Source organism: Thiohalocapsa sp. (assembly GCF_022340605.1).
GTDB lineage: Bacteria > Pseudomonadota > Gammaproteobacteria > Chromatiales > Chromatiaceae > Thiohalocapsa.
The window spans coordinates 1-57671 of sequence record NZ_JAJDNQ010000009.1 but is presented as its reverse complement, the minus strand read 5'-3'; the positions used below and the strand labels follow the sequence as shown (position 1 = coordinate 57671).

Here is a 57671-nt window from a genome sequence, read left to right as displayed (position 1 = left end):
GCTGGCCGCGACCGGGCAGGGTCACGTCGACGCGCTCGCCGACGAGCCGCGCATTCAACGCCGCCTGCTCCAGCGCCGTCTTGCGCGCGTCAATGGCCTCCTGCAACGCAGCCTTGGCGCGGTTGATGGCCTGACCGGCCGCGGGTCGCTCCTCTTTCGGCAGCGCCCCCAGGGCCTTGAGCTGGGCGGTGAGCTGACCGCTCTTGCCGAGGTAATCCACGCGCACCCGGTCCAGTGCCGCGAGGTCGTCAGCGGCGGCTATTGCCGCCATGGCAGCTCGATGCAGTGCATCGAGGTCGGGTGCGTTGCCGTCGCTCATGGTGGTGTCGAATAGGGCTCAGGCTGAAGGTCGGGCCGACGCAAAAGGCCCAACGCGGTGGACAAGGAGGCGCAGCAGCAGGCGGCGGGGCGCATGGCTCGCGAAGCCGGGCGCGGCGGACTTCGGCGTTGGCTTTGGGCCTCGCAGGCTCGGCACAACGGCTCACGACATGGTCCGGCCACCGGCACCGACTTCGCCCTCACGGGCGACACACGTTGCTCCCGGAAGTGCCGGGCGGATATACCGATGAGCTGGCGTGCGCCGCGGGCCGGCGCGGGCGGAGGCCCGCGGCCGGCAGCGGCTGGTAGCAGCGGTCAGTCAGCGGCTGCCGGTCAGGCCAGTGCGGCCTTGGCCTGCTCGGCGATGGCGGCGAAGGCGGCGTCGTCGTGATAGGCGATCTCGGCGAGCACCTTGCGGTCCATGTCGATGCCGGCCTTGTTCAGGCCGTCCATCAAGCGGCTGTAGGACAGACCGTTCATGCGCGCGGCGGCGTTGATGCGCTGGATCCACAGCGCCCGGAACTGCCGCTTGCGCTGGCGCCGGTCACGATAGGCGTACTGGCCGGCCTTGATGACCGCCTGCTTGGCGACGCGGAAGACCTTGCTGCGGGCACCGTAGTAGCCCTTGGCCTCCTGCAGCACCTTCTTGTGACGGGCGTGGGCGGTAACGCCGCGTTTGACTCGTGGCATGGGAAGGGACTCCGGCTAGCAGTATGGGATCATGCGACGCGCGGCACGCACGTCGGCCTTGTGGAGCATGTGGGCGGCGCGCAGATGGCGCTTCCGCTTGGTGCTCTTCTTGGTGAGGATGTGCCGCCGATGCGAGGCAATGCGCTTGAAGGCGCCGGAGGCGGTGCGGGCGAAGCGCTTGGCCGCGCCGCGGTTGGTCTTGATCTTGGGCATTTGCTTGGTCTCCGTGTTCGGACCCGCCGGGTGTGACCATTGGCGGGTCGTCGTTGGTTACGGCGAACCGGAAGCCCTTACCCGGTCGCCGCTGGTTGTGGTGCCGCGTTGCCTGCGGACTTTGTGGGCGATCGCAGCGAGTGCCGCGCCGCCATGCGGAAACGGCCGCCGGTTCGGCGGCCCCCGCTCGTGCTGCGCTGACGCCGCTTCGGAACGAGTCAGAAACAACTGAAATGCCGCGGATGCAGACTGGCCCAGCATCGTGGGTCGGGTTAGCGATAGCGTGACCCGACAATCAACGGCTTACTGGCGCCCCGCGTCGGGTTACGCTGCGCTAACCCGACCTACACCGAATACGTTCACAGTCGTTCCGCTGGTCCACCCCGCGAACGTTCACCTTGTTCTTGGTGCCGTCACCGGAGCAGTCCAAACGCTGGCCCAAACTCTGGTCTGGCGCTACTTCTTGCGTGGACTCAGGACCATGACCATCTGCCGCCCCTCCATCTGCGGCTGCTGCTCAACGGTGCTGATCTCGGCGAGATCGCTCTCCACGCGCCGCAGCAGTTCCAGACCCAGCTCGCGGTGGGCGTGCTCGCGGCCACGGAACCGCATGGTGACCTTGGCCTTGTCGCCCTCGTTGAGGAAGCGCGTGAGGTTGCGCAGCTTGACCTGATAATCGCCGATGTCGGTGCCCGGCCGGAACTTGACCTCCTTGACCTGTACCTGCTTCTGCTTCTTGCGCGCCTCGGATTTCTTTTTCTTCTGGTCGAACAGGAAGCGACCGAAATCCATGAGTCGGCAGACCGGCGGCTCGGCAGTCGGCACGATCTCCACCAAGTCAAGCCCTTCCGCCTCGGCCCGCTCTCTTGCAGCGCGCAGGTCGACGACGCCGATTTGGTCTCCATCCGCGCCGATCAGCCGGACCTCCGGGGCCGTGATCTCTTCGTTGACGCGGTTACGTTTTGGTGCAGCGATAGCTAGGCTCCTCCTTCCGGAACAAGGTCTCGGCACGCATCCGGCGCGGCGCAGGCGGCTGCCGAACGCGGGTTACAAATAGCTGCGACATAGTCTGGCAGACCGCCACCGGGTTGCACGACCACCAGATTGGGCACCCGCAGGCGCCCGGCAATGGTCGCGGTGAGCGCGCCAACGGCCGCGTCACGAGAAGCGGCAGCCCCACCGCGGCCCCTCCGGCGCATGGCCGTCAGGAGCATGTCTCGTCAGGCACGGCTCGCAACCGCAGCGTCCAGCGTCTCGATGAAGGCATCGATGGACATGGCGCCGTGATCCTGTCCCGTACGGTCGCGGACGGCCACCTGCCCCTGCTCCACCTCGCGGTCGCCTACCACCAGCAGGTAGGGTACCCGTTGCAGCGTGTGGGCGCGGATTTTATAGCCGATCTTCTCGTTCCTCAAGTCGAGCTCCACGCGGAATCCCTTGTCGCGCAGCACCTTAGTGACCTCGCGCACGGTGTCCGCCTGGCGGTCGGTGATATTCATGACCACCGCCTGAACCGGCGCGAGCCAAACCGGCATAACCCCGGCATAGTGCTCGATGAGAATGCCGATGAAGCGCTCCATCGATCCCAGGATGGCGCGGTGGATCATCACCGGCACCTGGCGGCTGTTGTCCTCGGCAATGTAGTGGGCGTCGAGCCGGCCCGGCATCGAGAAGTCCACCTGGATGGTGCCGCACTGCCAGGCGCGGCCGATGCTGTCGTGCAGCGTGAACTCGATCTTCGGCCCGTAGAAGGCGCCCTCCCCGGGCTTCACCTTGAATTCCAGCCCCTTGTCGCGCAGTGACTGCTCCAGCGCCGCCTCGCCCTTGTCCCAGAGCGCGTCGCTGCCGACGCGCTTGTCGGGCCGCAGCGACAGTGCCAGCTCGATGCTGTCGAAGCCAAAGTCCCGGTAGGTCTCGAACACCATGTCGATGAGCGTCGAGACCTCCGCCTGGAGCTGCTCCTCGGTGCAGAACACGTGCGCGTCGTCCTGGGTGAAGCGGCGCGCGCGCATCAGGCCGTGCAGCGTCCCGGATGGCTCGTTGCGGTGCACGACGCCAAACTCCGCGATGCGCAGCGGCAGGTCGTGGTGACTCTTCAGCCCCTGGTTGAAGAGCTGGATGTGCCCCGGACAGTTCATCGGCTTGATGGCGAAGTCGTGGTCGTCCAGGTGGGTCGTGAACATGTCGTCCGCGAACTTCTCCCAGTGCCCGGAGCGCTCCCACAGCGAGCGGTCCAGCACCTGCGGCGTTTCCACCTCCTGGTAGCCGTACTCCTCCAGCTTCTCGCGCATGTAGCGCTCGACTTCCCGATAAATGACCCGGCCCTTGTGGTGCCAGAAGGCCATGCCCGGGGCCTCTTCCTGGAAGTGGAACAGGTCGAGCTGCTTGCCGAGCTTGCGGTGGTCGCGCTTCTCGGCCTCCTCGAGGCGGTGGAGATAGGCCTTGAGCTCCTTCTTGTCGCGCCAGGCGGTGCCATAGATGCGCTGGAGCATCTCGTTGTTGGAGTCGCCGCGCCAGTAGGCGCCGGCCAGCTTCATGAGCTTGAAGCCCTGGCCCAGCTTGCCGGTGCTGGGCAGGTGCGGGCCTCGGCAGACGTCGAACCACTCGCCCTGGCGATAGACCGAGACCTCCTCGCCCACGGGGATGATGTCTTCGATTATCTGGACCTTGTAGGTCTCGCCCAACTCGTCGAAGACGCGCTTGGCCTCCTCGCGGTCCCAGATCTCGCGCTGGATCGGCAGGTCGCGCTTCACGATTTCGTGCATGCGCTGCTCGATGGCCGTGAGGTCCTCCGGCGTGAAGGGCTCGTCGCGGGCGAAGTCGTAGTAGAAGCCGTTCTCGATGGCAGGGCCGATGGTCACCTGGGTGCCGGGATAGAGCTCCTGCACCGCCTGGGCCATGACGTGCGCGGCGTCGTGGCGCAGCAATTCCAGCGCGTCCTCGTCACGGGACGTGACGATGGCAACCTGCGCGTCGCTCTCCACCAGATGGGATGCGTCCACCAGACGGCCGTTCACGCGCCCGGCGAGGGTCGCCTTGGCGAGCCCGGTGCCGATGCTCGCGGCGATGTCCTGCACCGTGACCGGTGCATCGAAGCTGCGGATGGAGCCGTCGGGGAGGGTGATCTGCGGCATGGCTGCTGCCTCAACTGCTTCAGTGGCGATCGATACGAGGGATCGCGTGATTCAAGTTCGTCGTCACGACATCGTTCTTACGACATCTCGGGCCGCCGCTGCGGACGACAAGCTCGATGCCCTGGCCGGACCTGAAAAACAAAAGCCGCCAAGCCCCTGGAGGCTGGCGGCCCGCGTGTTGGTAGGCGCGAGTGGACTCGAACCACCGACCCCCACCATGTCAAGGTGGTGCTCTAACCAACTGAGCTACGCGCCTGTAAGCCGTGCATTATAGACAGGGCCGGCTTCCGCCTGCAACGGTCAGTGTGCATTTTTCTGCGCACCCCACCCCGGCTCCCACCCCTACCCCCGTGCAGCCGCACGGATGCAAGGCCCCGAGCGACGTAGTAGGCTTTTGTCCAAACAACGCCTTGCGGAGGTGTACGCCATGTCCAGCAGCGCCATCGCCCGGCCGCCCGACGGCGACGGCCCCGTCAGCCCGACGGAGCAGGCGGAACCCGTGTCCGCCGACGGCCGCTACGTCTCCGAGCACACCTATTGGCGGGAGTACTACTTCGAGTCCGACATCCACTACGAATGGAACAATCACGGCGCGCCGACGCCGAGGCGGAGGCCCGCGCCGCCGCCGAGCGCCGTGCCCGCGAGGCCGAAGCCGCCCTGGCCCGGCTCAGGACCCGGCTTGGCGATCGAGAAGGCGACTGAGACCCATCTATGACCTTACTCCGACAAGAGCACCTCATTCAGAGCATCGAAGACGCACTGCAATACATCAGCTACTACCACCCGCCGGACTATATTCACGCGCTGTCCAGGGCCTACGAGGCCGAGGAATCGCCCGCCGCCAAGGACGCCATGGCGCAGATCCTGGTGAACTCGCGCATGTGCGCCGAGGGCCACCGGCCCATCTGCCAGGACACCGGCATGGTCGTCGCCTACCTGAAGGTGGGTATGGACTTGCGCTGGGACGCCGACATGGGCCTGCAACAGATGGTCGATGCGGGCGTGCGCCGTGCCTACACCCACGAGCACAACGTACTGCGGGCATCGATGGTGTCGCCCCCCATCGGCGCACGGAAGAACACCGGCGACAACACGCCAGCCATGTTGCACGTGGAGCTGGTGCCGGGGGACAAGCTCGAGGTGCGCATCGCCGCCAAGGGCGGCGGCTCCGAGAACAAGGCCCGCTTCGCCGTGCTGAATCCGAGCGACAGCCTGGTGGACTGGGTGCTGAAAACGGTGCCCTCTCTGGGCGCCGGTTGGTGCCCGCCCGGCATGCTCGGCATCGGCATCGGCGGCTCCGCCGAGAAGGCGATGCTGCTGGCCAAGGAGGCACTGCTGGAGGACATCGACATCCACGAGCTGAAGGCGCGTGGACCGGCTGACGCCGTCGAAGCACTGCGATTGGAGCTGTTCGAGAAGGTCAATGCGCTCGGCATCGGCGCCCAGGGCCTGGGTGGCCTGACCACGGTGCTGGACGTGAAGGTCAAGACCTTTCCGACCCACGCCGCCTCGCTGCCGGTGGCCATCATCCCCAACTGCGCCGCCACCCGGCACATCCACTTCACCCTCGACGGCTCCGGCCCGGCGCAGCTCACGCCGCCGAGCCTCAGGGACTGGCCCGACCTGGACCACGACCCCACCGCCGGCGCCCGCCGCGTGAACCTGGACGGTCTCACGCGCGAGGACATCACCAGCTGGCGGCCCGGCGAGCGGCTCCTGTTCTCCGGCAAGCTGCTCACCGGCCGCGACGCCGCCCACAAGCGTATCAAAGACCTGCTCGACCGCGGCGAGCCGCTGCCCGAGGGCGTCGATCTCGCCAACCGCTTCATCTACTACGTCGGTCCCGTGGACCCGGTGCGGGACGAGGTGGTCGGCCCCGCCGGCCCCACCACCGCCACGCGCATGGACAAGTTCACCGACCACCTGTTGGCCGAGACCGGCCTCATCGGCATGATCGGCAAGGCCGAGCGCGGCCCGGCGGCCATCGCGGCCATCAAGCGCCACGGCGCGGTGTACCTGATGGCCGTCGGCGGCGCGGCCTACCTTGTCGCCAAGGCCATTAAGTCCTCGCGCCTCGTCGCCTTCGAGGACTTGGGGATGGAGGCCATCCGCGAGCTCGAGGTCCACGACATGCCCGTCACGGTCGCCGTGGACAGCCGCGGCAACGCCGTGCATGAGACAGGACCGGCGGAGTGGCGCTCGCGAATCGGGAAGATTCCGGTGGTGGTGGAGTGACGCTGCCCGTCCGCGCACACCGGATCTCGCGCAACGAGGCAAGGCGTGCCCGGCGGAGCGCCTCGGCGGGACGCGCCTGGCGTCGGAACCCATGACGAAGCGCGACAAGCTGCGGACGCGACTGTGAGCCGGTGCGCCGGATATCCGTTTTGACGAAGTGGAGGCATTCCTTCAGTTCGAGGGATTTGTGCTGTTCAACCGCCGCGGCAGTCATTGCACCTACCATCATTCAGACGGAAGGCTTCTCACCCTCGTCCGCCCGCATGGTGGCCGCAAGCATTGCCACCCGGCAGACATCCGCAAACTGGCCAGGATCCTCAACCTATGCTGACCACTAGCCACGTGTACCGAGACTACGTCTTCTCCATCAGCTACCAGGCAAGAGAGCCCGCCTACATCGTCGACTTCCCGGACATCCCCGAAATCGTCACGAGCGGCGACACGCTGCCCGACGCCTTCGCCAACGCCTGTGAGGCCCTGGACCTTCATCTCGAAAGCCTTGCCAAGCTGGCGCTGCCCGCCCCGACACGTCGGCACAGGCTCGTCGTTGAAGCGGCGTAAGCCTCTATCCAGGCTGTCTGCGAATGTCACGAGCGCGCTCGCGGTGCCGTGAGCGCGCGAGCGCGGCCGGCATCGGCGTCGGCGATCCGGCATACTGCGGCCCCGCCGGCGCCGCGCGCCGGCCGAGCCACAGACAAGGGGGAGCCCATGCCGACCCATCGCGCCTTCCGTATCCACCACGACGAGGCCGGGCATCGCGCCGGCATCGAGACCATCGACCTGCCCGAGCCCGCCGCTGGCGAAGTGCTGCTGCGGGTGGACTACGCCAGCGTCAATTACAAGGACGCCCTCGGCGGCACCGGCAAGGGCAAGGTAATCCGCCGCTTCCCCATCATCGGCGGCATCGATGCGGCCGGGGTCGTAGAGCGCTCCGAGCACGAGGATTTCAAGCCGGGCGATACCGTCATCGCCACCGGTCACGGCATGGCCTTCGACCACGACGGCGGCTACGCGGAGTACCTCTGTGTGCCCGGCGACTGGCTGGTGGCGGTGTCGGAGGGGCTCGATACCCGCACCGCCATGCTGCTCGGCACCGCCGGCTTCACGGCGGCGCTGGCGGTGCATCGGTTGTTGCAGAACGATCAGCGGCCGGACATGGGGCCGATCCTGGTGACCGGCGCCAGCGGCGGCGTCGGGTCAGTCGCCATTGCTATCCTCGCCAAGCTGGGCTTCGAGGTAACCGCGGTGTCCGGCAAGCCGGAGCTGCACGACTGGCTGACGGACCTCGGCGCAACGCAGATCCTCGGCCGCGACGCGCTGCCTGGCGGCGACCGCCCACTGGAGAAGGCCACCTGGGGCGGCGCGGTGGACAACGTCGGCGGCGCCATGCTCGCGCGCATCACCCGTACCGTGGTGCCCTATGGCAACATCGCCAGCATCGGGCTCGCCGGTGGCGGCGAGCTGCACACCACCGTCATGCCCTTCATCCTGCGCGGCGTGTCGCTGCTCGGCTGCGACTCGGTGCATGTCCCAATGCCGCTGCGGACCGAGCTGTGGCGCCACCTTGCCACAGACTGGCGGGTTGACGAGCCCGAGCGGCTGCTTGGCGGTGAGGTCGCGCTGGAGGCCCTGCCGGAGGTGTTCGAGCGCATGCTCGCCGGTCGCACGCATGGGCGTGTGCTGGTGCAGCCCACGGCAGCCGGCTGAGCGCGTGGGAGCGCCACTGCTGTTCGTGGCGCGATCGGGCACCCGTCGCGGCACCGAGCGTGCCGCTCCCACACCAAGAGCGCCGCTCCCACACCCCCAGAGCCAGAGCACATGACAACACACCTGAACAACCAACAGCGCCGGGCGCTGAAGCAGCTAGCGCATCATCTCAAGCCCGTGGTGCTGCTCGGTGCCGCCGGGCTCACCGAGCCGGTGCTGGCCGAGATCGGGCTGGCGCTGTCGCACCATGAGCTGATCAAGGTGCGCGTGAACGGTGGCGACCGCGACGGACGGGATGCGCAGGTGCGCACCATAGTCGAGGAGACCGGTGCGGCGCTGGTGCAGCGCATCGGGAATGTCGCGGTGCTGTATCGCGCCAATCCGGAGCTCAAGGAGCCGATACGGTTGCCAGGTTGACTTCATCGCATTGAGCCGCCTGGCGCGCTAAGCCGCCTGACGGCGGCTGGGGCCGACTGAAAGTCGGCGCCCCCAGGTGCGACGCGCCAATCTGAAAGTCGGCGCCCCCGGGGCTACTCCAGGACCAGCTTGCGGCCGAAGGGCGCCTGCATGTGCGCGGCCTCGGCGGGCACGGCCCAGAGCACCGGGAAGGACGGGCAGTAGTCGACGCGGCCATCGAGGTCCGTAAGGAATACGGCCATGTCCGGGTCGTGGCGCTGGGCCTCCTCCAGTAACGGCGTGAAGTCGGTACCGCCCCGGCCCTCGAACTTGACGTCCCGCAGATTGGAGCGGCCGGGCTCGAAGGTACGCACGTCGCGCACCTTGTCGTCGCCGATGACCACCAGTACGAGCGCCTCCAGGCGGCGGCTGATGGCCTCCACCTCGGCGGCAAACCGGTGCATCAACGTGTCGTCCACGGAGCCCGACACGTCTACCAGCACCGCGAGGCGCGCCACCGCGCTGGATGAGGCGCGCCCGGGCTCCCAGGGCATGCGCATGCCAGTGCCCTGCCCGGACCGGCTGCCGGTGCGCCCGCTTGCCCTGCTCCCCACTCGGCCACGATTCGCGAGGTAGGATCGCGACGGCCGCGACCAGGACAGCTCCGGCTGCATGGACAGCCCGCGCGCGAGCTGGGTGCGGAGCAGTTGCTCCCACGGTGTGCGCACCTTCGGCAGGTCGGCCAGCAGGGCTCGCAGCATGGAGTGCAGGCCGTCGCCGGCATGGGCGCGGGTGATGCGCTCGTGCCACTCGCGGGAGCGCTCGGCCTCGGCCTCCGGGTGCTCGGCATCGGCGGCCGGCAGCAGGTCGCGCAGGATGTGGCCCGAGACATGCCGCACCCGGGCGGCACGCGGACCGTCTTCCTTGGGCTGGCCCCGGCCCTGCTCGGCGTCCTCGCCGCCGCTGCTCTTGCCCTTGTCGTCCTGGCGCCCGCCGCGCCCACCGCGGCGCTTGCCGGTGCCGCCGGAGCCGCTGCGGCGGTCGTCCACCAGGCGATACAGGCGCTCCACGTCCCACTCCAGCAGCGCCTTCTCCGGGCTCTCCTCGGTACGGTGCAGCGCCGCGGCCAGCAGGTCCTCCAGGAACACCGAGCCATCGGGGAGCTCCAGCCAGGTCAGGTGCGACAGGGTGCTGTTGACGATGGCATCGGCGCAAATGTTGTAGAGCTCGGGGTCCACGTCGCCGGTGAGGCGTTGCAGCTCGGCCATGCGCTGCGGGTGCCGCAGGGCCACGTGCAGCACCTGGTGGGCCACCAGGCCCGTCTGCACCATGAGCGGCAGGTCGTCGAACGCCGGGCCGTAGAAGATGCTGGCGCCGTCGTTCGCGGTGACGAAATCGATGTCGCCCTCCGGCGCGGCGTCCACGTGCCTGATCCAGAGCGCGAGCCCGCCCGTGGACGGGGCGTACTCCACCATGCGCTGCACCGCGGGGGTGCCGCGGTGCTCGTAGACGGCGGACGGATGGCGGCCGGTGTCGGACACGGCGCTCAGGCCGCCTGCCGCCCAGCCTGTCGCCCAGCCTCGCGCGCCTCGGTGTAGCGCCGGTAGGCAGCGCTCGACAGTACTGCGCCCTCCAGGCCACGCTCCAGCGCGCGCTGGAACAACAGCTCCATGCCCAGCGTCTGCACCTCGCGGATGGGCAGCGGCGCGTCGCTCTGCACGTCCGGGAGCTGGTCCAGAATGGCGAGCGCCCGGCCCATGCGCACCTCGTCGGTGGCCGCCGCCAGCAGCGCGTAGAGCATGCCGTAGAGGCCGTCCAGACTGGTGGGCAGCAGCACCGCGGTGTCCTCGCCCGGCTCTGCCTCCAGCAGCTTCAGGACGTCGGTGCCGGCCTGGATCTCGCGCAGCACGCCGAAAAACTCCGCCGCGTTGGCGGCACCGATGCGCCCCTGCACGAAGACGCGCTTGCCGGCCTCGGAAAGCGCCGACTTGAGCACGCTGGAGATGTCCTCCCAGCCGCGGGGGCTGGCGCCGACGAGGTGATCGTTGGCGAGCTGGCTCGCGGTGTCGTCGAGCTTGTCGGGGCGGACCTTGAGGTAGGCCATCACCTCCGGCGCAAAGTCGTGGGCGAGCGCGTAGTCGAGGAAGGCGTCGATGACCGATTGCACGTTGAAGTGGAACATGCGATCAGCCAGCGCCGTGCCCATGTCGTGGCTGACGGCACCATGGAAGGCGGCGTTGCCGGCGGCGATCACCTGCCAGCCGTCCGGCAGGCGGTAGTTGCCGACGCGCCGGTCCAGGATCAGCGAGTAGGCGGAGATCTGCAGGCGCTGATCCGCCGCCGTCAGCTCGTCCAGGAACAGGATGCCGTCGGGCTGCTCGCCGCCCGGCAGAAACTCCGGCGGGAACCAGACCGTCTTGGACTGCTGATCGTCGGCGTAGATGGCGCCGCGGATGTCCACGGGCTCGATGGTGGTGAGCCGCAGGTCAACCAATGGCACATCGAAGTGCTCGGCCACCTGCCGCACCACCGACGACTTGCCGACGCCGCGGGTGCCCCAGAGCATGGATGCCCGCCGCCGCAGCAGCGGATCCGCGTATTGCTCGATGAGCGCATCCTTCACCGCCGCGATCGACACCGGCGGAATATTCATCGGGTTGCCTTGCAAAAATCTGTCCCCTCAGGTTGATGATGGTGGTCGCCGGTGGCTCGGGATGGCGGGCACGCTTCGAAACTATGGAAGCATTGCTCGCAACGCCGAAATCGAGCGCATCGTAGGTCGTAATCGTTGTCGTGATCTCAACCGCGCGGATATTCGATGACGACTCCGATTACGACAACGACAACGACAACGACAACGACAACGAGGGAGCACGGTTTCGGAATTTCCGCAGCGAAGCGCTAGCCCTCGGCCTCGGCAGAGCGTCGCCTCAAGTCGTCGTCGAAGCGGTCGGCATTCGCCGCGGCCAGGGCTGGCGCTGGCGGCGGCGCCTGCTTGTCCGCCACGTGCTGGAACCATTCACGGTACACCAGCGGCCGCGGCAGCGGCGGGATCTCGAAGCGCGGCATCTCCCGCATCATGAAGAAGCTCAGCAGCATCAGCGGCGGCGCGTGGAAGATGAAGAGCTTGAGGATGGAGCCGTCCGCCATGTCCAGGTAGCGGATGCCGGGCGACGCGGCCGAGATGGCCACCAGGATCAACAAGGGCACCGCGCGCTGGTACGCCACCCGCCAGCGCGCGCCGGCGTGGCGCTGGTGGAAGCGCGCAGGCGGTTCCGCCAGGGTCTCGGCCAGGTGCGTGACGGTGCGGCCGAGCTCGCGCTCGATGTTCGGCGTGCGCGCCGGCTCATTGGGCGCCACGCGGATGGCGCCCCGCCAATAGCTGACGATTTTCCGCAGCGGGCGGTGCTTCCAGCCGATGACGGCGAGCAGATCCTCGGGGATTTTCAGCTTGCCGCCGGCATCGGTACTGAGCTTGAGCTCCGCCGGCAGGCCGTTGAAGCGCTCGGCCTTGAGCTCCAGGTCCACCGGGCCGATGCGGGCGGCACCGGCGACGATCACCGGACGCAGCGGACCGTCCACGGTGTCGATGAGGAGGTCGTCGTCCAGCGCCACCGGTGCTGGCCCAGTAGCCGCGGTGGGCACGGGCACCGCCTCGCCACGCGCCTTCCGCCATGGCAGGCGCTTGCGCCACCCCGCCGGCTTACGACTGCGGCGGTGCTGCCACTGCGCTTGGAGCTTCTGCAGCAGCCGGCCGCCGACGGTGCGGGCGACCCGGCGTGCACTGCCGGCGCGGCCACGCTGCTCCAATTCGGCAACGGATTCAAGCACATAGCTGCGTGCCGTCGGCACCCCCGCGTGCACCGCGAACTGCCGCCGCACCGGCACCTGGTCCAGTTGCTCCAGCAGCTTCTCCAGGTCCTTGCCGTCGGCGATGAGGCTGGATTCGAGCCCGCTCGCGTCGCGCACGAGGCGCACCAGCCGGTGCTTGCCGGTTCTGCTCACGTCCTGGGTCGCCTCCAGCCGCAGGTGCATGGTGAGCGGAACCGGGCAGTCCGCGTCGGCGGGCACTTCCTGCGCCTTGAAGCACAGCACCCGCTCATCGCGCCGGCTCGCGGCCATGTCGGCGTGCAGCCCGCGGCGGCTGAAAGGCGCGATCAGGGTCAGGATCTCGTGGTGGGTCAGCGGCTGATGGGGCACCACCGGGCGCATCGGCTGCGGCTTCAGGCTCGGCATCAGCCGCGGGCGGCTGCTCTTGATCCGGATTTGTGTCATCGCAGTGTCCCCCTGGGTTGATGGTCGATTGTTCCCGACCGGGCGGCCGGCGTCGAGTGCGCGATCAGGCCACGCGTTTCCAGCGCCGCCAGTGTACGGTAGGTGGCGCTGGGCGCGGCCGCGGCCACCCGCGGCCGGCCGGCGAAGTGCCGCACCCAGTGGCGCCGCCGCGCGGCCGGGTCGCGGACAAAGGGCTGGTAGCGGATGGGCACGGCGCCCTTGCAGCGGCCGTGCTCGTCGCGGCAGTCGGGGATGTCGGATTCCGTGCGGCAGCCGGCGCCTGTGAAGACGAAGCGCGGCGCGTGGGCGCGGATGCGGGCGGCCAGCCGGCGGGTCGCCTCGCCGGCGGCCTCGATTGGTTGCCGGATCAGTGGGGCCAACGGTGCGCAGGCCGGCATGGTAGTCTCCGCCGGCGGCGCGGCTGAACGCGCCGGCCGTGCTATTGGCCCGGCGCTCAGGCGGGCCACCCCGCAGCATATGAGTCGCGGACAATGGCCGGCCACGTCGCTCGCAGCGCCGGCGATGTTGATTCGCGGGCGTCTTGTCCAGATCTTGCGAGACGCCCCCCGGACGAAACCTGAACAAGCCCCCCGCGAACCTGCTCCAATGACTGATCGTATCTGTGTCGTCGGCAGCGGCATTGCCGGCCTCGCCTCCGCCTGGTTGCTGTCCCATCGTCACCAGGTGACGCTGGTCGAGAAGAACGGCTACTTCGGCGGCCACACCAACACCGTCGAGGTGGACGAAGGCGACCGCAAGGTCCCGGTGGACACCGGCTTCATCGTCTACAACGTACGCAACTACCCGCTGCTGGTGCGGCTGTTCGAGCGCCTCGGCGTCGGCACACGCGACTCGGACATGTCCTTCTCCGCATCCATCGGTCCCGGGCGACTCGAGTACGCCGGCGATAGCCTAAGCACGATTTTTGCACAGCGCCGCAATGCGTTAAGCCCGCGGTTTCTGCGGATGCTCGTGGACATCTTCCGCTTCAACGCGCGCTGCAAACAATGTCTCAGAGACTCCGGGTTCGATGGCCGGAGCCTCGGTGAGTTCCTCACCAGCGAGGGCCTGAGCGATGCGTTCCGCGACCACTACCTGCTGCCCATGGCCTCGGCCATCTGGTCGTGCCCGACGGACACCATGCTGGCCTTCCCGGCGGAGAGCCTGGCCCGCTTCTTCAACAACCACCGGCTGCTGCATCCGCTGGAGCGGCCCGTGTGGCGCAGCGTCGCCGGCGGCAGCCAGCGCTACGTCAGGCGCATCGCCGCGGACCTCGGACCCGAGCGCATGGTCAGCGACGCCGCCGTCGCGGTGCGCAGGCGCGAAGCCGGCGTGCAGGTGGAGCTGGCGTCCGGACGCACCATCGACGCCGACCAGGTGGTGCTCGCCTGCCACGCGGATCAGACGCTGCGGCTGCTGGCGGAGCCGACGGCGGACGAGGCGCGGCTGCTGGGCCGCTTCCGCTACCAGCCCAACCGCACCATCCTGCACACCGACACCAACCTGATGCCCCGGCGCCGGGTGGTCTGGTCGGCCTGGAACTACCTGGCCGCCGAGAACCCCGACGGCGGCCGGGCGGTGTCGGTCACCTACTGGATGAACAAGCTCCAGGGCCTCGAGACCAGCCGCGACTACCTGGTGTCGCTGAACCCTCTCATTGAGCCGGACCCCGCCAAGGTGATCGCCGAGACCACCTACGACCACCCGGTCTTCGACCAGGCGGCGATGAACGCGCAGCGCGAGCTGCATCGTATTCAGGGCGTCGACCGACTCTATTTCTGCGGCAGCTATTTCGGCTACGGTTTCCACGAGGACGCGCTGCGCTCCGCCGTGGACGTGGCCGAACGGCTCGGCGTCGACACCGGCTGGCTCACCGGCAACGATGAGCTCCCGGCCGCCGTCGGCCCGCTGGCCGAGCCCGCACCGGCCGGGGCACCCGCGTGATGCGGCACGATAACGGCCAGAAGCCAGTCGCCGCGGACACGGCCGCCAGGGCGGATGCCCGTTCGCAGGAATCGGGGCACCGGATCTTCTTCACCCGGGTCATGCACCGGCGACTGTTCCCGGTGCGCTACCGCTTCGAGTACCGGGTGTTCAGCGTGCTGTTGGATGTGGACGCGTTAGAACGAGTCCCGCAGCGCCTGGCCGTTGGGCCACCCCGTGGCTTCCTGGCGGGTTTGCTGCGCCCGCAGATCTTCCGCTTCGATCCGCGCGACCACGGCCCCCGCGACGGCACGGCGCTCAGACCTTGGGCGGAGCGGGTGCTGGCGAGCCAGGGCATCCACCTGGACGGCGGCCGCATCCGGCTCCTGTGCTTTCCGCGCGTCCTGGGGTACGGCTTCAATCCGCTCAGCCTCTGGTACTGCGAGCACGCCGACGGCCAGCTGCGGGCTGTCATCGCCGAGGTCAACAACACCTTCGGCGAGCATCACAGCTATCTCTTGCACGACGACGGCCGGCCCATCGCCTGGCCGCTGCGCGCCGAGAAGCTCAAGTGCTTTTATGTCTCGCCGCTCATGGACATGCAGGGCGGCTACCGCTTCCGGCTGTCCGCGCCCGGCGCTAAGCTCGCGGTGGTGATTCGCCAGTTCGACGAGCACGGCCGGCTCAAGCTGGTGGCGACCCAGACCGGCGACGGCGAGCCGCTGAGCGACGCGGCGCTGCGGCGCGCCTTCCGGCAGATGCCGGTGATGACCTACAAGGTGGTGTTCGCCATCCACTGGCAGGCGCTCAAGATCTGGCTCGGCGGCGCCCGCTTCTTCACCAGACCCGAGCTCCCGAAGCAGGAGGTGACCTGATGTCCGATTCCAAACGCGCAGAGGCGGCCCTGCCCGCCGGCCCGATCGCCCGCCTGCCCGGCCTCAAGCCCTTCCAGCACCTGTTCGACCGCATCCTGCGCGGCCACCTGCGCATCCGCATCGGCGAGCACTGCCACGAGATGCACGGCACCGAGGCTGGGCCGAGCGGCGAGATCCGGCTCCTGAAGCCCGTCAGCTTCGCCCGGCGCATTGCCACCCGCGGCCACGTCGGCCTCGGCGAATCCTACATGGCCGGCGACTGGGACAGCCCGGATGTCACCGCTTTGCTGCACTGTCTTGCCGCCAACCAGCATGCGCTGGTGGAGGTGTTCGAGGGCAGCTGGCTGAACCGGGTCGCGTCGCTGTTCCGCCACCGCCGGCGCGCCAACACCAAGGCCGGCAGCAGGCGCAACATCGAGGCTCACTACGACCTTGGCAACGCCTTCTACCGGCTCTGGCTGGACCCGAGCATGACCTACTCCGCAGCCGTGTTCGAGCGCGAGGCCGACACGCCCGAGGAGACCCTGGCACAGGCCCAGCACAACAAGTACCGGCGCCTGCTAGGTCTGCTGGAAGCGACACCCGGCCAGCACCTGCTGGAGGTGGGCTGCGGCTGGGGCGGCTTCGCCCGCACCGCGGCATCCGCCGGGCTCGCGGTCACCGGCATCACCCTGTCGCGCGAGCAGCTCGCCTGGGCCGAGACGGCCGTCGCGGGCAGCGCGCTGGCGGAGCGGCTGGCATTCCGGCTCCAGGACTACCGCGATGTCACCGAGCGCTTCGATCACATCGTCTCCATCGAGATGTTCGAGGCGGTGGGCGAGGCCTACTGGCCGGCCTATATGGCCATGCTGAAGCGTTGCCTGAAACCGGGCGGGCGCGCGGCGCTGCAAGTCATCACCATCGCGGATTCGGAGTTCGACGGCTACAAGGCGAGCCCGGACTTCATCCAGCATTACATCTTCCCGGGCGGCATGCTGCCGACGGTGGGCCGCTTCGACGCCGCCGCTGCCGAGGCCGGGCTCGGGGTTGTCGCGCGCAGCTTCCACGGCCTGGACTACGCCCGCACGCTCGCCGCCTGGCGCGAGCGCTTCGAGACCGAGCTGCCGGCCGTGCGTGCGCTGGGCTACGACGAGCGCTTCATCCGCATGTGGCGCTACTACCTGTCCTACTGCGAGGCGGGCTTCCGCGACCGGCGCATCGACGTGATGCAAGTGGCGCTGGCCGGGGCTTGAGCGGGCGCCGGCGCGGCGCCGCCGTCAGGCTGATTCTGGGTCTGTCGGTGCGCCGTGGCGCAAGGCCGTGCTTGGTGCATGCGTAGGCGTTCGCGGCTGTCGTCGCGTGGCGCGAACGCTGCCGATCGCGGCACCGAGCGTGCCGCTCCCGCGGACTCGGTGGGAGTGGGCGCTCAGCGTGGCACTGGATCGGCTGTCGGCTGGAGGCCGACGTAGATCGCCGCGGCGGAGCGCGGTGGCAGCTCGAACGTAGCGCTCGTGTCCTTGCCTACGGTGACCTCGATGCCCGGCGCGGATGCACCGCCTGACGCGCCCGCCGGCGCAGCAGTCGCTGCCGCATCGCCCGCCTTCGCCGGCTCCGCCGGCCGGCACCTGCCATCCTCCAGCCGGGCCGCCACGGCGTTGCAGTAGCGCCCCGCCGGCAGGCCGGTGCGCAGCCACTGGCGCATGGGCTCGTCGGTGGCGTTGATGGCGACGAAGCCGCGCTCGCCGCGGGCGAAGGCGATGCGCCCGCCTGCGTCATCGCTCCACCAGTTCGCAACCTTGGCGCCGTCGGTGTGGTTGCGGAAGCCGACCATGCCGACGATGGCCGCACGGCGGTGCTCGCAGCGCCAGGCCGTCGTGCAGCCGAGGCCGTTGGGGCCGTGTACCCGCAGCGTGGTGCCGTCGTCCGCCGAAGGCGGCCCGGCATTGGGATCCGAGAAGTCGTAGCCAGACATGATCCGCGCCGTGCCGTAGGGCCACGCCAGCATGAAGACGTTGGCGAGGTCATAGACGGCGCCGTCGCCCGGCGTCAGCATCGCATCCGCACCGCGACCCGCGGCAGTCTGGGCGCGCCGGGTCTCGTGGCTGTCCACGAACACCAGTGCCTGGTCGCTCGGCACCAGGTCGTCCGCCCCCAGGCCGGGCCGCATGTTGCGCAGCTCGGCGATGTTGCCGCTGCGAAAGGCCGTCGCGAGCCGTCGCCCGTAGTCCTGCTCGGTAACCGCGCCGTTGCCGAGATACTCCAACGCCCGCACCGCCTGGCCGGGGCCATCGTCCACCGCCTGGTAGACGAAGGGTAGCCCCTCCACCCGCGCCAGGATGCCGGCGATGTCGCCGGAGGCCATGTAATTGGCCGCATCGATGCGGAAGCCGGACACGCCCAGATCCAGCAGGCGATTCAGGTAGGCGCCGACACGGTTCTGCACGGGGTCGGCCTCGGTGTTCAGGTCCGCGCGGCCCAGCAGGTTGCAGCGCTGCACCGCGGCGCGGTTGTCGTAGCGCCCGGCAACTGCGCAGCGGGGGCTGTGGAAGTCCTGCTGCAGCAGACCCGGATAGTCGTAGTAGTCGTAGTGGCTGCCGGCGCTGCCGGTGCCCCAAAGTGGATCATCCGCCAGCGCCGGACCCGTCATGTTATTGATGACGGCATCCACGTAGACCTCGACGCCGGCGGCGGCGCAACGGCGCACCATGTCCGCGAAGGCGTTCTCATCGCCGCCGCGGCTGGTGAGCGCGAAGCTCACCGGCTCGTAGCGCTGCCACCAGGGGTAGCCGGCCACCACCCGGTGCTCGTTGGGCGGAGACACCTGCACGGCCGCGAAGCCCCGAGGGCCGAGAAAGGTCTCGCACTCCACGGCAATGTCGTCCCAGCGCCATTCGAACAGTTCCACCACGACATCGCGCGGCATGTCGGACGCGGCCACAACCACCGCTGGTGCGGGCACGTCGTCATCCTCCGGCACCGGGTCGTCCGAGTCCAGGCCGCCGCTCGCAACCAGGAGCAGCAGCGCAGCGAAGGCGACGATGGTCGCGTTCAACGCCATGCTGAGCAGGCCCACCAACAACTGCATCGGAAACTTCACCTACCATGCATCCAACAGCGACCCGACATGGTCTCACGGGCGGGCGCCCAACCGCCCGCGCGACTGCCAGGCGGGGCATACCATGTAAGCCTTTACCGTCGGGCGCGAGCGGATCTGTTGTCAAAGCGCCCATCAGGAGCCGGCCCGACCCGACCCGGCGTCGGCCAACCAGCGTCACAAGCCCGAGGAAGCCAGGTCCATGCAGCACCATCGATATCACCGTCCTCCTGCTGCCACCGCGAGCCGCGCCGGCCGCAGGGCAAGGCTCCTGGGCACTGCCGCCCTGGCGGGCCTGGTGTCCGGTTGCTCCGCCCCGGCAGGCTCCATCGAGCCCACCGGCACCGACGTGCCGGACGCCACGGGCTGGCGGGCCGAGGAAGTCATCCGCGGCCTCGTGCACCCGTGGTCCATCGCCTGGCTGCCGAACGGCGACGCGCTCATCACCGAGCGCCCCGGGCGGCTGCGGCTGCTGCGCGGCGGCGAGCTGGCGCCGGAGCCCATCGCCGGTCTGCCGGACATCTGCACCGACTGCGGCCAGGGTGGCCTCCTGGACATCGCACTGCACCCGGACTTCGCGCGGAACCGGCTCGTCTATTTCACCTTCGCCCAGGGCCACGAGAACAAGAACCGCACCGCGCTGGGCCGCGGCCGACTGGACGATCAGGCCACGCGGCTACTGAACACCGAGGTGATCTTCCACAACGCCGACTGGAAGTCCGGCGGGCAGCACTTCGGCTCGCGGCTGGTCTGGCTGCCAGACGGGACGCTGTTGATGAGCATCGGCGACGGCGGCAACCCACCCGTGTCCTTCCACGGCGACGTGATCCGCAAGCAGGCGCAAGACCTCGGCACCCACTTCGGTTCCGTGGTCAGGCTCACCGACACAGGCAAGGCACCGCCGGACAATCCCTTCACCCACCGGGCCGGTGCAAGGCCCGAGATCTACAGCTTCGGCCACCGCAACATCCAGGGCATGACCCGCGACCCGGACACGGGCGCCGTCTACGCCAATGAGCATGGTGCCCAAGGCGGGGACGAGCTGAACCGTATCCAGGCCGGCCACAACTACGGCTGGCCCGAGGTCACCTACAGCATCGAGTACTGGGGGCCACCCATCTCCGACGTGGCCGAACGCCCGGACGTCACCGCCCCGCTGGTGGTCTGGACGCCGTCGAAGGCGCCGAGTGGCCTCACGGTCTACACCGGCGAGCGCTTCCCGCGCTGGCGGGGCGACCTTATGAGCGGCGCCCTCAAGTTCCGGGAGGTCCAGCGGCTGGACCTCGAAGACGGCAGGATCGTCGGTATCGAGAAGCTCGGGATCGGCGAGCGGGTGCGCGACCTGCGCATGGGGCCGGATGGCGAGCTGTATGTGCTCACCGACGAGCCGAACGGCGCGTTGTTGCGAATCGTGCCGGACTGATCGGACTTTTTGGCGCTGCCGGTCCGCCACCCGGCGGATGCCGCTGTCGTCGCGCCGCGAGCCGTCTTCGCGCTGGTTGACCAATTGCTTTCCTCCGGCAGACGCCTGACGGAGGTCGACCAGGCGGGCGGCGTCGACGCATGAGACTCGGGAATCGCCGTGCCGGCACGCGCGTCGATCACCCTACCGCGCAACCCATGGCGTCCGAACGTGCCAGCAGGGGAACCATGATTGCCCCAATGCGGGTTGGCCGCGTAAGCTTGCCAATCAAAGGGGCTCGGCCCATATCGACCGCGATTCAGCACGTGATTGGGGAGCGCACATGGACATGCCCCGTGTGGTACGAAGCGCATGCCTCGCGCTACTGCGCTCGCCGATCCTGCACGTCTTGCTGAGCGGCGTGGTGCTGTTCATTGCAAGTCGGTGGCTCGCGGAGTCATCGTTCACGTTACCCAGCGCGTCCTCGGCATTCGCAAGGCCGGCGATCAGCATCCCGCATAGCCACTTGATTCAGGCCCAGCGCGCCTTCAGGCAAGCGCGGGGTCGCGGGCCGACTGCCGAGGAGGAGCAGGCCATCGTGACCGCGCTGGTCGACCAGGAACTGCTGTTCCACTACGCCCTGGCGCACGGCATGCAGGAAGAAGCCGTGGTGCAGCGGCGACTCGCGCGAATCGCGCGCTGCATGTGTGCAAACGACGACGGCCCCACCAACCAGGCGGCGCTGGCCGACCGCGCGCTGGCGCTCGGCCTGCACCACCGCGACCTCGGAGTACACCGCGTCCTGAGCGACGCCGCACGGCGTCTGATCCGATCGGCCGCGCTGTCGTCTGACCCAGAGCCAGCCGACATCTTGGCCTATTACGAGGCCAATCTCGACGCCTGGACCACGCCCGCCGAGACGCGCCTGTCCCACATCGAATTCGACGGCTCGAAGCACGGCGATGCGGCCGAGGCCCGGGCGCGGGAAGCCCTGGCCCGAATTCGTGCCGAAGGGCTCGACATGGACGCCGCGCTCGCCCTCGGCGATGCGCCGGTGGTGCCGGCGGTGCTCCCGTTCGAGAGCGACCAGGCGCTGGAGCGCCGCTTCGGCAGGCGCTTTGAAGAGGCGTTGCGGGACGCCCCGGTGGGCAAATGGTATGGCCCGGTGCCGTCCCGGCACGGCCAGCATCTGGTCTACGTGCACGCGCACCGGCCGCCACGGGTGCTGCCCTTCGCCGAGGTGGCAGCCAGTGTGCGCAAGCGCTACCTGAGGACCCTGGCGGACGAATCGCTCAGCCAGCAGCTTCGACAACTGCGCTCGGCATACGACATCCACCTGCCGCCCGAAAAGACCGGCTGAGCACGCGCCGCACCTGCGTCAAGCCCGGACGACTGTGCGATTTTCCCCTGAGCCATAAAGGGCCTTTTGGATGACTGGAGCACACCGGGGTTCACGATCGCCATTGTCCGGTTGCAGCGGGTGCTCGCTCGGTTAGACTTGCGCGCCAACGCCCGACCGCGCCCGTGGGAAAAAGCAAAGCGGCTCGGGGCCGAATTGCTGCCTGCCGGGAGCCCGCCGATGAGCCTTTCACCGCCCGCGCTGACCCTCGGAGTCGAAGAAGAATATCTGTTGGTGGACGCAGCGACGCGGGAGCTCGTGAGCCATCCCCCGCCGTCGTTCATGGCGCAGTGCACGCGTGCGCTGGGCGAGCGCGTGACCCACGAGTTCCTGCAATGCCAGGTGGAGATCGGCACGGCCATCTGCGCGAATGTGGCCGACGCGCGGCGTGAGCTGTCGGAGCTGCGTGGCACGGTCGCGCGTATTGCCGAGGCGCACGACATGCGCCTGGTGGCGGCCTCGACCCACCCGTGGTCGAGCTGGCACAGTCAGGAGCCCACCGACATGGAGCGTTACCGCATCATCGCCGACGAGCACCAGACCGTGGCGCGGCGCCTGGTGATCTGTGGCATGCATATCCACGCCGGCATCGAGAACAAGGACCTGCGCGTGGACCTGATGGGTCAGATGACCTATTTCCTGCCGCATTTCCTGGCGCTGAGCACGTCCTCGCCGTTTTGGGAGGGCGACATCACCGGGCTGAAGGCCTTCCGGCCCACTATTTTCGGCGACGTGCCGCGCACCGGCCTGCCCGAGACCCTCGCGTCCTGGGGCGAGTGGGAGGCGTTGCTCGCGATGCTGCGCGAGACCTTCGACTTCGAGGACGCGTCCAAAATCTGGTGGGACATCCGCCCGAGCGGTGCGCATCCAACGCTCGAAATCCGCGCCTGCGACGTCTGCACCCACCTGGAGCAGGCGTTGTCCCTGGTCGCGCTCTACCAATCGCTGCTCTCCTACTTGTACCGGCTGCGTGCCGACAATCAGCGCTGGCGCGAGTATCGCCGCGTGCTCCTGGCCGAAAACAAGTGGCGTGCCCAGCGTTATGGCAGCGAGGCGGAGCTGGCGGATTTCGGCCGCCGCCGTGTCGTGCCGCTGGCGGACCTGGTGGAGGAGCTCATCGACCTGCTGGGCGATCACGCGGCGGACCTGGGCTGCCTCGACGAGCTGACCGGGCTGCGCACCATCGTGGGCGCGGGCAACAGCGCCGACCACCAACTGCGCGTGTTCCGCGAGGCGCAGGCGGTCGGCGACGATGACCGCGCGGCGCAGGCGCGGGTCGTCGACTGGCTGGTCGAGACCACGGTTGAAGGGATCTGACCGGCGCCTTGTTTCGCACCGAGTCAGGTCGTCGTATGAATCACGTCATCCCTGTGAGTCACATCACCCCCAGAATTCCATCGCCTGAAGCCCGGAGCAGTCCATGACCACCCAGTACAGCCTTGGCCGTGACGGTGAGCCGCCGTTGGATGTCGCGATCATCGGCGCCGGCGTAGCCGGCGTCTACACCGGCTGGTCGCTGCGCACCCGCGCATCGGCGTTGGCCGGCAACGATGGGCCGCCCCATGTGGCGATCTTCGAGCAGGGCGAACGGGTCGGCGGGCGCCTGTTCACAGCGACCCCACCTCACGCGCCCCATCTCAAGTGCGAGCTGGGCGGGATGCGCTACATCGACACCCAGGACCTCGTGGTGGACCTCATCGCCGAGCTCGGGCTCGCGTCGAAGCCCTTCATGGTCGGCGACGAGCACAACCTGAACTACCTGCGCGGCGAGCGTTTCACCCTGGCGGACCTCCACGCCGGCTCCGAGCGCATCCCCTACGCGCTTGCACCGGACGAGCGCGGCAAGGCGCCTCCGGAGCTGCTCGCCAAGGCGCTCGAGGCCTTTCTGGCCGACGGCGCCGCGCTGACCGAGGCCGAAAAGCTCCAGCGCGAGCGGGAGATGACCGTTGACGGCCAGCCGGTGACCAAAGTGCCCGCCATCGATGTCATCCGCTCGGCGCTGTCCGCCGGCGGCTACGACTTCCTCATCGAGGGGATGGGCTACACCTGCATCCTCGACCCCGCGATCAGTGCCGTGAATCTCATTCACACCGACCTGCGGGGCGGCACGCGCCGAACGCTCATCGACGGCATGCAGGCACTGCCGCTGACGCTGGCGCAGCGCTTCGAGGGCGCTGGCGGGCAGATCGCCCTTCGGCATTCGCTGCGCACCGTCGAAGCCACTGGCGACGCGTATCGGCTGCACCTGGACACGCCGGATGGTCCCATCGACGTGACAGCGCGGCACGTCGTGCTGGCGCTGCCGGCGCAGGCCTTGCGGGATCTCGCGCCCGACTCCCTGCCGCTCACCGATGCCGGCTTCCGGCGCGACCTCGACAGCGTGGTGCCGGTGCCGGCAGCGAAGCTCTACTTCGGCTTCGAATCGCCCTGGTGGGAAGCAGCCGGTCTCAAGGACGGGCGCTCCGACACCGACCTGCCGATCCGCCAATGCCTCTACTTCGGCGTCGAGTCCGAGCAGCCCGACGGCGACCCCACCAACACCAGCGCTCTGCTGGTGGCGAGCTACAGCGACGGCGATGCGACCGGCTACTGGGAGCAGCGGGTCTGCGTGCCGCCCTATTACGCGACGCCGGCCGGCTTCCCCGAGGGGCTCGCCGTCTCCGCCGCCGTGGTGGAGGATGTGCGCAAGCAACTGGAGCAGGTGCACGGCATCCCGGTGCCGCAGCCGGAATGGGCCGCCTTTCAGGACTGGACCCCGGCCCCGTTCGGCGGCGGCTGGCACTACTGGCGGGTGGGCCATCGCAGCGTCGACGTGGTGCCGCGCATGCGCCACCCGCTGCCCGACGAGCGCATCTACATCTGCGGTGAGGCGTTCTCCTCGCACCAGGCGTGGATCCTCGGCGCGCTGTCATCGGCGGAGCAGATGCTCCAGCAGCAGTTCGGTGCGCCCTACCCCCGCTGGCTGCGTCCCGACGCCGACCTCGGTGCCTGAGCGCCGGCGGACCGCGCCCGCTGGCAGGATTCAAGATCGTAGGTCGGGTTAGCGATAGCGTAACCCGACAATCAACGGCTTACCGATACCCAGCGTCGGGTTACGCTGCGCTGACCCGACCTACACCGATCACACCGATTGGAGCAGACAACAGCATGACAGCGTCGCAACAAGCGCCCACGGGGGCCCTGGACCCGGCCGCGGAGCGTGCGGCCGCAGCCTGGATGGGCGCGCTCGAGCACGCGCCGCACCGGGAGGCGTTGGCCGATGACTTTCGCGCCAAGTTCCACAATCCCGACCTGTTGTACAGGGACCGCGCGGTCTGCAACGTCCTGCGCCCGCGCTTCATCGGCGCCGACCGGGCGCAGGCGCTGACCCGGGCCAGCGAGCTGGTGCTGGCGGCCATCAACAAGGTGGAGCGGGCCGTCGTCGCCGACCGCGACCGGCTGCTGCCCCTGATGGGCGAGTTTGGCGATACGGAGCGGCGGCTGCTCGCTGCACCCGTGCGCCTGCTGCGCAGCGACATCCAGGTGCGCCTGGATGCAACGGCGACGCACGCCGGCTGGGGCTTCTTCGAGCTCAACGGCGCCATCCCCGGCGGCCTGGAGATCATGGCGGAGCTCACCGACATCTTCCACGGCTCGGCGCTGTACGCCGTCGCCAGCGCGGAGGTGCCCATGCGCGGCTACGATCTCAAGACCGCGGTCACCCGCTCGCTCATGGGCGCCTGGAAGACCTGGGCGGGCCCGGCCCGCTCCCGGTCGGCGCCGACCGTGGCGCTGGTGGACTTCATCGACGGCGCGCCGTTGCTGGGGGAATTCTTCGTCTTCCAGCGCTGGATGCAAGAGCTCGGCTGCGACTGCCTGCTGGTGGAGCCGCACGAGCTCAGCATCAGCGGCGGTCGTCTCACGGCGCAGGGCCGCGCGATCGACGTCGTCTACCGACGCCTGACCCTGGTGGAGATGCTGCAACATCCGGACGAGACCGGGGCGCTGGTCGCCGCGGCCGAGCAGGATCTGGCGCTCATCATCGATCCCTTCGTTGCCTCCGCCCTCGACCGCAAGGCCCTGTTCGCCCTGCTCACCGACCCGGCGCTGGACTTCGGCTTTTCCGCCGCCGAGCGTGCGGCGGTGGATGCGTCCGTGCCGTGGACCCGGCTGCTGCGCGACGTGGCGACGACGCTGCCCGATGGCACGCACGGCGACCTGCTGGCTTGGGTGCGGCGCGAGCGCGAGCGGCTGATCCTGAAGCCCAATCACGAATTCGGCGGTCACGGCGTCTTCCTCGGCCGGCGCGAGGACGCCGCGGGCTGGGATGCCGCCATCGAGACGGCGCTGGGCCAGGAATTCGTTGTCCAGGTGGGCATTCGCGCGTCGGCGGAGCCGTTTCCGGTCCTCGACGACCCGCTCAATCCCGTCCCGTTCGAGGTCAGCACCGATCCCTACCTGTTCGACGGCGCACTCGGCGGCGTGCTGTGCCGCCTCAGCGCACCGTCCGGCGTGGCCAACGTCACCTCCGGCGGCGGCATCGTGCCGGTCTTCGTGGTCGATGGGTGACGCCGCCGCGAGCACGGCCGACGCGCCGGTCGCGGCGCGCGGGCGCTGGGTGGGCCTCGCCTTCCTGCTGGGCGGGGTTCTGCTGGTGGCGATGGACCAGACCGTGGTAGCGGTGGTCCTGCCGCGGCTCACCGCGGACCTACACATCGGCGTGGACGCCGCCGCCTGGACCGTCACCACCTTCGTGCTGGTCGCCGCGGTGGCATTGACACCGATGGGTCAGCTCGCCGACCACATCGGCCGCCGCCGCCTGCTGCTGCTCGGGCTGCTCGCGTTTGCCCTCGGCAGCCTGCTGACTGCGCTGGCGGCCAACCTGGGCTGGTTACTGGTGGGGCGCGCCCTGCAAGGATTGGTGCTGGCGGCCCTGGCGCCGGCCATTCTGGGCCTGTTGAATCTGAGCTTCCCGGACGGTCCCGCGCGCACGCTCGCGTTTGCGCTCTGGTCCACCACCACGGCCAGCGCTGTCGCCATCGGCCCGCTGGTGGGCGGCGCCTTCGCCGGGCTCGCGAGCTGGCGCGACGCCTTTCTCATCAACCCGCCGCTGTGTCTGCTGGTCGCGCTCGGGGTGCTGTTCTTCGTCGCCGACGACCGCACGGCGCCGATGCCACCGGACATTGCTGCGCCGGGCGCGGGCGATGGGGCCAAAGCTCCAGCAGCCGGCGGGGGCCTCGACCTGCCGGGCGTGCTGCTGCTGGGCCTCACCATGATCACCTTGGTGCTGGGGCTGCAGCAGGGCGACGCCTGGGGCTGGTGGCGCGCCGCCGGACCGCTCGCGCTGGCCGGGCTGTCGCCGGTGCCCTGGTTGCTGGCGGCGGCCGTGGTCCTGGCCTTGGGCCTGTTGCTCCTGGAACGGGCGCGCTCGCGGGCGGCTCGCCCGGCGCTGCTGGCGCCCGAGATCCTGGGCGTGGCCTCGTTTCGGGTATCGCTCATCGCCGCGGGACTCAGTTCCATGGCCCTGTACGGGCTCGTGATCGTGCTGCCCATCTATGTGCAGTTCGTCCTCGGGGCCAGCCCGCTGGAGGCCGGTGTCGCCTTGTGCCTGCTCGGCGCCGGCATGGGCATCGGCGGACTGGCCAGCAAGTGGCTGATCGGGCGCCTCGGACGCAAGCGCCTCGCGCTGCTGGCGCTCGCGCTGCAGATCATCGTGCTGGCGGCGATGATCCCGACCATCGCGCTCTCGGCATCCACCACGGCCACCGCCGCCCTGCTCCTGCCCTATGGCATGGCCTATTCGGCGACCTTCTCCGCGCTGATGAACCGGCTGCTGTCGGAGGTGCCGCCGGCGCTGTCCTCCCGCGCCGCCGGACTCAATGCCACCGTGCGCCTGGGCCTGGCCGCCTTGTCGACCGCGGTCATGGTGGGCGTCGTCATCGGCGTCAGCGTGGCCGACACCCGCGATGCGCTCATCGAGAACACCGCGCTGAGCGGCACACAGCGGGCAACCCTGGAGCGGATGACCCATTTCCAGGTGGGCAGCGGCGCCGCGCGCACCGACGATCGGCAGGTGCTCGCGGCGATGGCCGCGGAGCCGACGCTGGCTCCGCTCGTGACCGAGGTGCGCCGTGGCTTCGTCGCTGCCGGGCGGGCCGCCATCGCGGCGGCGGCCGGGTTCGTCGCCCTCGGACTGATCGTCGCCTTCCGACTGCCGCCCGAGCCGCCGCCGAGCTTGCGCGGGAGCGCGCCCGGCGCGGCAGCGCCACCAGACGAGGTTCGCGAACATGACCCCAGGTGACACCATCCTCACGTTGTACCGCCGCATCGATGCCGGCGATTTCACCGGCGCACGGGCGTTGCTGGCGCCGTCGTTCCGCCTCACCAGCACGGTCCATCCGGAGCCGATGGACGCGGATGCATGGCTCGGTGCACTGGCGCTGTTCGATGCCGCGTTCTCGGATGTCTCCCACGGCACCGTTGTCGATGCCGAGAACGGCGGTGAGGACGGTAGCGAGGTTAGGGGTCGGTTCCATGTCTCGGGTCGGCACACCGGGCACTTGTCGATACCGGGGCTGGCGGAGCTGGCGCCCACCGGCAAGGCGTTTCGGTTGCCGGCAGAGCCCTTCGCCGCCCGGGTGCGCAACGGGCTGGTGGAACGGGTGCGGGTGACCATGGCGCTGAACGGGGGCTACAAGGCCGTGCTCGCACAGTTGCGCGGCGAGGCCGAGCCCGCGCCGCTGGCGCCGGCCGGCGGCGAGGAGCCGGCGGCATGACGGGCAACGACACCTCCCCGATCCGCGCCGTCGGCGGCTTCGGACTCTACTTCGTCGCCGTGTCGTCGATGATCGGCTCGAGCTGGCTGTTCTCCGCCATGTACTCGGCCGAGTACGCCGGCCCGGCCGGCATCCTATCCATCGCCATCGGCGGCATCATCATTCTCATCATCGCGCTCGTCTTCGCCGAGGTGGGTGGCGTACTGCCGGTCACCGGCGGCAGCGCGCGCGTGCCGCAGCTCACCCACGGCGACTACGCGAGCTTCACCGTCGCGCTGCTCAACTGGCTCGGCTACCTCGCCGTGGCCCCGCTGGAGGTGATGGCCATCATCGAGTACGCGAGCGACATCCTGCCGGCGCTGGCGACCAGCGAGCAGGGCCACGTGTCGCTCACGCGCTGGGGCATCCTCACCTGCATTCCGCTGTTGTTCGTGCTGGTGGTGATCAACGTCATGGGTGTGCGCGCGCTGGCCAAGACCAATGGCCCACTGGCCGTCTGGAAGCTCGCGCTGCCGGTGCTCACCATCGTCGTGTTCCTGTTGGTCCGCTTGGAGCCGAGCAACTTCGCCGCCCATGGTGGGTTCATGCCCTTCGGCTGGTCGGGCGTGCTCGGTGCCGTGACCTCGGGCGGGGCGGTGCTGGGTTTTCTCGGCTTCCGCTCCGTGCTGGAGCTGGGCGGGGAGGCCAGGAACCCCGGGCGGACCATCCCGCTGGTGCTGGCGGCGGCCATGGCCAGCGTGATCGTCATCTATGTCATGCTGGCGGTGGCCTTCGTCGGCGCGCTGTCGCCGGCGCAGCTCGCCGGCGGCTGGAGCGCGCTGTCGGACAAGACCGGCGCCGGTCCCTTCGCGACCATGGCCCTGGGGCTGGGTCTCGCTTGGCTCGCGATGCTGTTGTTCGCGGATGCCGCGGTCTCGCCCAGCGGCACCGCGCTGATCTACACCGGCGTGGCCGGGCGCCTGAGCCGCGCCGCCGCCCAGAACGGCCACGCCCCGCCGCCGGTGGCACGCCTGAACCGTGCCGGCGCGCCGGCCGTTGCCATCTGGATCAACTTCGGCATCGGATTGTTGCTGCTGCTGCCGTTCCCGGGCTGGCAGACCATGATGACGCTGATCTCCTCCACGCTGGTGCTGTCGCTCGGCTTCGGCCCGGTGTGTCTGCTGGCATTGCGCGACCAGGCACCGGACCTGCCGCGCCGGTTTCGGCTGCCGGCGGGGCTGCCCATCGCCGCGCTCGCCGCGGTGCTCGCTGCCTTCGTCGTCTACTGGGGCGGCTGGAAGGTCAACCGGCTGCTGCTGCTGGTAGTCCTGGCCGGCTGGGTGGTGCTGCCCTTCGTCACCCGGGTCTTCGCCGGGCGCTGGCCGCGGCCGCTCGATATCCGCGCGCTGTTCTGGATGGCGCCCTATTTCGGCGGGCTGGCGGTGGTGTCCTGGCTTGGAAATTACGGCGGGCGCGGACTGATCACGGCCGGCGTCGACCTGCTGCTGATCGCGCTGCTGACGCTCATGGTCCTGGCGCTGTCGTTCCGCCTGCGTCTGCCGCCGGCGGAGGCGCGGGCGCGGATCGAGAACGCGCTGGAACAGGCTGGGCGCTAGTGCATTGATGCGGAAGTATCGAGACCACGCTCAACGCCGCCCGCGGCGCTGATCCGTCTCGACCTGGAGGCCGACACTCCGGCCGTGGGTCCCGATGGCCGGAGTGTCGCCCTCCAGGGCGACACTCGCTCGCGCCAGACAGCGAACGGTGTCGATAATGCCAAGCATCGTAGGTCGGGTTAGCGATAGCGTAACCCGACAATGAATGGCTTACCGACGCCCAACGTCGGGTTACGCTGCGCTAACCCGACCTCGGTGACACGGCATGTTCGCTTCGTCACCGTGCTTGGGTCGTCAGCCAGTCGGGCACAGGAACGACGTCGGTCGGTCGGCTGCACGGGTCCTAGACTCAAAGCGAGCGAACCGAAACCGTTACCGGGAGGTCGACATGACCGAGTTCCGCACCGAAACCGACAGCCTGGGTGAGGTCAGGGTCCCCGCCGACAAGCTGTGGGGCGCGCAGACGGAGCGCTCCCTGGAGCATTTCAGCATCGGTGACGACCTGATGCCGCGGGAGATGATCACCGCCTACGCAACGCTGAAGAAGGCGGCGGCGAAGGTGAATCACGCGAGCGGCCGGCTCGGCGACCATCAGCACCACTTGATCGTGAAGGTCTGCGACGAAATCCTGGCCGGCCAGCACCAGGACCAGTTTCCGCTCCATGTCTGGATGACCGGCAGCGGCACCCAGTTCAACATGAACGTGAACGAGGTGATCTCGAACCGTTGCTGCCAACTCGCGGGCACCCCACTCGGCGCCAAGAAGCCGGTGCATCCCAACGACCACGTCAACCTGTCGCAGTCGTCGAACGACACCTTTCCGTCGGCGATGTGCATCGCGGCCGCCGTGGCGACCACGAGCAAGCTCTTGCCCTCGGTGCGGGCGCTGCGCGACGCCCTGGATGTCAAGGCCCTGGCCTGGGACGCCATCGTCAAGATCGGCCGCACTCACCTCCAGGAAGCCACGCCGCTGACCCTCGGGCAGGAGTTCTCCGGCTACGTCGGCATGCTGGATGATGCCATCGACTGGATCGAGCAAGCGCTGCAGAGCGTCTACCGGCTCGCGCTCGGCGGCACCGCGGTGGGCACCGGCATCAACGCCGCACTCGACTTCGATCGCGAGGCCGCCGCCGAGATCGCGACGCTGACCGGCCTGCCCTTCTTCGCCGCCCCGAACAAGTTCACGGTGCAGGGCGCCCACGACGCCATGGTTCAGTTGCACGGCACCTTCAAGACGCTCGCCGTGTCGCTGTTTAAGATCGCGAACGACATCCGTCTGCTCTGCTGCGGCTTCGGCGAGCTGAACATCCCCGCCAACGAGCCGGGCTCCTCCATCATGCCCGGTAAGGTCAACCCGACCCAGTGCGAGGCACTCTCGATGCTGGCGGCGCAGGTGATGGGCAACGACGTGGCGGTCGGTATCGGCGGCGGTGGCGGCCACCTGGAGATGAACGTCTACAAGCCGTTGATGATCTTCAATGTCGCCAAGTCGGCGCGCCTGCTCGCCGACGGCTGCCACAACTTCCGCGTCTTTCTCGTGGAGGGCACCGAGCCCGACGAGGCGCAGATCGCGGGCTACGTCGAGCGCTCGCTGATGCTGGTGACCGCGCTGAGCCCGCTCATCGGCTACGACAAGGCCTCGCAGGTGGCCCATTACGCGCTGGAAAACGACCTGACCCTGCGCGACGCGGCGCTGACGCTCGGCTTCGTCGATGCCGACGAGTTCGACCGGGTCGTCGATCCGGAAAAGATGGCGCGGCCCCACGCCGCCAAGGATTAGTAACGATTCAGAAACAACGTGCGCACAGACGCAAAGGCGCGGAGAAAATGCGATCGTGCGTGGAGAGCGACGCGATGCCGCGAGTCGGCACAGAGACGCGCGTTGACTCAATCCAACCGCTTCTTGAAGCGCAGCGACGCGACGATGAGGCCGGCGAGCATGAAGCCGAGCAGCCAGAGGGCGTCGGTACGGATGTCGGCGAGCAGCGCGTCGCGCAGCAGCACGGCGCGGATGGCGCGCATGAAGTGGGTGGCGGGCAGGGCCTCGGCGATGTATTGCGCCGCCCGCGGCATGCCCTCGTAGGGAAACATGAAGCCGGACAGCAGGATGGACGGCAGCAGGATGAAAATGGTCATCTGCATGGCCTGGAGCTGGCTCTTGGCAATGGTGGACAGCACCAGGCCCAGGGACAGGCTCGCGCCGATGAACAGGAGCGTCGCACTGGTCAAGGCCAGCAGACCGCCCCCCAGCGGCACGCGGAACACCAGGTGCCCCAGGCCCAGGATGATCAACGCCTGAATCAGCCCGATAAAGATATACGGGACGATCTTGCCCAGCATCAGCTCGATGGGCCGCACCGGCGTGTTGATGAGCATCTCCATATTGCCCCGCTCGCCCTCGCGGACGATGGCGGCGGACGTGAACATGATCATGGTCATGGTCAGGATGATGGCCACCAGCCCGGGCACGATGTTCACCGCGCTGCGCTGCTCCGGGTTGAACAGCAGCGCCACGGCGAAGGTGGGGGTGGACTGGTTCACCGGCTTGCGCAGCAGCTCCCCCAGCGGCATGTTGCGCAGGCCCTTGATGCTGGAGGCGATCATGGTGTCTGAGCCGTCGACGAGCCACTGCGCCACGGGCCGGCTCAGCTCCTCGTCGGTGGCGCGCGGCGTGCCCAAGCCCAGGCCGAGGCTGGGGCTGCGCGCGACGCGCTTCGCCACGTCGTCGGGGATGATCAGCGCCGCGCGCACCCGGCCCTGCACGATGGCGTGCTGCGCCTGCTCCGGCGTCGCATGGCGCTCGGTGAAGTCCACCACCTGGGTCGCGGTCACCGCCTGCGCCAGCACCCGGCTCAAGGCCGTGTTGCTCTGATCCACCAGGGCCGCGGGGATGTGGCGGACATCGGTGTTGATCGCGAAGCCGAACAGCATGAGCTGGATCAGCGGCAGCATCACGATCATGCCCATGGTGACGCGGTCGCGCCGGAGCTGGGTCAGCTCCTTGGCCAGGATGGCGAGGATGCGGCGCAGCGGATTCATTCGCGCTCCGCCCCCCCAGTGCTGATGACGAAGACGTCCTCCAGGCTCGGGCGCGCGGCCTCGATGGTGCCGGCGCCTACCGCCACGGGCTGCGCGCGCAGCCACGCCACCGGGTCGTCGATGTCGTCCGCCACGAGCACCCGCAGCCGGCTGCCGAGCTGCGCCGCGGACACGACCTGCGGCAGGGCCAGCAACTGCTGCCGCAGCCGGCGCTGGTCCGGGGCTTCGATCTCCACCACCCGGGCGCCCATGTCGTCCATGAGCTGCTGGGGTGGGCCATCCGCCCGCTTCTTGCCGCGCTCCAGGATGGCGAGCCGGTGGCAGCGCTCGGCCTCGTCCATGTAGTGGGTCGAGACCAGGATCGTGGTGCCGGCGTCCACCAGGTCGAACAGCTTTTCCCAGAAGTCGCGGCGGCTCTGCGGGTCCACGGCCGACGTAGGCTCGTCCAGGAACAGGAGCTGCGGTTCGTGCATGGTGGCGGCGGCCAGGGCCAGGCGCTGGCGCTGGCCGCCGCTCATGGCGCCCGCGCGGCGCCGGCTCATGTCCGCCAGCTCATAGGCGTCGAGCAGCGTGCGGATGCGCGCCTTTGCCTGGCGATAACCGAGGCCGTAGATGCGCGCGACGAACTGCAGGTTCTCACGCACCGACAGATCTTCGTACAACGAGAAGCGCTGGGTCATGTAGCCGATGCGGCGCTTCAGCCACTCGGCGTCCCGCGGCAGGCTGTGGCCGAGCACCGTGACGCTGCCGGCGGACGGCGTCAGCAGCCCGATCAGCATGCGCACGGTGGTGGTCTTGCCGGAGCCGTTCGGGCCGAGAAAGCCGTAGATGGTGCCACGCTCCACGGCCAGGTCCAGCGCGTCCACGGCCACGAAGTCGCCGAAGCGCCGCGTGAGTCCCTGTGCCCGGATGACCTGGTCTGGCTGGACCTGGTCCGATCGCACTTCGTCCGATGAGATTGGGGCACTCACGGCATCTCGACCTGGGCCGGCACGCCGTTGGGCAGGCTGGCGGCGGACGCGGGCAGCAGCACCTCCGCGAGGTACATGAAGCGGCTGCGGTCGGCCTCATTCAGCGCATAGAAGGGCGTGAAGGCGGGCTCGGCGCTGATCCAGCGCACCTTGCCATCCAACATGCCCTCGAGGCCATCCACGTGCACCTTGAGCACATCACCCTCCTTGATCTGCACCCGGTGCGGCTCGGGCACGTAGACCCGGGCATAGGGCTCGTCGCCGGCGAGCAGAATGACCACCGGACTGCCGACGGTGACCCGCTCGCCCAGGTTCCAGGGCAGATTGTCGAGCACGCCGTCGCGGGTGGCGACGATGGTCAGATCCGCCAGCAGCGCCTGCTGGTAGGCGAGCTCCGCCTCGGCCGCCGCGAGCTGCGCCTCGGCCTGGTCCAGCTCCTCCTTGCGCGTGCCGGCGAGCAACTGGTCCAGAGTCTCCCTGGCCTCGTCCAGCCGGGCGCTGGCCGCGTCGCGCCGCGCCAGCGACTGGTCGACGTCGGCCTGGCTCACCGCCTTGCGCACCAGCAGCTCCGTGTTGCGCTTGTAGGTGATCTCCGCCTCGCGCAGGTCCGCCTTGGCGCCGGCGACCTGCGCCCGCGCACCGGCGATCTCCTGCGGTCGCGGGCCGTTGCGGAGCTTCTGCAGGTTGGCGCTCGCCTGCGTCACCTCGGCCTTGCTGCGTTCCACCACCGCCCGTTGCTCGCGGTCGTCGAGGCGCGCCAGCACGGTGCCCCTCTTGACCAATGTACCCTGCGCCACGGGCAGGTCCACCAGCACCTCCGCGGCTGTCGCGGTCAGCGCGATGCGATCCCGCTCCAGCGTGCCCAGTGCGACGTTGGGACCTTCTTCAGCACAGCCCCAAAGCAGGGTTGTGACGAGCAGCAGGGACGGCAGGCGCATCGGTGAGTCGCTCGCTCTTGGTTTGGCGGTGGAACGGCGGGGTTGGGTCCGGTTACTTCCGGCCGGCAACCGAAATCGGCAAGACAGCTCGGTTCGGGCCACAAGCGTAACGCGTTGGCCGCGCCGTGTCGGGCCTTTTGCACCAACGGCGACGCACACCGCTGCCCGCTCGGCAAATCCCGCACGGCGATCCCGAGAAAATGAGACGCGTGTCGCAATTGGGCGCCGGCGCGCCTGCTTGACTGAGCAAACCCGATAAAACTCGTCGGACATGGCCGACGCCGCCGCGGCGCCACCTTGCGGTCACGTTGGGGCTCCGATCCCGTCACCGCGCGCTGCCCGCACCCGATCCGCTCGCGGAGCGGTCGCTGTCAGCCCGGCCAGCCACCAGAACCAGTCACCAGAAGAGGCGCACCACATGCAACCCACCGGTCACACCGCACGCTCATTCGCGACCTACACCGCCCCGCAGCCGCCCCAGAAAGCGCCCCGGAGAGCGCCCTCACCCACTGGCTCCGGGTGACACTACTCGGCGCGGGCGCCATGCTCGCGGCGCCGGAGTCGGCGGCCATGGCCATCGAGGCCAACGTCGGCTGGACCCTGGACGGCGTCTCCGGCACCAGCATCGGCGGCACCCTGAGCCTGGACCCGAGCGGCACCTGGGCCAACTACACGTGGCCGGTCTTCAACGGCAACGTCGGGCTGGGCAGCTACGCCGCGGGCGATGACTTTCTGCTGGAGTACACGCTGCACGCCTACAGCGCGGCCAACACGGCGGCCACGGGCTGCGCCGACGGCGGCGACGGCGGTGACCCGCGCAATCAGGACCCCACCGGAGAGCCCGGCAAAGGCGCCAGCGGCGAGGGCTGTAGCGCCGGCATCGCGCAAAGCGGCGATATCTTCGATCTGAGCACCGGCAGCAGCGCTGCCGTCACCGGCGCCGTGCCGGCACCGGCCACTGGCGCGGTGCTGGCGGTTGGCCTGGCCGGTCTCGGCATCCTGCGCCGCCGGCGGCGCAGGCAGGAGGCGAGCGACTTGGAGCGCCTGACGGCGCGCCCTGACTATCGACCAGCGGCGGGCGTATCGAGCACCGGCGGCAGCAGTTTCGGCAGCGCCTCGAAGCCACGGCGCATGCCGACGGCGAGGGGCGTGGCGAAGCCCAGTGGGCGGTTGTCCGCGTCCACATAGAGGTTGCAATTGAGCCGCACTGTTGTCCGGCCGCCGGTCTCGTCCGCCATGGGCTCGTCCGCCATGGGCTCGTTGAAGGCGTAGCGGGTCACCGCGAGCTCGCGGCCATCTGGCAGTTGGACCGTCTCCGTGCCCAATAGCCGGATGGCCACCTGCCCGTTGGTCAGCACCTGATCGCGCAGCAGGTCATGGCCAACCCAATGGAAGCGCTGCGTGCCGCCCACGGCAGCGTCATAGAGCCGGGTCATGGTGAATATGGGCAGGATGCTCGGCGCCAGGTCCATCAGGCAGGGCTCGCAGGGGGCCTCGTCACGCTGCGTCTCGCCGCGGACGGTCGCGGTGATCTCGGCGATGGCCCCGACGTCGACAATCTCGATGCTGACTGGCCGATTGCCATAGCGCCCAGTGCCGGTTGCCGACAGTGCCCGGTTCGTGTCGTCGTAGGCCCAGCGGCCCTCGACGCGCCAGGCGCCGTCCGCCGCCTCGATGATGCCGGTGACCACGCGGTCGCCGTCCGCACGGCGCACCACTTCGAAGGTCTCGCTGCGTGGCCTGGTCCCGCCGCTGACCACCATGACACCGGCGTCTTCGAGGACATCACCCGGACGCGCCTCGAACAGGCTGCTGCGCGCCACCTTGGGTGGTGCGGAGGACTGCGTGGTGTCAGCGACCGCCGCGCCGAGGGTGACCGCAAGCGCGCAGAACGTCATGGCAGCTGGAATATTCATCGGGTCGACTTCCCCGCTCGTCGCGAGCGCAAGACAGCGAAAGGCTGCGGACTTGCCGCGGGCGCCACGCCGCCTATTGGTCAGGAAGCCGGGAGCGCAAGCGAGCGATTTCCGACCCAAGGTATGCAAGATCGGACGCCCACTCGGCATTGCCCGGGGCGCGCCGCATGAGGTCCGTGACGAGGCGGACGGCTTGCGCGCAGGTACCTTCTCCCGGGCGCCATTGACTCGACCCCGCGCCTGGAGCCCGTAGCCCGCGCTGCCGCGCACCACTGGCAGGCTTTGGGCGTTACGCTCTGCCGTGATGCATCCACGTGATGCATCCATTGGACGCCGGCCGCGCGGGCGCGCAATGTGTCGTTCGCCGCTTCCAGGCGCTGCCGGGCTTCCTGAGCCGCTCAGCGCTTCGCCTCGAACTTTCGCATGGCGATCTGCTGCACGCCCAGGCCGATGATGTTCACCAGCAGCGTCACGGCCAGCAGGACCAGGGCGGCAAACATCAGTGCCTGCACCTCGGTGCCGTCCGCCTCCGGAAAGCTCGACGCCAACCGCGAGGCCAGGGTGTTTGCGGGTGCAAACAGCGACAGGTTGATCTGGTTGTTGTTGCCGATGAGCATGGCCAGCGCCATGGTCTCGCCGAGCGCGCGGCCGAAGCCCAGCACCAGCGCGGCCAGGATGCCGCTGGACGCGGTGGGCAGCATGACGCGGAAGATGGCCTCTGCCCGCGTCGTGCCCATGCCGTAGGCGGCCTCGGTGACCGAGAACGGCACACGGCGCAGCGCATCCACCGAAATGGCCGCCACCGTCGGCAGGATCATCACTGACAACACCAGCGCCGCCGGCGCCAATCCAGGACCGTTCAGCGGCGTGGAGAACAGCGGCACCATGCCGAGCTGCTCGTGCAGCCACGCCGCGACCGGGCGCAGCGCCGGGATCAGCACGTAGATGCCCCAGAGACCGAAGACCACGGACGGAATCGCTGCCAGCAGCTCGACGATGGTGCGAAAGCCAGCGGCGATGCGCCAGTGCACGAAGCCCTGGGTGATGAACACGGCGATGCCAATGCCGAACACGCCTCCGAACAGGAGCGCCAGCAGCGAGCTGTAGAGCGTGCCCCAGATCTCCGGCAGCACGCCGTAGACGTCCTGCACCGTATTCCAGGTGGTGCCGGTGATGAAGCCGAAGCCGAAGCGGTGCACGGCCGGCAGTGCCTCCGCGCCGATCTCCAGCACCAGGTAGACCGTGAGCGCGATGATCAGCAACGCACAGGTCCAGGCGATGCTGCGGAACAGGGTGTCGGCCCCGCGCTCGCCCGAGGTGGGGGCATGCGCAACCCCGCCCGCGGCGGCATCGGCGAAAGGGTGATACGACATTTCACTCAATACTATTGACGAGCGGGCCGCGGAGGCGGTCGGCGTGAGCGCCGGACTACGCGGGACGACGACCGGCGCCCCGGAATCATGCGCCGGTGCGCAGTCGCGCCGTAGGCTGGAGTGCAGAATTACAGCAGAGGGGGGCGCCACATGCCAACGCGAGCCGCCGAAGGGGGTCGCATCGCCGGCCGCGGATGGCGCGCAAGCAATGGGCGTCACGATATCGAGTATGCCTGGACTTGCTCAAACGGCAAACGCAAGTATAATGCGAATCATTCCTATTGCTGCTTGCGTTTTTATCTCGGCTGATCCGCCAATGATCCACCACATCCACCAAGTCCCCGGGCGTATCCGTCGACCGCCGTGCCGCCCGACCCGCCGTCAACGCCGCTGGGCGATGCTGCGGGCACTCGCTTTTGAGCGCGCGAATGCACCCGGCCGGGACCAGCGCGACCCTCGCTGAGCCGCCGTCGCACCGAAGGCCGCGAGCGAGACACACACGCCCTACCCGCCAGGGTGCCGCACCGAGGATCATCGAATGACCAACCAGCAACCTGAGATGCTGGCCATCCTGGTGACGGCCGTCGGCGGGCTCCGCTGGTGGGGGATGCGCGAGGAGCGTCGTGTCTATCGACCCGCCGAGGAGGCAGCAAGCGCATGATCCTTTCCCAGCTTCGCGACTACATCGCCGAGCGTCGCCGCCTGTCCTTGCAGGACATGGCCAACCACTTCGACACCGACGCCGAGGCCCTGCGCGGCATGCTGGCCATGCTGGAGCGCAAGGGGCGCGTGCGTAAGCTCGCCGCCGGCTCCGCCTGCGGCGGCTGCTGCAAGTGCGATCAGGCGTCGCCAGAGCTGTATGAATGGGTCGACGCCGCGACCGGTGACACCAAGCTCGCGACACCGATCACCCTACCCTGAGACCCAGCGCAAGCAACCGGTTGCCGGGCGCGCCGCGCCAGTAACCGGTTGGCGGCCGCGCGCCCATTGAGTATGATCAATCGTATATTTGTGTGATTGCGCACGCCACAAGCCATCCTCCCGCTCCGCCGGCGACGCCTCACACGCGCGCTCAACCAAGCGAACCAGGTTCTTAGCTGTGTCGACGGAGACCGCCAGATGACGCTCGAACTTCGCCCTCACCGGCTCCCGATCGCACCCCTGACCCTGGCCGCCGCGCCGCTGCTGCTCGGGAGCGCGGCGGCAATGGCCCTCGACATCAACGACAAGCTGGAGCTGAACGGGCTCATCGCCGGCGCCTACCAGTGCCAGCAGGTCAGCGGGGTGCCGGACGTGGAAGATGCCTGCCGCGCCGCCGGCGTCTTCCAGCCGGAGGTCTTCTACAACCCCACCGAGAACGATCAGCTCTTCCTCAAGCTCGGCTTCGGCGCCGGCAACGGGCTCAACAACGTGTCGCCGTTCTCGCTGACGCCTTGGGCGGCGGACCTGGAAGACGATGTAAAGGACATCAACGGCACCGGCCGCAGCTACCTGCTGGAGGCCTGGTACGCACACACCTTCCGCTTCGGCGAGCAAAGCAGCGTGCAGCTCACCGGCGGCATCATCGATCCCGCCTTCTACATCAACGAGAACGCCTACGCGAACGACGAGTACACCCAGTTCAGCAACGAGATCTTCGTCAACTCCCGCAACGCCTTCCTGCCCGCCTACGACGGCGGTGGCGTGATTGTCTGGAAGCTCGGCGACTGGACCTTCAGCGGCGTCGGCATGAACGTCGGCAAGAACGACGACGGCCAGAACTACAACTGGTTCGCCGGCGAGATCGACTACCACCTCACGACCAAGCTAGGCGAGGGCAACTATCGGGTCATGCTGAGCGGTACCTCGGCGGCATTCCTGAATCCCGCCGGCACCGAGTACGAGCCGCACAAGGGCGTCAGTCTGTCCTTCGATCAGGAGCTGAGCCCCGTCGTCGGCGCCTTCCTGCGCATGTCGTGGCAGCGCGAGGACGCCCTGGTCGAGCACAAGGCCGATTACAGCGGCGGCCTGGACATCAATGGCAAGCTCTGGCACCGCGAGGGCGACAACATCGGCCTCGGCTATGCCTACCTCGAGGGCGGCAACGGCGACATCCGCCACACCCAGGCCGTGGAGGCTTACTACCGCCTCGCCATCAACGACTACCTGGCGCTCACAGGCGACGTGCAGTGGATGCAGGATCGCATCCACGACGCCGACAGCCCCGAGGGCTGGATCGTCGGCGTGCGAGCGGTGGCGGAGTTCTGATCACCAGAGGTCAGCGACCGCGATTTCGACCTCGGGCAGCGCCAGCGGCGCGATGCGCTGGCCGCGATCCGGCAGCAGCACCTGGCGATGGCCCTCCGGGCCGGGGTCCCGGTAGACCTCCAGGCGCTTGTGCTTCAGGTCGAGCAGCCAGACCTCCGGGATCAGGTGCCGGGCGTACAGCGGCACCCTGACCTCGCGGTCGAACCGCAGCGAGCTGTCGGCCACCTCGATGAGCAACAGCACGTCTTACGGACCGGGGTCAGTCGTCGTCGCCCACACCCCAGCCACGGGCACGGGCGCACGGCATGCCGACTTTTGGCACCCACAACAGCCCAGCGAATCCGCATGCACCAGCACGACATTACCACCTGGCAGCATAGCCACGACTTCAGCACCGGCGCCGAGCAGATCGCCGAGCAGCGCACCCGCTGGGTCGTCTACCTGACACTCACCACCATGATCGTGGAGCTGGCGGCGGGCTGGCTCACGGGCTCCATGGCGCTGCTGGCGGACGGCTGGCATATGGGCAGCCACGCGGCAGCGCTCGGGCTCAGCGTGCTCGCCTACGGCTTCGCGCGCCGGCACGCGCGGGACCCGCGCTTTTGTTTCGGCACCGGCAAGGTGTCACCGCTGGCGGGCTACTCCAGTGCGCTGCTGTTGGGGGCGGGCGCACTGTGGCTCTTCTGGGAATCGGTGAGCCGCTTGCTGCACCCGGTGCAGATCCAGTACGGCGAGGCCATCGCCGTCGCGCTGCTCGGCCTGGGCGTCAACCTGCTGAGCGCGTGGCTGCTGGGTGGAGCCCATGCGCAGCACCACGGCCATGACCGGCCGGCGCATGACCAGGGGGGGCAGTACGGCCACGAACACGACAACGACAACGACAAGGACCACGAACACGAACACGACCACCGTGATGGGCACGGGCACGCCGGCAGTGGCCACGCCCACAAGGATCACAACCTGCGCGCGGCCTATGTGCATGTCATCGCCGACGCGCTGACGTCGCTGCTCGCCATCGGCGCCCTCACTGCGGGGCTGATCGTCGGCTGGCGCTTCCTCGACCCACTGATGGGCATCGCCGGCGGCCTGCTCATCGGCCGTTGGTCCTGGAGCCTCGCCCGCGACAGCGCCCTGACCCTGCTGGATGCCGAAGATCACGGCCCCATCGAGGCGGCCATCCGCCGCACCATGGCGCGCCAGGACGACGTGGACGTGAGCGACCTCCACGTCTGGCGCATCGGTGCTGCCAGCCACGCCTGCATCCTCTCGCTGGTGACCCACGAGCCGCGGCCGGTGGAGTTCTACAAGGGGCTGCTCGAGCACATCCCCGGCATCGGCCACCTCACCGTGGAGGTGCAGCAGTGTCGGGCGCCCGACTGCGGGCGGGCGGCCGCGCGGTCGGCTGGCTAGCGCCGTTGCACTCCCGGCGCCACGCTGCCCCGCCACCGGGCCGGCGGCGCAAGCCTCCCTGTAACCCGGCCTGCCAGACGGGTCCGACGACAACGCAGCGGCGGCGGATAAATCGTCATCCGAACACTTCGCGTTGCTAGCGGAACGGCATGAAACTGTCCATGGCGCGGAAGGGCGCGCCCATAGCCCCCGTATCCGTTGCCATATTGCCGACGCCCTGGCGCATCAGCAGCGTGTCGTATTGCATGCGGCCCATGGTGCCGTTCATGACGGTCATGTCCGTGCTCATGCGGCCGATGTCGCTACCCATGGTCGCCATGGTGCCATCCATGGCGGTGATGGCGACGCGCATCTGGCCCATGTCGCCGCGCATGGCGGTCATCTGGGTGTTCATCGATGCCATGTCGCTGCGCATCTGGTTCATGTCGCGGGCCATGGCGAACATGAAGCTCGGCGCCGCGGCCTTGCGCGCATCCTTATCGGCAACCGCCGTATCCTCGTCGGAGTGGCCCATGTTGTACATGTAGGCCTCCATCCGGTTCATGTCGCGCGCCATCATCACCACCAGGGTGAAGAGCACGATGCCGATGAGCACCGCGAACAGGCCCACCACAAACGTGTGCCACTTCGCCCGCTGATGCTTTCGGCGCTGCTCGTGCATCTCGCTGCGCAGCCTGGCAGCCAGGCGACGCGCTTTGCCGGCCTCCTGGACCGCGGCCGCTCCCGCGACACCGGCCGCCACCGGCGCTGCCTGGGGCACGGGGCCGAGAACATCGCGTATGTGGTCCGCCAACGCAGCGCGCATGCTCTCGTCCTTGCGTAGCGCGTCGATAAGCCGCTTCAGGCTCTCGCGGGGATCGGTATTGTTGGGCTCGGCCATCGGGCAGGCACCGTCTGCAATCGGGTGATGAATTATTGTTGACCGCGCCTGCCGGCGACCCCAAGCATCCAGGTCAACTGCGCTTGCGATTCTTCAGACTCAGACCCCAGCCCCACACCACCGCTCGGAAATCTGGCCATGCCCGCCGGAACACTCTACCACCGGACGCGACGCCTGCCCCCTACGCCATCAATGTGGCGCGGCATCGCCCCGCTGCTCGCCTGCTTGCTGCTCGGGGCGGCAGCGGCCCTTGCCGAGCCCCCCTGTGGCGGTGACTTCGGCGCCTGGCTCGACGGCGTGCGCGCCGAGGCCCGCGCCGCCGGCATCTCCGACACCACCATCGCCGCCCTGGATGGGCTCACGCCCAACGCGCAGGTACTCGCCCGCGACCACGCCCAGGCCGTGTTCACGCAGGACTGGCTCACCTTCGCCGGGCGCATGGTGAACGCCTACCGGCTGCGGGTCGGGGCCGAGAAGCTCACGCGATATGCGGACGTCTTCGCCGCCGCCGAGCGTGACACCGGCGTGCCGGCGCCCGTCATCGCGGCCTTCTGGGGGCTGGAGACCGACTACGGCGCGGTACAGGGCGACTTCGACACCCTCGCGGCGCTCGCCACCCTCGCGCACGACTGTCGCCGCCCGGACTTGTTCCGCGCACAACTCATCGACGCGCTGCGGCTCCTGGACCTGGGCTGGCTCACCCGCGCGCAGCTCAAGGGCGCCTGGGCGGGGGAGATCGGCCAGGTGCAGCTCCTGCCGACGGACTACCTCGATTTCGGCGCCGACGGTGACGGCGACGGCCGAGTCGACCTGGAGCACGACCCCGCCGACGTCATCCCCACCGCCGCGGGCTTCATCCGCCACCTCGGCTGGCGCCGCGGTGAGCCGTGGCTGGAGGCCGTGCGCGTGCCGGCCGAGCTGCCCTGGGAGCAGGCCGATGTCTACCGGCGCTATCCGAGCAGCCATTGGGCGGCACTGGGCGTGACACGCGCGAACGGCAGCCCGCTGCCGGCGAACGGCCTGGACGCCGCGCTGCTATTGCCCACGGGCCGCAAGGGCCCGGCCTTCCTGGCCTACCTCAACTTCGATGTCTTCCTGCACTGGAACCAGTCCCTCGTCTACAGCACCACCGCGGCTTACCTCGCTACCCGCCTCGGCGGCGCGCCCAAGGTGGACCCCGGCAATCCCGAGCCCGGCCTCAACCCGGCGGACATGGCAGCCCTGCAACACCGGCTGGCCGAGCGTGGCTACGACATCGGCGATACCGACGGCATCCTCGGCGAGAAGACTCGCGCGGCGGTCCGGGCCGAGCAGCAGCGGCTCGGCCTTCCCGCGGATGGCTGGCCGACGCCGGAGCTGCTGGCGCGGCTGCGTTGACGGGAGTCACGCGGCGAGTGCATCGGCCGTCGGCGGCCCGAGGTGCAGCCGCACAAGCAAGGCGCGGCACGAGGCGACGATCGGGATCGGCAACCAGATCCGCCTCGCCAACGCCGGGCTACGGTGCCGTGTCAGTTGCGGGATAAAAGCCTGGGCTCAACGCTTCTTCCACTCGATAGGGACAGGCCTGTGGGAAGTCCGTTTCGTCCATGCCCGTCTCTTCCGCTGCGAGCCTAAGCGCGCTGTCGTACGCATCCGGGAACAGTTCCGGCAACTTGGGCTTGAGGCTCGGGCTGTCGCGCAGCAGGCGGGCGATGCGCTTGCGTTGTTCGATCAGCGTGCGCTCCCAGCTCTTGCTGCGGTTTGCGGGCTGGAACTGCCACTTGAGGAGATGGGCCAGCAACACGGTGAGGCGGCTCTCCAAGGCGCGCAGCTCGGACTTGCCCATGGATTCCAGTTCCTCCGCGAGATGTTCGCGGTCGAGCTCGTCGAGGCGACCTTCCCGCACCATACGGGCGGACGTCATGGCCCAGGCGTAAAGGTCTTCGTCGTAAAGGTCGGTTTGCATGGTTGCTTGGTCCTACCGATGCACAGACGCGCTCGCGCTATACGGCTGCAAGCATAGCGTGAGCGGCGAGACCAGCGCTGGCTCACTGTGGCCTCCTCACCCCGGCGGCTGAAACTTCGCGAGCCGGCTCACCTGGATGTCGGTGCCGAAGACGACGCCCATGTGGCGGTTGAAGAACGGGGTGAGCCCTTCGAGGATGGCGTCGGCGATCTCGGCCGGAACGGCGGTGATGATCATCACCAGCACGTCGTCCTCGTTGAACATGAGGTGGGCATCGTGGGCACCGTGGCTGCCCTTGCCGGAGAGGTTGTGGACCATGGTCCAGCCGGTGACGCCAGCGCGCTCCAACAGGTCCAGCACGAAGTCCTGTTGCTCGCCCTGGACGATGATCTCCAGCTTTTTCATTGGGCTGTGCTTCAGCTCTTCCATTGGGGTACCTCCAGGGTTTGTGCCTTGGTTGTCTGGCGGTCGTGGGCCAGGTGGCTGTCTTGCGCTCAGCGCGCCCCGCGGACCGGGGCTTCTTGGATGGCGGCGGGCGCTATACCTGCCCGAGCTCGAGGGCGCCGTGACGCCGCCGGCGCGGCATTGAGCCGCGCCGGCGGCGGGCCGAGTGGAACTCGGCGCCTCCAGGAGCGCGGCGCTCGCGCGGGGTCGGCGTGGGCTGTCCCGTTGATGGTGGGGTTCATGCCGGCAGCCGGATCGGCTGCGCCTGCCAGGCGCCGTCGCCGCCGTTGCCGTGCTCGTAGACCTGCGCCTGGCTGGTCTCCGGGTCCAGCACGACGAGCCTGATCCAGCCGTTGTGCACCAGCTCACGAGGCTTGTAGAGCCTGGCGAGCACGGCCTCCACCAGCTTCAGCGGCGCCTCAACGACGGTGATCAGCCGCAGCGGGTGGTGATAAGGGGTGTCGCCGCGCAGCATGGTCTGCGCCGGGAGCCCGGTGCGCAGGTCACTGAGGTTGCCGGTGACGACGCCGAAGCGACCGATGATGTTGTGGTAGACCTTGCTGCCGCTGCCGAAGGCCTCGTTGTCCACCACGGAGAAGAAGTGCTCCATGTTGATCCATTGGGCGACCACCAGCGGGCCGGACAGGATGCTCTCCAAGAGCCGCCCCTTCGGGTCGAGCCTGTGGTCGTAGCTGTGCAGGAAGGCGCGGCCTTCGAGGTTCCGCCCGCGGCTCAGCGCACGCCGGCCGATGATGAAGGAGGCGTTCTTCGACAGCCCCCACTCCGGGCGCACCTGGGTCCAGTCCAAGGCGTTGCGCTTGACCCGCCGCGCGGCGGCATCCGGCCCGGTGATGCCCCGCTCGCCGAGCTCGGCGCAGCGCTCCGCCGCGCACAGCCGGCCGGCGGCGGCGAGATCCTCCTGGATGCGCGAGAGCCTGGTGAGCGCCCCGGGCGAGAGCTGGTCCAGATCGAACAGCGTGACCTCGTCGGTGGTGGTGTCGTGCAGGGCGGGGATGAACAGGGTCTCGTCCGGGATGGCGATGCCCTGCTCCGCCAACTGTTCGCGCACCTCGCGGCGGTTGGCCATGGCGGCGAAGATGCGCGCGTTCACCAGGCCCTGGTCGCCGCCGCAGGCGCCGCAGTCCAACGCCGATTCGTAGGGGTTGTTCTCGGAGGTGCTGCCGTGGCCCACCACCAGCACGGTGCGCCCGAAGCCGGAGGTCAGTCCGATGCCGCGCAGCGCCGCCGCGACGAGCTGCGCCTGGCGCTTGCGGTGGAAGCCGATCTTGGCCAAGTGCTCGAGCTGGATTTGGGCCTGGTCCGGGTTGACGCGGTACTCCACCTGGAGGGAGCGGATGAACACCGCCTCGGCGGCGGGTTCCACGCCGAAGCGGCGGGCGAGCTCGGTCTGGCCCTTGCGGTTGCCGAGCGCCGTCTCGCGCAGCTCACGGATCATCGGGCTGGTGAGATCCTCGCGCTTGATGGCGAAGTGCCGCTCCACGGCGCGCAACACCATCTCGTCCTGAAGGTTGGTCAGCAGCTCACGGGCCTCGTCCTCGGCGATCTTGTCGATGAGCAGCCGCGCCGGCGGCTTGCGCGATTGAAGGCGCTGGCGCCAGGTGTTGTAGACGCGCGGCACGAAGGTCTTGCCCACCATGTCAAAGCCGAACAGGAGCCCCACGGCCTCGACGGTGACATAGGGTGCCAGCACCGTGTTCTTGAGGTCGTGTACCACCTCGTGTGCCAGCTCGTAGAGCGAGTGTTCGTGCTTCGCGTGGGTGTGCGGCATCTCGACGGCCACGTTGCGCGGCGTGACGATGGCCGGGCACAGAGCCGTCTCGTGGCCCTTGCCGAACTCCACGAAGGCCACCGGCACGCCGAAGAACCCGGCGATGCCGTAGGTCTCGTAGTCGCCCACCGCCTCCAGGTGGCGGCGCAGCCGCTCGGAGCGCACATCGATGCAGAAGAACGCCTGCACCGTGCCCGCGGCCAGGACCGCCGGCGTCTCGCCGGCCACTGGGACCGCCGGCGTCTCGCCGGCCACCGGCGCCTTCAACGTCCCGCCAGCTGCGCCCGCTGCAGCCGCCGCGGCATCGATCTGCGCCAGGAGCTGGCGGATGTGGGTCCGCTCCAGCGCCCGCGTCCAGAGCATGCCCTCACGCGCCTTGGCGGCGTAGATGGCGTCGATGTACTGGTGCAGCGTGTCGTCCGGGCGCCCCAGCAGCACCTGGCGGCAAATGCCGGCCTGGTCCGCCATGGCCTGGACACGCCCGGCGCGGGTGCAGGCCTCGCGCTTGGTCTTCTCGCGCTCGTAGTCGAGATACAGGGCGTCGATACCGGCACCGCTGCCCCGATCCAGCGCCACCTCGATGCGGTGCGCGAAGTCCGGCAGCACGGTGCCGGCATTGAGCTCCCGGCGCAGCACACACTCACGCGGGTGGGCCTCGGCATAGGCCAGCAGCGCCGGCCAGCGCAGGTCGCGCTTCAGTCTGCGGCCGGCGTCCTCCAGCAGCGCCAGCGCCAGCACCAGGCGCACGGCCATGTACTCCACCAGGTCCGCCGGGTTGCGCTGTTGCCAGTAGTAATGGCGCGCCTGCGAGCGCCAGCGCACGAAGCCGGCCCAGCCGTGGAGCCGGGCGAGCTCGACGGTGAAGTAGTCCATCCAGCGTGGCTCGGGCACCTCGAGGCGGGTCATGACCAGGTCGATCATGGCCTCCGGATCGTCCGCCTGGCCGAGGATGGCGGCCACGTCCAGCCCGCGCATGCGCAGACGCCGGTTGCGCCGGGCGATGTTGGCCCAGCCGCGGTAGAAGCCCTGCTTGCGGCCGGGCATGCGCCAGACGGACTGCCCCTCGTCGAAGAAGTCCATCAGGCCCTTGATCATCAGCTCGTTCAGCGTCTCGCCGATGCGGGTGCCGAAGAGCTGGTCGGCGGCGTCGTACAGGGTCAGATCGCGCCCCAGTTGCTCGGCGATGGACGCCGTGGGAGCGACGTTCCCGCCGCGATACACCGCCAGGTCCGGCCGCACCTTCGTGGGAGCGGCGTCCGCGCCGCGATCGGCCGCGCCCGAGCGCGGCCCTGTGGGAGCGGCGTCTGCGCCGCGATCGACGGCCGGGCCGGGACGCGGCGCGTCGGCACCGGGCACTTGGCTATTGGAGGTCATCGACAGCTCCGTAGGGCCGGGTCGCCAGATGGGTCGCCAGAGGGATCACCAGCAGGCAGGCGCGCCACGCATATGCGACAGGCGCGGCTCAGCGCCGGCGCCGCAGCGTCAGCGGCGCACAGCTCTTCTGCCCCACGCAGCCGCCCACGCGCAGGCAGGCGAGCACCTCTTCGGCGCAGGGCTCGCGGTCGCCGGGGTTGGGCTGGCTGGTGCGGGTGAGCATGGCGAGCAGCGTCTCGCGCAGCAGCCGGGTCAGGTCCGCTTCGGCGGCATCGGCCTGCCCGGCCACAGACCCGGACCCGCCCTCCTGTTCGGCGAGCCACGCGGCGACGAAGGCATCCACCTCCGCCGCGACGTCCTCCTCGGCGACGGCGCCTTCTGCGAGCATGCGCTGGTAGTCCGTGCGCGGCAGCCAGCCGCGGGCATGGAACAGCCGCGTCGCCTCGGCGACCGCCTGCTCGAAAGGCAGGTGCTCCAGCCCATGCAGCGGGTTGTGGTGAATGAAGTTGCGCATGGGCCAGAAGAAGGGCAGTACCTCTCCGGCCACCGTTACCATGCTGCGGATCTTGAGCCGCTTGCCGAGGCTCGGCCGGTGCTTGTGGTCCGCCGCGGGCTGCGATGCTACCCGGCGCCGGTTGACGCCGGCACCCGTGTCGCGCTGCGCCGCGGCGGCAGCCGTTGTTGCATCGACATCGGTCGCGTCTGTCACAGCATCCCCTCCACCAGAATCAGTCCGAACAGCGCCAGCGCCGCCAGGCCGCCGCCGTGCACCAGCATCGTGCGCCGATCCACGTCGGCGTAGTCCAGGTCGCCGCGTGGCTCGCCGAAGACGATGCCCGTCAGCAGATTGATGCCGGCCCAGGTCCACAACAGCCAGGCGAGGCTGAGCGGCACCAGCGTCAGCAGCTCGTTGGACGCGGCGCCGCCGAAGGCGAGATTGGCCACGGCGAAGAACCCCGGCGAGAAGGGCACTGCCACCGCCGCCAGCACGGCGGCGACGAACAGCGTCGAGAAGCGCGGCATGCGCAGGCTGAGACCGGGGTACAGACCGGTGCGCGCAATGCCAAAGCGGCAGGTCAGCCCATCGAGCAGGAACCATAGCGGCAACAGCGACGCGGCGAGCCCCAGTGCCGGCAGCAGAGGCGGCACGTCATGGGCGGCACCCACCCACACCAGCGCCAGCGCCGAGGTGTAGAGCTGGCCGATCCAGATCTGCCCGTCCCGCGCGCTCAGCAGCCGAAAGGCATAGAGCAGCGACGTGAGCCCGCCCCAGAGCGCGAAGACATCGATGAGCCAGCCGCCGCCATCGCCGGCGAGCCAGTGCCCGGCCTGCACCAGCAGCACGCCCACCAGCGGCAGGCCCAGCAGGACCAACGCCTTCCCGCGCGGCTGCGCGAAGCGGTCGCCCGCCCCCGCCGGCTGACGCTGCACGAAGCGGTTAACGGCGATGCTGAGCGGAAACAGCGGCAGGCAGAAGCCGGCCAGCAGGAATAGCGGCAGTGCCAGAATCCAGCCCATCGACTTGCCTCCCCTCAGGCCCACCGCAACAGCGCGTTCAACTTGCGCGATGCAGCCAGCAGCCGCTCGCCGGTGCGGCTGTACAAGTCCGCCACGTAGAACTCCCGCGACAACAGCGCATAGAGGTCGTAATACAGATGGCGGAAGCGGCGGGGCAACGGCTGCCGCTCCGCCTCGGTGCGGAACACCAACAGCCAGCCGGCGGAGATCAGCACCATCAACAGCACCAGCACCAGCGCGAAGGTCGTGGAGCTCACCGACGCCGCCCGGTACAGCGCCTCGCGGAAGGCCGGGTCCGGATACAGCAGGGCGTCGAAGGCGTGGCCGACCACCACGTAGGTCAGGATTACGGCGGCGAAGGACAGCACCACGTAGAACAGCACCGTGAACGGCCGCTCGCCGCCGATCTTGTAGACGAAGAACAGGGTCTGGGCGCCGGTGATCCAGCCGAACAGGAGCAGGATCAGCGCCCCCTGGTGGTGCAGGAAGCCCTGGTCGATGAGCTGGTGGGCACCGAACACGATGACCAGCGGCACGGTGATGGTGATGCCCGCGAACACCACCCAGGACAGCGGCGGGTGCGGCACCTTGCGCTCCACCATGAACTTGTAGATCTCGCCCTCGGGGATGTTCGGGTCCTTGCGCGCCTTGCCGATGATGGACCCGGAGCCGAGGAACAGCGTCGCCTTGAACACGCCGTGCGCGATCAGGTGATAAATGGCCAGGGAGAAGGCGCCGAGCCCGCACTCCATGACCATGTAGCCCATCTGCCCCATGGTGGAGTAACCGAGCGCCTTCTTGATGTCGCTCTGCATCAGCATCATCAGCGAGCCCATGAGGGTGGTCACCAGCCCCACCGCGAAGGCGATGAGCAGCACCGCGTGCGTCTCGACGAACACCGGCGCGAAGCGGTTCATCAGGAAGCCGCCGGCGTTGACGATGCCGGCATGCATCAGCGCAGAGACCGGCGTCGGCCCATCCATGGTGTAGGGCAGCCAGGTGTGCAGCGGGAACTGGGCGGACTTGGCGAAGGCCGCGAACAGAATCAACAGGCCGAGGGCCTCGTTCAAGGGCAGCCCGAGCGCCGTGGCCTTGTCCGGCCCGGCCGCGATCGCGTCGAACAGCGCCGGGATGCTGAGCGTGCCGTAGCCGTGGTAGACCAGCGCCACGGCCGCCAGCAGCGGCAAATCGCCGACCCGGTGCGTGAACAGCGTCCAGAACGCAAAGCGGTTGGCCGCGCGCCGGCGGGTGTCGTGGTTGAGCAAGAAGTACAGGCACACGCCCAGCAAGTGCCAGCCGAGCAGCAGCGTCAGCAGGTCGCCCGCCAGCACCATCAGCAGGATCACGCCGATGATGGTGTCCAGCAGCGCGAAGAAGCGCACGTAGGCCGGGTCGTCCTGCATGTAGCGCACGCTGTAGACGTGCACCACCAGCCCGATGGCGCTCACCAGCACCGCCATCAGGGTGCTGAGCGGGTCCACGTACAGCGTGAACAGCCCGAGGCCGATGCCGTACAGCTCCGCCCCGCCGTGGCCCAGTCGCCAGCCGAACAGCGCCAGGGCGAGCACCAGGGTCAATGCGCTCGCGCCGACGCTGATGCGTGCGACGCCCTCCCCCAACCGCCCGGCGCTCGCGCGCACGGCGAGCGCGGAGCAGAACATCGCCAGGACTAGGCCATAACTGAGAACGGCAGCGTACGAGGCCATGGTTCTGCTGGAGCTCCCTCGGGTCGAGCAGGTTCGGTGTGGCTTCCCGGCGACGGTCCGCGCCGCCGGCTGCCGGCTCGGACGGACCAGACGGTCTGTCGATGCTGGCGCCGGAGTCTAGCAGGAAGCCCATCAGCCTTCGCTCCTGCCCCGGACGGTGCTCGCCGTGGACCGGATACGAGGTAGCGGCGGGGCATCCGCGGGGCAGTGAGCCGACGCTGGCGCGCCGCCACGGGTCCGCCGTGCCGCCAGCCCAACATGGTGCCACGCGCTATCGGCTCAAAGGCTCAACCAAGCCACGGCCGACCCTTGCTAACGTCTCTGCGGCACGCCGAATCGGTTTCGGGCGGCTGGCGGGAGCGCGGCATCCATCGCGAAGACGCGACAAGATGGCGACTCGGTTCCGGCGCCCATTCCACAATGCGGAATCATCCGTTAGGCATCGCCGCGGCACGCTGGATCATGCCGCCTCGCGCTCGAATCCGGACGGAGCAGGCGTCTGGCTGGACCGGCGGCGACAAGGGCGGCGCGCGTATTGCTGAATGCCCGAGGTGTACGTCTTGCCGCAGCGGCCACGAGCCTTGGCGGGGGTTGAAAACGCGCATCGCTGCCCCGCAAAGACCCACCATCTCGGTAGGAGAACGCGTCTGGGTCCCAAGCAGTCTCGACAAGGTCCACCGCATGCATCGCGCCGGGGACGGCGCTCCCACAAGCTCACTGTCGCGTCCGCGAGGTCCGCCATGCCCATGCCGCTCGAGTATCCGATTCCCCGGTCTGCGCCGGCCGAGATCCCCGCCGAGTGCTTCAACCTGTTCCGTCTCGCGCAGCACCGGTGCGGCGGCGCGCTGTACTTCTGCCTGCCCGGTCTGCCCGGCAACTACCTGCGGGCCACGAGCCAGGAATGGCGCTGCTGGAACCGCCGGCTGCGGGCGGACCTGCTGAGCTGGCACCGCTTCCAGATGACGGCCCGCGGTGGCCTCGACGAGCCGGTGCCCTGCGAGTTGACGGTCCACCACCCCTACAGCCGCACCATCGTCCATCGCGTGCACGACGCCGCCGCCGAGTATCTGCGCAAGCTCGTGGCACAGCACCCGCCTGAGACCTGTGGCCAAGTCATCACCTGGCCGGGCAGCCGTCACGCCAACGCCGCCGGCTGACGCGCGGATCATCAGGGGCATACAGCACCCAGGAGTCGGCCAGCCCTGCAACAGCGGCATCTCCACCACGACTGAGGCCCTGCCTTCGCGCCGCCCACGGCACCGAGACCGGGCAAATATTTCCCGCAACGCCGAAATCGAGGGCATCGTAGGTCGGGTTACGCTGCGCTAACCCGACCTACATCCAATACTTGCCCAATCTCCACCGCGTCGGCGCCAGCAGGCGCCCTATTTCCTACTATTCCACACAACCAATAGGCTTTGTGCCATGGGTTGCATAAGAACCTTCACATATTCTTAAACCAATTAACCCGATAGTCTTTGCGCCCACGAACTGACCGGGCGCCACCTCCAAGGCTGCCGTCGCCACGCCGAACGCGGCAGCCGACAGCCGGATCGAGCGCCAGACCGAGCCCCCAAACCGAACCCTCGCGCGGCCAGCAATCGCGCCGCCCACAATCCAACTGAAGAGAGACACGGAACCATGGCACTCGACCAATCAGCCCGCTACGCCGACTTGAGCCTGCGCGAGGAAGACCTCATCGCCGGCGGCAACCACATCCTGTGCGCCTACAAGATGAAGCCCAAGGCCGGCTACGGCTACCTGGAGTCCGCCGCCCACTTCGCGGCCGAATCCTCCACCGGCACCAACGTCGAGGTCTGCACCACCGACGACTTCACCAAGGGCGTGGACGCGCTGGTCTACCACATCGACGAGGCCACCGAGGACATGCGGATCGCCTATCCGCTGGACCTGTTCGACCGCAACGTCACCGACGGCCGCATGATGCTGGTGTCCTTCCTGACGCTGACCATCGGCAACAACCAGGGCATGGGCGACATCGAGCACGCGAAGATGATCGACTTCTTCGTGCCGCCGCGCGCGCTGCAGCTCTTCGACGGTCCGGCTACCGACATCTCCAAGCTCTGGCGCATCCTGGGCCGCCCGGTGCAGGACGGCGGCTACATCGCCGGCACCATCATCAAGCCGAAGCTCGGTCTGCGCCCGGAGCCCTTCGCCCAGGCCGCCTACGACTTCTGGCTCGGCGGCGACTTCATCAAGAACGACGAGCCCCAGGGCAACCAGACCTTCGCGCCCGTCAAGAAGGTCATGCCTCTGGTCTATGACGCGATGAAGCGCGCCCAGGACGAGACCGGCGAGGCGAAGCTGTTCTCCATGAACATCACCGCCGACGACCACTACGAGATGTGCGCCCGCGCCGACTTCGCGCTCGAGACCTTCGGCAACGACGCCGACAAGCTCGCCTTCCTGGTGGACGGCTTTGTCGGCGGCCCCGGCATGATCACCACCGCGCGCCGGCAGTACCCGGACCAGTACCTGCACTACCACCGTGCCGGTCACGGCATGATCACCTCGCCGAGCGCCAAGCGCGGCTACAGCGCCTTCGTGCTGTCCAAGATGGCGCGTCTGCAAGGTGCTTCCGGCATCCACGTCGGCACCATGGGCTACGGCAAGATGGAGGGCGAGGCGGACGACAAGAACATCGCCTACATGATCGAGCGTGACAGCGCCGACGGCCCGGTCTACCACCAGGAGTGGCTCGGCATGAAGCCCACCACGCCCATCATCTCGGGCGGCATGAACGCGCTGCGCCTGCCCGGCTTCTTCGAGAACCTGGGCCATGGCAACCTGATCAACACCGCCGGCGGCGGCTCCTACGGCCACATCGACGGCCCGGCGGCTGGTGCGCGCTCGCTGCGTCAGGCCTACGAGTGCTGGAAGGCCGGTGCCGACCCGATCGCCTGGGCCAAGGAGCACAACGAGTTCGCCCGCGCCTTCGAGTCCTTCCCGCACGACGCGGACAAGTTGTTCCCGAACTGGCGTGACGCCCTCGGCGTGAAGGCGGCCACCGCCTAAGCCTCGCCGATCTCGGCAACAAGAAACCCCGCTTCGGCGGGGTTTTTTGTTGACCAACAACGCTGGAGAGACCAGGCAAGGACCGTAGGTCGGGTTAGCGATAGCGTAACCCGACAATCAACAGCTTACCGGCGCCCATCGTCGGGTTACGGTCCGCTAACCCGACTACACCGAAGACTTGTCTGGCCTCTGGCGCGGCGGCGATCACAACTCCGATCAAGGTGGCGGCGCTGGCTCCCACGCTCCAGCGTGGGCGCAAAGGCGGACGCTCTGCGTCCCGCCGCCTCGACACCAGGTGGTCGAGGTCATGAGCCATCAAATGCGGGCAAAGACGAGCAAGATCAGTGCACAATGCTCGGCGTTGTCGAGCCGCGCCCAAGCCGACTTGGGCCAACCTAACCGGGGACGGTACCGAGACATGGACCGCACCAGCCAACGCCCAACCCCCTTCGTCGGCCGCGCGGCCGAGCTTGCAACCCTGCGACAGGCCTGGCAGCATGTCGAGGCCGGCAAGCCCCAATTCCTCATCTGGACCGCCGACACCGGCCTCGGCAAGACCCGGCTGGTGCAGGCCTTCTACGAATGGCTCAGCACCCATCGCGACGCCCGCGACCCCGACGGCTACTGGCCAGACAGCCTCGACATCGCCGGGCGCACGCTGGCCGTGAATCCGCAGTTCCCGCCCACGGACGGCCCCCGCCCCGCCATCCCCTGGCTCTGGTGGGGGCTGCGCTTCACCGAGACCCGCTACGAGCGCGGCATCGCCGCGTCCAGCTGCGGGCTGGTCAACGCCAAAGAGCACCTCGCGCCGCACCTGGAGCCGCTGGTGCGCGCCCACCATGGCCGCGCGCTGACCACCGACGCCGCCCGCACCACCGCCGGCATCTTGGCCAACCTGTTCTCCGCCGGGCTGGTCAGCACCGCCCTGGACGCTTTCAGCGTCTACGAGCTGGACCGTGAGCGTCGCGGCCTCGACGCACCCCTGTCCGGCATCGCCGAGCAGCAGTCGCGCGAGCGCCGCGACGTGGTGGAGGACCTGCTCGCCCTCTTTTGCGATCTGCTCGGCAGCGGCATCGCCGCCGGCAGCGGCGACGAGAAGCCCCGCAAGCGCCCGATCCCCTGCGCCCTGATCCTCGACGACGCCCACTGGGCGGACGTGGACACGCTGCGCTTCGTCGAGGCCCTGTACCGCGACGCGCTGCGCCACCACTGGCCACTGCTGCTGCTCTGCACCCACTGGGAGCAGGAGTGGAACATCCAGCACGCCGAGGCCCGCACGCCCAACCCGGACAACGACCCGCGCTCCATCGCCGATGTCTGCGAGCGCATCGCCGCAAGGCGAGGCGGTCAAGGTGCCGGCTGCTGCCAAGTCGAGCGCCTCCGCAGGCTGCCTGACCCGGACCTGGGCCCGGTGCTCGCCGCCGCGCTGCCCGGCGTCACCGAGAGCCAAGCCGACGCGCTGCTGGCGCGCGTCGGCGGCAACCCGGGCTTCCTGATGGACCTCGTTGCCTATGCCCGCACGGATCCGATGCTGTTCGAGCACGGCGACACCAAGGCCCCGCTCACCGCCGACGGCTTCGCGGACCTGCGCGAGACCGCCGAGCTGGACCACCAGGACCTGATCCGCAAGCGCTTCCGCGAGCTGGACGACGCCCTGCGCCAGACCCTGACGCTCGCGAGCTACCAGGGAGCCCGCTTCCTGGACGACCTGCTGCTGGAGACCGCCGCCCGTATCGACGGCGTCGCCTGCACCGCCGGCGACCTGGCCCGCGGCCGCGACCCCCATGCCATCATCGACCACGTCACCACCGCGCCGCTGCCGCCCGCGAGCGAGTTCCGCCAGCGCGCCTGGTACGAGGTCGCCCACCGGCAGCTTGACAAGCCCCAGCATCGCGGCCACAAGCGCGCCTTCGCGGACCAGTTGCGCCAGGTGCTCACCGACTGGCGCACCGCCGGCCGGATCTCGGCGCTGGAGCCGCGGGACCAAACCCTGGCCCTGAGCCTGCTGGCCGCCGAGCTGGGGCGGGTGCTGGACGGCAAGGCCGAAGCGCCGGTGCTCGCCGTGCTTGGCGCGACCCTCGCCGATCTGGTGCAATCGCACCAGGCCGCCGGCGAGCACCGCCAGGCCGCGTCCGCCGCCCACGAGCTGGCGCGTCGCATGCCAAAAGGCGGCTGGCCGGCAGCCTGGGTGGAACTCGATGCGCAGTTTGCGGCGGGACTCGGGGCGCAGGGGTTCTCCGCGCAATCCGATGCATCCACCCTCTACGACTCCGTTATCGCCGGATTAGAGGCCGCTGGCCATCGCGCGGCGCCCCCGGAGCGGCAGAACGACCTGGCAACGGTCTACTCCAACCGCGGCAATGCCCACCGGGGCCGCGGCGATCTCGACGCCGCCATCGCCGACTACGGCGCGGCGATCGGGCTCCGGGAGGCGCTGCGCGCGGCGCTCGGCGAGCAGTGGCCGCCGGCCATGCGCAACGACCTGGCGGGCGTGTACAGCAACCGCGGCGCCGCGCACGGCAACGCCGGTCGCTCCGATGACGCGCTGGCGGACTTCGCGCGCGCCGTCGCCATCCTGCAAGCGCTGGTGGATGCCTATCCGGGGATTCCGGCGTGGCGCGCCACGCTGGAGCAGTCGGAGCAGAACCTTGCCCTCGCCCGCCGGCTCGCGGTGGGCGATGCGGATGAGTAAGCGCGCGCCGCACCGATGCGGTTGCCCGTCTTCAGCGCCCAGCCGGTCGAGCGCCTGCGCGAGCTCCTGCGCCTGATCGAGCAGGTGCACGATCGCACCACCGCGGTGGAGATCCTCGAATCACCGCTGCGCTACTATGTCCAGGGTACGCAACGGGTCGAAGAGCAAGAGGTACGCGCCCTGTTGCGCGAGACGTCCACCGGAGAGCCGATCATGCAGACCTTTATCGACCGCTATATCGAGCAGGGCCGGCAGCAGGGCAGGCAGGAGGGCCGGCAGGAGGGTGAAGCTGCGGTGCAGCTGTCCCAAATCGAGGACAAGTTCGGTCCGCCGAGCGAAGCCATTCGGCAGCGGATCACGACGGCGGACGCGGAAACGCTGCTGCGCTGGTCCAAGCGGATAC

50 protein-coding genes and 1 tRNA gene (1 of these 51 running past the window's edge) are annotated in these 57671 nt (G+C 68.9%); 27 read left to right on the top strand and 24 right to left on the bottom strand.

Annotated features, from left to right (window positions below; all coding sequences use genetic code 11):
* The 6 genes from pheS to LJE69_RS00735 form a co-directional block, all read right to left on the bottom strand.
* On the bottom strand, positions 1-319 hold the 5' portion of the coding sequence (gene pheS, locus LJE69_RS00760; protein ID WP_296920222.1) for a phenylalanine--tRNA ligase subunit alpha. The gene continues 716 nt to the left of window position 1, outside the view; 319 of the gene's 1035 nt are visible here — the first part of the coding sequence; its start codon is at positions 317-319; its stop codon lies off the left edge, out of view.
* 332 nt (positions 320-651) lie between these two features.
* Entirely contained in the window at positions 652-1008 is a 357-nt protein-coding gene (gene rplT / locus LJE69_RS00755) for a 50S ribosomal protein L20 (RefSeq protein ID WP_296920219.1), read from the bottom strand.
* A 15-nt stretch (positions 1009-1023) separates the two neighbouring features.
* A complete protein-coding gene (gene rpmI / locus LJE69_RS00750; protein ID WP_296920216.1) occupies positions 1024-1221 on the bottom strand; it encodes a 50S ribosomal protein L35 in 198 nt (65 codons plus the stop codon).
* A 456-nt stretch (positions 1222-1677) separates the two neighbouring features.
* The gene (infC, locus tag LJE69_RS00745; protein WP_367114604.1) at positions 1678-2196 is read right to left on the bottom strand and encodes a translation initiation factor IF-3; all 519 of its coding nucleotides are present in this window, start codon (positions 2194-2196) and stop codon (positions 1678-1680) included.
* Between the two features lie 245 nt (positions 2197-2441).
* Positions 2442-4355, bottom strand: a complete 1914-nt coding sequence (gene thrS, locus LJE69_RS00740) for a threonine--tRNA ligase (protein WP_296920210.1) — start codon at positions 4353-4355, stop codon at positions 2442-2444.
* Between the two features lie 179 nt (positions 4356-4534).
* Positions 4535-4611 (bottom strand) — tRNA-Val (locus LJE69_RS00735).
* A 171-nt stretch (positions 4612-4782) separates the two neighbouring features.
* Here LJE69_RS00735 and LJE69_RS00730 point away from each other — a divergent pair.
* The 6 genes from LJE69_RS00730 to yhbY all read left to right on the top strand — a co-directional run bounded on the left by LJE69_RS00730 (position 4783) and on the right by yhbY (position 8714).
* Complete coding sequence (locus tag LJE69_RS00730; RefSeq protein WP_296920206.1) at positions 4783-5070, top strand: hypothetical protein; 288 nt, start codon at positions 4783-4785, stop codon at positions 5068-5070.
* Positions 5067-6590, top strand: a complete 1524-nt coding sequence (locus LJE69_RS00725) for a fumarate hydratase (protein ID WP_296920203.1) — start codon at positions 5067-5069, stop codon at positions 6588-6590. Before LJE69_RS00730 ends, LJE69_RS00725 begins: the two co-directional genes overlap by 4 nt.
* 157 nt (positions 6591-6747) lie before the next feature.
* Positions 6748-6921 (top strand): type II toxin-antitoxin system HicA family toxin, encoded by a 174-nt coding sequence (locus LJE69_RS20905; protein ID WP_367114603.1) that lies wholly within the window; start codon positions 6748-6750, stop codon positions 6919-6921.
* Positions 6915-7151 carry a type II toxin-antitoxin system HicB family antitoxin gene (locus tag LJE69_RS00720; protein WP_296920200.1) on the top strand — a complete coding sequence of 79 codons (237 nt, stop codon included), beginning with the start codon at positions 6915-6917 and terminating at the stop codon, positions 7149-7151. Before LJE69_RS20905 ends, LJE69_RS00720 begins: the two co-directional genes overlap by 7 nt.
* A gap of 147 nt (positions 7152-7298) precedes the next feature.
* On the top strand, positions 7299-8297 hold the full coding sequence (locus LJE69_RS00715; protein ID WP_296920196.1) for a YhdH/YhfP family quinone oxidoreductase: 999 nt from the start codon (positions 7299-7301) through the stop codon (positions 8295-8297).
* A gap of 111 nt (positions 8298-8408) precedes the next feature.
* Positions 8409-8714 (top strand): ribosome assembly RNA-binding protein YhbY, encoded by a 306-nt coding sequence (gene yhbY / locus LJE69_RS00710; RefSeq protein WP_296920193.1) that lies wholly within the window; start codon positions 8409-8411, stop codon positions 8712-8714.
* Between the two features lie 113 nt (positions 8715-8827).
* Here yhbY and LJE69_RS00705 read toward each other — a convergent pair whose 3' ends face one another.
* The 4 genes from LJE69_RS00705 to LJE69_RS00690 form a co-directional block, all read right to left on the bottom strand.
* Positions 8828-10234 carry a VWA-like domain-containing protein gene (locus LJE69_RS00705; RefSeq protein ID WP_296920190.1) on the bottom strand — a complete coding sequence of 469 codons (1407 nt, stop codon included), beginning with the start codon at positions 10232-10234 and terminating at the stop codon, positions 8828-8830.
* Between the two features lie 5 nt (positions 10235-10239).
* Complete coding sequence (locus LJE69_RS00700; RefSeq protein ID WP_296920187.1) at positions 10240-11361, bottom strand: MoxR family ATPase; 1122 nt, start codon at positions 11359-11361, stop codon at positions 10240-10242.
* A gap of 233 nt (positions 11362-11594) precedes the next feature.
* Positions 11595-12968 carry a hypothetical protein gene (locus LJE69_RS00695; RefSeq protein WP_296920184.1) on the bottom strand — a complete coding sequence of 458 codons (1374 nt, stop codon included), beginning with the start codon at positions 12966-12968 and terminating at the stop codon, positions 11595-11597.
* Positions 12965-13366 (bottom strand): hypothetical protein, encoded by a 402-nt coding sequence (locus tag LJE69_RS00690; protein WP_296920181.1) that lies wholly within the window; start codon positions 13364-13366, stop codon positions 12965-12967. The genes LJE69_RS00695 and LJE69_RS00690 overlap by 4 nt, the downstream gene beginning before the upstream one ends.
* A gap of 208 nt (positions 13367-13574) precedes the next feature.
* On the opposite strand from LJE69_RS00690, the gene LJE69_RS00685 reads away from it, so the two are divergent.
* The 3 genes from LJE69_RS00685 to LJE69_RS00675 are packed head-to-tail and all read left to right on the top strand — an operon-like array spanning position 13575 to position 16998.
* Positions 13575-14912 (top strand): NAD(P)/FAD-dependent oxidoreductase, encoded by a 1338-nt coding sequence (locus tag LJE69_RS00685; RefSeq protein WP_296920178.1) that lies wholly within the window; start codon positions 13575-13577, stop codon positions 14910-14912.
* Positions 14912-15766, top strand: a complete 855-nt coding sequence (locus LJE69_RS00680; protein ID WP_296920289.1) for a DUF1365 domain-containing protein — start codon at positions 14912-14914, stop codon at positions 15764-15766. The genes LJE69_RS00685 and LJE69_RS00680 overlap by 1 nt, the downstream gene beginning before the upstream one ends.
* On the top strand, positions 15766-16998 hold the full coding sequence (locus LJE69_RS00675; protein WP_296920175.1) for a cyclopropane-fatty-acyl-phospholipid synthase family protein: 1233 nt from the start codon (positions 15766-15768) through the stop codon (positions 16996-16998). The genes LJE69_RS00680 and LJE69_RS00675 overlap by 1 nt, the downstream gene beginning before the upstream one ends.
* Before the next feature lie 173 nt (positions 16999-17171).
* Here the strand turns inward: LJE69_RS00675 and LJE69_RS00670 are convergent, their stop codons facing one another.
* Positions 17172-18842: an alpha-amylase family protein gene (locus LJE69_RS00670; protein ID WP_296920172.1), complete on the bottom strand. Its 1671-nt coding sequence runs from the start codon at positions 18840-18842 to the stop codon at positions 17172-17174.
* A 199-nt stretch (positions 18843-19041) separates the two neighbouring features.
* Between LJE69_RS00670 and LJE69_RS00665 the strand changes: the two genes are divergently transcribed.
* The 9 genes from LJE69_RS00665 (at position 19042) to LJE69_RS00625 (ending at position 31770) form a co-directional block, all read left to right on the top strand.
* Entirely contained in the window at positions 19042-20262 is a 1221-nt protein-coding gene (locus tag LJE69_RS00665; protein WP_296920169.1) for a PQQ-dependent sugar dehydrogenase, read from the top strand.
* Between the two features lie 505 nt (positions 20263-20767).
* Positions 20768-21601, top strand: coding sequence for a peptidylprolyl isomerase (locus tag LJE69_RS00660; protein ID WP_296920166.1), 834 nt, complete (start codon positions 20768-20770; stop codon positions 21599-21601).
* 219 nt (positions 21602-21820) lie between these two features.
* Positions 21821-22957, top strand: a complete 1137-nt coding sequence (locus tag LJE69_RS00655; protein WP_296920163.1) for a carboxylate-amine ligase — start codon at positions 21821-21823, stop codon at positions 22955-22957.
* Between the two features lie 103 nt (positions 22958-23060).
* Entirely contained in the window at positions 23061-24632 is a 1572-nt protein-coding gene (locus tag LJE69_RS00650) for an FAD-dependent oxidoreductase (RefSeq protein WP_296920160.1), read from the top strand.
* A gap of 155 nt (positions 24633-24787) precedes the next feature.
* Positions 24788-26188, top strand: coding sequence for a hypothetical protein (locus tag LJE69_RS00645; protein ID WP_296920158.1), 1401 nt, complete (start codon positions 24788-24790; stop codon positions 26186-26188).
* The gene (locus LJE69_RS00640) at positions 26181-27920 is read left to right on the top strand and encodes an MFS transporter (RefSeq protein ID WP_296920155.1); all 1740 of its coding nucleotides are present in this window, start codon (positions 26181-26183) and stop codon (positions 27918-27920) included. The genes LJE69_RS00645 and LJE69_RS00640 overlap by 8 nt, the downstream gene beginning before the upstream one ends.
* Positions 27907-28395, top strand: coding sequence for an ester cyclase (locus LJE69_RS00635; RefSeq protein ID WP_296920152.1), 489 nt, complete (start codon positions 27907-27909; stop codon positions 28393-28395). Before LJE69_RS00640 ends, LJE69_RS00635 begins: the two co-directional genes overlap by 14 nt.
* Entirely contained in the window at positions 28392-29990 is a 1599-nt protein-coding gene (locus LJE69_RS00630) for an APC family permease (protein WP_296920149.1), read from the top strand. Before LJE69_RS00635 ends, LJE69_RS00630 begins: the two co-directional genes overlap by 4 nt.
* Positions 29991-30378: 388 nt before the next feature.
* The gene (locus LJE69_RS00625) at positions 30379-31770 is read left to right on the top strand and encodes a lyase family protein (RefSeq protein ID WP_296920147.1); all 1392 of its coding nucleotides are present in this window, start codon (positions 30379-30381) and stop codon (positions 31768-31770) included.
* Positions 31771-31877: 107 nt separating this feature from the next.
* Here LJE69_RS00625 and LJE69_RS00620 read toward each other — a convergent pair whose 3' ends face one another.
* From LJE69_RS00620 to pstC, 5 genes are all read right to left on the bottom strand, one after another.
* Complete coding sequence (locus LJE69_RS00620; protein WP_296920144.1) at positions 31878-33029, bottom strand: ABC transporter permease; 1152 nt, start codon at positions 33027-33029, stop codon at positions 31878-31880.
* Entirely contained in the window at positions 33026-34000 is a 975-nt protein-coding gene (locus tag LJE69_RS00615; protein WP_296920141.1) for an ABC transporter ATP-binding protein, read from the bottom strand. The genes LJE69_RS00620 and LJE69_RS00615 overlap by 4 nt, the downstream gene beginning before the upstream one ends.
* Positions 33997-34938 (bottom strand): HlyD family efflux transporter periplasmic adaptor subunit, encoded by a 942-nt coding sequence (locus LJE69_RS00610; RefSeq protein ID WP_296920138.1) that lies wholly within the window; start codon positions 34936-34938, stop codon positions 33997-33999. Before LJE69_RS00610 ends, LJE69_RS00615 begins: the two co-directional genes overlap by 4 nt.
* Positions 34939-35999: 1061 nt before the next feature.
* Entirely contained in the window at positions 36000-36854 is an 855-nt protein-coding gene (locus tag LJE69_RS00605) for a hypothetical protein (protein ID WP_296920136.1), read from the bottom strand.
* A gap of 398 nt (positions 36855-37252) precedes the next feature.
* On the bottom strand, positions 37253-38227 hold the full coding sequence (gene pstC / locus LJE69_RS00600; protein WP_296920133.1) for a phosphate ABC transporter permease subunit PstC: 975 nt from the start codon (positions 38225-38227) through the stop codon (positions 37253-37255).
* Between the two features lie 538 nt (positions 38228-38765).
* On the opposite strand from pstC, the gene LJE69_RS00595 reads away from it, so the two are divergent.
* The 3 genes from LJE69_RS00595 to LJE69_RS00585 all read left to right on the top strand — a co-directional run bounded on the left by LJE69_RS00595 (position 38766) and on the right by LJE69_RS00585 (position 40474).
* Positions 38766-38888, top strand: coding sequence for a hypothetical protein (locus LJE69_RS00595; RefSeq protein WP_296920130.1), 123 nt, complete (start codon positions 38766-38768; stop codon positions 38886-38888).
* Positions 38885-39148, top strand: coding sequence for a FeoC-like transcriptional regulator (locus LJE69_RS00590; protein ID WP_296920128.1), 264 nt, complete (start codon positions 38885-38887; stop codon positions 39146-39148). Before LJE69_RS00595 ends, LJE69_RS00590 begins: the two co-directional genes overlap by 4 nt.
* Before the next feature lie 198 nt (positions 39149-39346).
* Positions 39347-40474, top strand: a complete 1128-nt coding sequence (locus tag LJE69_RS00585) for a carbohydrate porin (RefSeq protein WP_296920124.1) — start codon at positions 39347-39349, stop codon at positions 40472-40474.
* On the opposite strand, the gene LJE69_RS00580 is transcribed toward LJE69_RS00585, so the two are convergent.
* Positions 40475-40717: a Uma2 family endonuclease gene (locus LJE69_RS00580; RefSeq protein WP_296920121.1), complete on the bottom strand. Its 243-nt coding sequence runs from the start codon at positions 40715-40717 to the stop codon at positions 40475-40477.
* Positions 40718-40819: 102 nt separating this feature from the next.
* On the opposite strand from LJE69_RS00580, the gene dmeF reads away from it, so the two are divergent.
* Positions 40820-41884 (top strand): CDF family Co(II)/Ni(II) efflux transporter DmeF, encoded by a 1065-nt coding sequence (gene dmeF / locus LJE69_RS00575; protein WP_296920118.1) that lies wholly within the window; start codon positions 40820-40822, stop codon positions 41882-41884.
* A gap of 136 nt (positions 41885-42020) precedes the next feature.
* Here the strand turns inward: dmeF and LJE69_RS00570 are convergent, their stop codons facing one another.
* Complete coding sequence (locus tag LJE69_RS00570) at positions 42021-42764, bottom strand: hypothetical protein (RefSeq protein ID WP_296920114.1); 744 nt, start codon at positions 42762-42764, stop codon at positions 42021-42023.
* Between the two features lie 192 nt (positions 42765-42956).
* On the opposite strand from LJE69_RS00570, the gene LJE69_RS00565 reads away from it, so the two are divergent.
* Positions 42957-44141, top strand: coding sequence for a lytic murein transglycosylase (locus LJE69_RS00565; protein WP_296920111.1), 1185 nt, complete (start codon positions 42957-42959; stop codon positions 44139-44141).
* A 118-nt stretch (positions 44142-44259) separates the two neighbouring features.
* Here the strand turns inward: LJE69_RS00565 and LJE69_RS00560 are convergent, their stop codons facing one another.
* The 6 genes from LJE69_RS00560 to LJE69_RS00535 form a co-directional block, all read right to left on the bottom strand.
* Positions 44260-44709, bottom strand: a complete 450-nt coding sequence (locus LJE69_RS00560) for a DUF29 domain-containing protein (RefSeq protein ID WP_296920109.1) — start codon at positions 44707-44709, stop codon at positions 44260-44262.
* Between the two features lie 96 nt (positions 44710-44805).
* Positions 44806-45138 carry a P-II family nitrogen regulator gene (locus LJE69_RS00555; RefSeq protein ID WP_296920106.1) on the bottom strand — a complete coding sequence of 111 codons (333 nt, stop codon included), beginning with the start codon at positions 45136-45138 and terminating at the stop codon, positions 44806-44808.
* Between the two features lie 253 nt (positions 45139-45391).
* On the bottom strand, positions 45392-48316 hold the full coding sequence (locus LJE69_RS00550; protein ID WP_296920103.1) for a DUF2309 domain-containing protein: 2925 nt from the start codon (positions 48314-48316) through the stop codon (positions 45392-45394).
* A gap of 88 nt (positions 48317-48404) precedes the next feature.
* On the bottom strand, positions 48405-49025 hold the full coding sequence (locus LJE69_RS00545) for a putative inorganic carbon transporter subunit DabA (RefSeq protein WP_296920099.1): 621 nt from the start codon (positions 49023-49025) through the stop codon (positions 48405-48407).
* Positions 49022-49834, bottom strand: coding sequence for a hypothetical protein (locus LJE69_RS00540; protein ID WP_296920096.1), 813 nt, complete (start codon positions 49832-49834; stop codon positions 49022-49024). Before LJE69_RS00540 ends, LJE69_RS00545 begins: the two co-directional genes overlap by 4 nt.
* A gap of 14 nt (positions 49835-49848) precedes the next feature.
* Positions 49849-51540, bottom strand: coding sequence for a proton-conducting transporter membrane subunit (locus LJE69_RS00535; protein ID WP_296920094.1), 1692 nt, complete (start codon positions 51538-51540; stop codon positions 49849-49851).
* Between the two features lie 740 nt (positions 51541-52280).
* Here LJE69_RS00535 and LJE69_RS00530 point away from each other — a divergent pair.
* From LJE69_RS00530 to LJE69_RS00515, 4 genes are all read left to right on the top strand, one after another.
* Complete coding sequence (locus tag LJE69_RS00530; protein ID WP_296920091.1) at positions 52281-52697, top strand: hypothetical protein; 417 nt, start codon at positions 52281-52283, stop codon at positions 52695-52697.
* Positions 52698-53181: 484 nt separating this feature from the next.
* Positions 53182-54576: a ribulose-bisphosphate carboxylase gene (locus LJE69_RS00525; RefSeq protein ID WP_296920089.1), complete on the top strand. Its 1395-nt coding sequence runs from the start codon at positions 53182-53184 to the stop codon at positions 54574-54576.
* Positions 54577-54994: 418 nt separating this feature from the next.
* Positions 54995-57268 (top strand): tetratricopeptide repeat protein, encoded by a 2274-nt coding sequence (locus tag LJE69_RS00520; RefSeq protein ID WP_296920086.1) that lies wholly within the window; start codon positions 54995-54997, stop codon positions 57266-57268.
* 15 nt (positions 57269-57283) lie between these two features.
* Positions 57284-57671 (top strand): hypothetical protein (locus tag LJE69_RS00515; protein WP_296920083.1); only part of this gene is annotated, 388 nt, incomplete at its 3' end.

What these genes read in the sequence shown, in the direction of transcription:
- LJE69_RS00595 (WP_296920130.1), top strand. Translation starts at nt 38,766, where the DNA reads ATGACCAACCAGCAACCTGAGATGCTGGCCATCCTGGTGACGGCCGTC.
- rplT (WP_296920219.1), bottom strand. Translation starts at nt 1,008, where the DNA reads ATGCCACGAGTCAAACGCGGCGTTACCGCCCACGCCCGTCACAAGAAG.
- LJE69_RS00630 (WP_296920149.1), top strand. Translation starts at nt 28,392, where the DNA reads ATGACGGGCAACGACACCTCCCCGATCCGCGCCGTCGGCGGCTTCGGA.
- LJE69_RS00620 (WP_296920144.1), bottom strand. Translation starts at nt 33,029, where the DNA reads ATGAATCCGCTGCGCCGCATCCTCGCCATCCTGGCCAAGGAGCTGACC.
- LJE69_RS00525 (WP_296920089.1), top strand. Translation starts at nt 53,182, where the DNA reads ATGGCACTCGACCAATCAGCCCGCTACGCCGACTTGAGCCTGCGCGAG.
- LJE69_RS00605 (WP_296920136.1), bottom strand. Translation starts at nt 36,854, where the DNA reads ATGAATATTCCAGCTGCCATGACGTTCTGCGCGCTTGCGGTCACCCTC.
- LJE69_RS00655 (WP_296920163.1), top strand. Translation starts at nt 21,821, where the DNA reads ATGAGCCTTTCACCGCCCGCGCTGACCCTCGGAGTCGAAGAAGAATAT.
- LJE69_RS00535 (WP_296920094.1), bottom strand. Translation starts at nt 51,540, where the DNA reads ATGGCCTCGTACGCTGCCGTTCTCAGTTATGGCCTAGTCCTGGCGATG.
- LJE69_RS00690 (WP_296920181.1), bottom strand. Translation starts at nt 13,366, where the DNA reads ATGCCGGCCTGCGCACCGTTGGCCCCACTGATCCGGCAACCAATCGAG.
- LJE69_RS00650 (WP_296920160.1), top strand. Translation starts at nt 23,061, where the DNA reads ATGACCACCCAGTACAGCCTTGGCCGTGACGGTGAGCCGCCGTTGGAT.
- LJE69_RS00590 (WP_296920128.1), top strand. Translation starts at nt 38,885, where the DNA reads ATGATCCTTTCCCAGCTTCGCGACTACATCGCCGAGCGTCGCCGCCTG.
- dmeF (WP_296920118.1), top strand. Translation starts at nt 40,820, where the DNA reads ATGCACCAGCACGACATTACCACCTGGCAGCATAGCCACGACTTCAGC.
- LJE69_RS00530 (WP_296920091.1), top strand. Translation starts at nt 52,281, where the DNA reads ATGCCCATGCCGCTCGAGTATCCGATTCCCCGGTCTGCGCCGGCCGAG.
- LJE69_RS00665 (WP_296920169.1), top strand. Translation starts at nt 19,042, where the DNA reads ATGCAGCACCATCGATATCACCGTCCTCCTGCTGCCACCGCGAGCCGC.
- LJE69_RS00640 (WP_296920155.1), top strand. Translation starts at nt 26,181, where the DNA reads ATGGGTGACGCCGCCGCGAGCACGGCCGACGCGCCGGTCGCGGCGCGC.
- thrS (WP_296920210.1), bottom strand. Translation starts at nt 4,355, where the DNA reads ATGCCGCAGATCACCCTCCCCGACGGCTCCATCCGCAGCTTCGATGCA.
- LJE69_RS00555 (WP_296920106.1), bottom strand. Translation starts at nt 45,138, where the DNA reads ATGGAAGAGCTGAAGCACAGCCCAATGAAAAAGCTGGAGATCATCGTC.
- LJE69_RS00585 (WP_296920124.1), top strand. Translation starts at nt 39,347, where the DNA reads ATGACGCTCGAACTTCGCCCTCACCGGCTCCCGATCGCACCCCTGACC.
- LJE69_RS00565 (WP_296920111.1), top strand. Translation starts at nt 42,957, where the DNA reads ATGTGGCGCGGCATCGCCCCGCTGCTCGCCTGCTTGCTGCTCGGGGCG.
- LJE69_RS00685 (WP_296920178.1), top strand. Translation starts at nt 13,575, where the DNA reads ATGACTGATCGTATCTGTGTCGTCGGCAGCGGCATTGCCGGCCTCGCC.
- LJE69_RS00550 (WP_296920103.1), bottom strand. Translation starts at nt 48,316, where the DNA reads ATGACCTCCAATAGCCAAGTGCCCGGTGCCGACGCGCCGCGTCCCGGC.
- LJE69_RS00520 (WP_296920086.1), top strand. Translation starts at nt 54,995, where the DNA reads ATGGACCGCACCAGCCAACGCCCAACCCCCTTCGTCGGCCGCGCGGCC.
- LJE69_RS00675 (WP_296920175.1), top strand. Translation starts at nt 15,766, where the DNA reads ATGTCCGATTCCAAACGCGCAGAGGCGGCCCTGCCCGCCGGCCCGATC.
- LJE69_RS00570 (WP_296920114.1), bottom strand. Translation starts at nt 42,764, where the DNA reads ATGGCCGAGCCCAACAATACCGATCCCCGCGAGAGCCTGAAGCGGCTT.
- LJE69_RS00645 (WP_296920158.1), top strand. Translation starts at nt 24,788, where the DNA reads ATGACAGCGTCGCAACAAGCGCCCACGGGGGCCCTGGACCCGGCCGCG.
- LJE69_RS00730 (WP_296920206.1), top strand. Translation starts at nt 4,783, where the DNA reads ATGTCCAGCAGCGCCATCGCCCGGCCGCCCGACGGCGACGGCCCCGTC.
- LJE69_RS00540 (WP_296920096.1), bottom strand. Translation starts at nt 49,834, where the DNA reads ATGGGCTGGATTCTGGCACTGCCGCTATTCCTGCTGGCCGGCTTCTGC.
- LJE69_RS00695 (WP_296920184.1), bottom strand. Translation starts at nt 12,968, where the DNA reads ATGACACAAATCCGGATCAAGAGCAGCCGCCCGCGGCTGATGCCGAGC.
- LJE69_RS00715 (WP_296920196.1), top strand. Translation starts at nt 7,299, where the DNA reads ATGCCGACCCATCGCGCCTTCCGTATCCACCACGACGAGGCCGGGCAT.
- yhbY (WP_296920193.1), top strand. Translation starts at nt 8,409, where the DNA reads ATGACAACACACCTGAACAACCAACAGCGCCGGGCGCTGAAGCAGCTA.
- LJE69_RS00610 (WP_296920138.1), bottom strand. Translation starts at nt 34,938, where the DNA reads ATGCGCCTGCCGTCCCTGCTGCTCGTCACAACCCTGCTTTGGGGCTGT.
- LJE69_RS00680 (WP_296920289.1), top strand. Translation starts at nt 14,912, where the DNA reads ATGCGGCACGATAACGGCCAGAAGCCAGTCGCCGCGGACACGGCCGCC.
- rpmI (WP_296920216.1), bottom strand. Translation starts at nt 1,221, where the DNA reads ATGCCCAAGATCAAGACCAACCGCGGCGCGGCCAAGCGCTTCGCCCGC.
- LJE69_RS00720 (WP_296920200.1), top strand. Translation starts at nt 6,915, where the DNA reads ATGCTGACCACTAGCCACGTGTACCGAGACTACGTCTTCTCCATCAGC.
- pstC (WP_296920133.1), bottom strand. Translation starts at nt 38,227, where the DNA reads ATGTCGTATCACCCTTTCGCCGATGCCGCCGCGGGCGGGGTTGCGCAT.
- LJE69_RS00635 (WP_296920152.1), top strand. Translation starts at nt 27,907, where the DNA reads ATGACCCCAGGTGACACCATCCTCACGTTGTACCGCCGCATCGATGCC.
- LJE69_RS00625 (WP_296920147.1), top strand. Translation starts at nt 30,379, where the DNA reads ATGACCGAGTTCCGCACCGAAACCGACAGCCTGGGTGAGGTCAGGGTC.
- LJE69_RS00725 (WP_296920203.1), top strand. Translation starts at nt 5,067, where the DNA reads ATGACCTTACTCCGACAAGAGCACCTCATTCAGAGCATCGAAGACGCA.
- LJE69_RS00560 (WP_296920109.1), bottom strand. Translation starts at nt 44,709, where the DNA reads ATGCAAACCGACCTTTACGACGAAGACCTTTACGCCTGGGCCATGACG.